General features: G+C 60.5%; 31 protein-coding genes, 1 tRNA gene and 1 pseudogene. 13 read left to right on the top strand and 20 right to left on the bottom strand.

What is annotated here, in order from left to right; translation table 11 throughout:
- Positions 1 to 63: 63 nt before the first annotated feature.
- From JNK74_24025 to JNK74_23995, 7 genes are all read left to right on the top strand, one after another.
- The gene (locus JNK74_24025; GenBank protein ID MBL7649257.1) at positions 64 to 840 is read left to right on the top strand and encodes a hypothetical protein; all 777 of its coding nucleotides are present in this window, start codon (positions 64 to 66) and stop codon (positions 838 to 840) included.
- Positions 841 to 1,408: 568 nt separating this feature from the next.
- On the top strand, positions 1,409 to 2,623 hold the full coding sequence (locus JNK74_24020; protein ID MBL7649256.1) for an efflux RND transporter periplasmic adaptor subunit: 1,215 nt from the start codon (positions 1,409 to 1,411) through the stop codon (positions 2,621 to 2,623).
- Positions 2,620 to 3,318: an ABC transporter ATP-binding protein gene (locus tag JNK74_24015; GenBank protein MBL7649255.1), complete on the top strand. Its 699-nt coding sequence runs from the start codon at positions 2,620 to 2,622 to the stop codon at positions 3,316 to 3,318. The genes JNK74_24020 and JNK74_24015 overlap by 4 nt, the downstream gene beginning before the upstream one ends.
- Positions 3,315 to 4,472, top strand: coding sequence for an ABC transporter permease (locus tag JNK74_24010; protein ID MBL7649254.1), 1,158 nt, complete (start codon positions 3,315 to 3,317; stop codon positions 4,470 to 4,472). Before JNK74_24015 ends, JNK74_24010 begins: the two co-directional genes overlap by 4 nt.
- A complete protein-coding gene (locus JNK74_24005; GenBank protein MBL7649253.1) occupies positions 4,469 to 5,662 on the top strand; it encodes an ABC transporter permease in 1,194 nt (397 codons plus the stop codon). The genes JNK74_24010 and JNK74_24005 overlap by 4 nt, the downstream gene beginning before the upstream one ends.
- An 803-nt stretch (positions 5,663 to 6,465) precedes the next feature.
- Complete coding sequence (ltrA, locus tag JNK74_24000; GenBank protein MBL7649252.1) at positions 6,466 to 7,752, top strand: group II intron reverse transcriptase/maturase; 1,287 nt, start codon at positions 6,466 to 6,468, stop codon at positions 7,750 to 7,752.
- 281 nt (positions 7,753 to 8,033) lie between these two features.
- Positions 8,034 to 10,472, top strand: a complete 2,439-nt coding sequence (locus tag JNK74_23995; GenBank protein MBL7649251.1) for a protein kinase — start codon at positions 8,034 to 8,036, stop codon at positions 10,470 to 10,472.
- Between the two features lie 256 nt (positions 10,473 to 10,728).
- Here JNK74_23995 and JNK74_23990 read toward each other — a convergent pair whose 3' ends face one another.
- Both JNK74_23990 and JNK74_23985 read right to left on the bottom strand, forming a co-directional pair.
- Positions 10,729 to 11,979 (bottom strand): sigma-70 family RNA polymerase sigma factor, encoded by a 1,251-nt coding sequence (locus tag JNK74_23990; GenBank protein MBL7649250.1) that lies wholly within the window; start codon positions 11,977 to 11,979, stop codon positions 10,729 to 10,731.
- A gap of 57 nt (positions 11,980 to 12,036) precedes the next feature.
- Positions 12,037 to 12,441 carry a hypothetical protein gene (locus JNK74_23985; GenBank protein MBL7649249.1) on the bottom strand — a complete coding sequence of 135 codons (405 nt, stop codon included), beginning with the start codon at positions 12,439 to 12,441 and terminating at the stop codon, positions 12,037 to 12,039.
- Between the two features lie 234 nt (positions 12,442 to 12,675).
- Between JNK74_23985 and JNK74_23980 the strand changes: the two genes are divergently transcribed.
- Positions 12,676 to 12,897, top strand: coding sequence for a type II toxin-antitoxin system Phd/YefM family antitoxin (locus JNK74_23980; GenBank protein MBL7649248.1), 222 nt, complete (start codon positions 12,676 to 12,678; stop codon positions 12,895 to 12,897).
- Between the two features lie 276 nt (positions 12,898 to 13,173).
- Here the strand turns inward: JNK74_23980 and JNK74_23975 are convergent, their stop codons facing one another.
- The 7 genes from JNK74_23975 to JNK74_23945 form a co-directional block, all read right to left on the bottom strand.
- Positions 13,174 to 14,406 carry a beta-lactamase family protein gene (locus JNK74_23975; protein MBL7649247.1) on the bottom strand — a complete coding sequence of 411 codons (1,233 nt, stop codon included), beginning with the start codon at positions 14,404 to 14,406 and terminating at the stop codon, positions 13,174 to 13,176.
- An 11-nt stretch (positions 14,407 to 14,417) separates the two neighbouring features.
- The gene (locus JNK74_23970) at positions 14,418 to 16,922 is read right to left on the bottom strand and encodes a DUF4838 domain-containing protein (GenBank protein MBL7649246.1); all 2,505 of its coding nucleotides are present in this window, start codon (positions 16,920 to 16,922) and stop codon (positions 14,418 to 14,420) included.
- A gap of 164 nt (positions 16,923 to 17,086) precedes the next feature.
- Complete coding sequence (locus tag JNK74_23965; protein MBL7649245.1) at positions 17,087 to 17,458, bottom strand: YciI family protein; 372 nt, start codon at positions 17,456 to 17,458, stop codon at positions 17,087 to 17,089.
- An 89-nt stretch (positions 17,459 to 17,547) separates the two neighbouring features.
- Complete coding sequence (locus JNK74_23960; GenBank protein MBL7649244.1) at positions 17,548 to 18,036, bottom strand: VOC family protein; 489 nt, start codon at positions 18,034 to 18,036, stop codon at positions 17,548 to 17,550.
- 53 nt (positions 18,037 to 18,089) lie between these two features.
- On the bottom strand, positions 18,090 to 18,485 hold the full coding sequence (locus JNK74_23955; protein ID MBL7649243.1) for a YciI family protein: 396 nt from the start codon (positions 18,483 to 18,485) through the stop codon (positions 18,090 to 18,092).
- A gap of 109 nt (positions 18,486 to 18,594) precedes the next feature.
- Positions 18,595 to 19,845 (bottom strand): RNA polymerase sigma factor, encoded by a 1,251-nt coding sequence (locus JNK74_23950; GenBank protein ID MBL7649242.1) that lies wholly within the window; start codon positions 19,843 to 19,845, stop codon positions 18,595 to 18,597.
- Between the two features lie 70 nt (positions 19,846 to 19,915).
- Positions 19,916 to 23,374 (bottom strand): hypothetical protein, encoded by a 3,459-nt coding sequence (locus JNK74_23945; GenBank protein MBL7649241.1) that lies wholly within the window; start codon positions 23,372 to 23,374, stop codon positions 19,916 to 19,918.
- 508 nt (positions 23,375 to 23,882) lie between these two features.
- On the opposite strand from JNK74_23945, the gene JNK74_23940 reads away from it, so the two are divergent.
- A complete protein-coding gene (locus JNK74_23940) occupies positions 23,883 to 25,709 on the top strand; it encodes a hypothetical protein (protein ID MBL7649240.1) in 1,827 nt (608 codons plus the stop codon).
- 191 nt (positions 25,710 to 25,900) lie between these two features.
- Complete coding sequence (locus JNK74_23935; protein ID MBL7649239.1) at positions 25,901 to 27,070, top strand: hypothetical protein; 1,170 nt, start codon at positions 25,901 to 25,903, stop codon at positions 27,068 to 27,070.
- Positions 27,071 to 27,132: 62 nt separating this feature from the next.
- On the opposite strand, the gene JNK74_23930 is transcribed toward JNK74_23935, so the two are convergent.
- The 4 genes from JNK74_23930 to tatA form a co-directional block, all read right to left on the bottom strand.
- Positions 27,133 to 27,209 (bottom strand) — tRNA-Met (locus JNK74_23930).
- A gap of 142 nt (positions 27,210 to 27,351) precedes the next feature.
- Positions 27,352 to 27,825 (bottom strand): hypothetical protein, encoded by a 474-nt coding sequence (locus tag JNK74_23925; protein MBL7649238.1) that lies wholly within the window; start codon positions 27,823 to 27,825, stop codon positions 27,352 to 27,354.
- A gap of 164 nt (positions 27,826 to 27,989) precedes the next feature.
- Positions 27,990 to 28,466, bottom strand: a complete 477-nt coding sequence (locus JNK74_23920; protein ID MBL7649237.1) for a hypothetical protein — start codon at positions 28,464 to 28,466, stop codon at positions 27,990 to 27,992.
- Positions 28,467 to 28,570: 104 nt separating this feature from the next.
- A complete protein-coding gene (gene tatA / locus JNK74_23915) occupies positions 28,571 to 28,759 on the bottom strand; it encodes a twin-arginine translocase TatA/TatE family subunit (protein ID MBL7649236.1) in 189 nt (62 codons plus the stop codon).
- Positions 28,760 to 29,133: 374 nt separating this feature from the next.
- Between tatA and JNK74_23910 the strand changes: the two genes are divergently transcribed.
- Complete coding sequence (locus JNK74_23910; protein ID MBL7649235.1) at positions 29,134 to 31,494, top strand: hypothetical protein; 2,361 nt, start codon at positions 29,134 to 29,136, stop codon at positions 31,492 to 31,494.
- A 262-nt stretch (positions 31,495 to 31,756) separates the two neighbouring features.
- Here JNK74_23910 and JNK74_23905 read toward each other — a convergent pair whose 3' ends face one another.
- The 6 genes and pseudogenes from JNK74_23905 to JNK74_23880 form a co-directional block, all read right to left on the bottom strand.
- The gene (locus tag JNK74_23905) at positions 31,757 to 33,067 is read right to left on the bottom strand and encodes a hypothetical protein (GenBank protein MBL7649234.1); all 1,311 of its coding nucleotides are present in this window, start codon (positions 33,065 to 33,067) and stop codon (positions 31,757 to 31,759) included.
- 427 nt (positions 33,068 to 33,494) lie between these two features.
- Positions 33,495 to 33,887 (bottom strand): hypothetical protein, encoded by a 393-nt coding sequence (locus JNK74_23900; protein ID MBL7649233.1) that lies wholly within the window; start codon positions 33,885 to 33,887, stop codon positions 33,495 to 33,497.
- Positions 33,874 to 34,368 carry a sigma-70 family RNA polymerase sigma factor gene (locus JNK74_23895; protein MBL7649232.1) on the bottom strand — a complete coding sequence of 165 codons (495 nt, stop codon included), beginning with the start codon at positions 34,366 to 34,368 and terminating at the stop codon, positions 33,874 to 33,876. Before JNK74_23895 ends, JNK74_23900 begins: the two co-directional genes overlap by 14 nt.
- A 273-nt stretch (positions 34,369 to 34,641) precedes the next feature.
- Positions 34,642 to 37,617, bottom strand: coding sequence for a hypothetical protein (locus JNK74_23890; GenBank protein ID MBL7649231.1), 2,976 nt, complete (start codon positions 37,615 to 37,617; stop codon positions 34,642 to 34,644).
- Positions 37,618 to 37,913: 296 nt separating this feature from the next.
- Positions 37,914 to 38,354 (bottom strand): annotated as a pseudogene (locus JNK74_23885) (PIN domain-containing protein).
- Entirely contained in the window at positions 38,344 to 38,565 is a 222-nt protein-coding gene (locus tag JNK74_23880; GenBank protein ID MBL7649230.1) for a hypothetical protein, read from the bottom strand. The pseudogene JNK74_23885 and the gene JNK74_23880 overlap by 11 nt, the downstream one beginning before the upstream one ends.
- A 327-nt stretch (positions 38,566 to 38,892) precedes the next feature.
- On the opposite strand from JNK74_23880, the gene JNK74_23875 reads away from it, so the two are divergent.
- Entirely contained in the window at positions 38,893 to 39,813 is a 921-nt protein-coding gene (locus JNK74_23875) for a hypothetical protein (GenBank protein ID MBL7649229.1), read from the top strand.
- Between the two features lie 80 nt (positions 39,814 to 39,893).
- Positions 39,894 to 40,799, top strand: a complete 906-nt coding sequence (locus JNK74_23870; GenBank protein ID MBL7649228.1) for an FHA domain-containing protein — start codon at positions 39,894 to 39,896, stop codon at positions 40,797 to 40,799.
- Between the two features lie 47 nt (positions 40,800 to 40,846).
- On the opposite strand, the gene JNK74_23865 is transcribed toward JNK74_23870, so the two are convergent.
- Positions 40,847 to 41,307: transposase (locus JNK74_23865; protein ID MBL7649227.1), on the bottom strand; the 461-nt coding region annotated here is incomplete at its 5' end.

Here is a 41,307-nt window from a genome sequence, read left to right as displayed (position 1 = left end):
GTTCTTGGTTAGCTACCCAAGATTGGAACGAATGCGTGGTCGCATTTTCAATTTACAGAACATATGCTACGTCATCAGGACTACGCGCTTCGGTCGCGAATTATTGTCACCGAGTACCCGGATCGACTTGTATTTGAGAGCGCGGGGAGTTTCTTTGAGGGAGACGTTACCGACTATGCGCTTTCGGAAAGGACGCCGCAACGTTATCGTAATCGTTTTCTAGCCGATGCGATGGTTAACATGAATATGATCGACACCATGGGATACGGGATTCGGATGATGTTTCAGGCACAGAGAAGGCGCTTTCAAGCCATGCCCGATTTCGATCTATCGCGGCCCGATGGCGTAAGAGTTACCGTGCATGGCCGAATAATCGATCCCAACTATACGGCGCTGCTGATGGAGAAAAAGGAATTGCCCCTGAAATCCGTGGTATTGCTGGACAGCGTTCAGAAGCAACGTCCGATTTCCCGGGAGGAGGCCAGTGTCTTGCGACGGGAGAAACTTATCGAAGGTCGCTATCCAAACATTTATGTGGCGGCTCATGTTGCAACGAGAACTGACGACAAGGCTGCGTACATACGAAATCGGGCTTTCGATGACGGCCATTACAAGAAACTTGTTGTTAACTATATTAAACAATATGGAGTGGCTACTCGCCATGAGATCGACGGACTTCTAATGGATAAGCTTTCGGATATTCTCTCGTGGTCGCAAAAGAAGAACAAAATAAGGAATCTGCTTAGCGTCATGTCAAAGAAGGACGCCACTATTCGGAATACAGGATCGGGGCGACGTTCGAATTGGGTGCTGAATCTAGACAAAAAAGACAATATCTAGACGTTCAAAATGTGTGGCTCTTAGGTGTAAAATTTTGAAAATACATCACTTACATGTGTTTTTACGTCGAGGGGTTTAGACGCAAAACAGAAGCTTCTGACGATTGAGCCGCTCACAAACCACACGCCGAACAGGATTCGAAACGTAAGCTCCAATCCCTTCGATGCTGTAAGCCCGGACTGAAAAAGGCAGGCTCGAATCGGTTCTGGGAGTGACAGACGCTGACGCGTGTGTATTGTCTCCCGCCAAATTCTGTCAGGAGAACGTGCTATGCTTCCAGCGACCGAAAGTGTGCATGATCGGCATACGGTAGGGAGGGTGCGTATCGTGCAAAAGATATCATCCTCATTGTCCAAAGCGCACGCCTTTGTTCGTTGCTTAACATTGGCGACTAACGAGAGGGTAACCGCCCATTTCCAATTTACGGCAGGCGCGGGTCCCGTCTTCGTGCGTGGGGCGGCTCATTCTGGTATAAAGTACGCTGCGGCCTGAATGTATTGAGCCGAAATGTGTCTCTTGCCCGCCCTGCGGTCGGGCCCCCGGTTTTCTCTGGAGTACCCCAAACCGAATGACAGAAAAAAAGCATAGTCTCGATCAACTACGCATCGACCGCAGTACCCCTCGTCGAAGCGGCGCGCCCTTTTTCTTCCTGTTGCTGCTGGTCGCCGGTGGGGCGGGCGGCGGGGCCTGGTGGTGGGCCAATCAGCCCAAGGCACTCGCGGTGAAGACCCACGTCGTCTCCGAGACGACTACCGGCGGGGAAAGCGGCAATACCCTGCTGAATTCCTCTGGCTACGTCACGGCGCGGCGGGAGGCCACGGTTTCCTCCAAAGTCTCCGGCAAGGTCCTCGAAGTGCTGGTGGAGGAGGGGATGTCGGTGGAGGAGGGTCAGGTTCTCGCGCGCATCGATGCCTCCAACACCGAGCAGAGTCTCCGACTGGCCGAAGCCCAGGCCGCCTCGGCCCGTAAGGCCCTGGCGGAAACCCGGGTGAACATCGCTCAGGCCGAGCGCGACCTGAAGCGATTCGCCAATTTGGCGAAAGAAGGCATTGGCAGCGAGGCGGATACGGACCGGGCCCAGTCTCAGGCCGAAGCGCTGAAAGCCCAGCTCGAACGGCAGACGGCCGATATTGCCGTGGCCGAGCGCCAAATCGCCGTGTGGAAGCAGGAAATCGAAGACACCATTATCACCGCGCCTTTTGCGGGTGTAGTGACCACCAAAAACGCCCAGCCCGGCGAAATGATCTCTTCCATGTCGGCGGGCGAATTCACCCGCACCGGCATCTGCACGATTGTGGACATGACCTCCCTCGAAATCGAGGTGGATGTGAGCGAGAGCTACATCAATCGCGTGAGCGCGGGCCAGCCCGTGGAAGCGACCCTGGACTCGTACCCCGAGTGGAAGATTCCCGCGAAGGTTATCGCCATCATCCCCACGGCGGACCGCCAGAAGGCCACGGTAAAGGTGCGCGTCGCCTTTGATGAGCTGGATCCCCGCATCCTTCCGGAAATGAGCGTGAAAGTGGCCTTTCAGAGCAAGGAGGAAGCGAAGCCCGTGGAGAAGTTTACCGCCATTCCGGAGGCCGCCGTGCGCCAGCGCGACGGCCGCGATATCGTGTGGGTGGTGAGCGAGGGCAAGGTAAAGCCCCGCCCCGTGACCATAGGGGACAAGGTCGGCGGGCAGGCGCGGGTTCAGGCGGGGGTCAGCAGTGGGGAACGGATTGTAATCGAAGGATTTGACTACCTGGCGGAAGGCGCCAGTGTAACGGAGGCTACGGGATGAGTGAAGGCAAGAAAGTACTGGTAACCGTCGACCATGTGGACAAGAATTTCCGGCGCGGTTCGGAGCATATCCATGTTCTGTCGGACATGCACCTGGAGGTGAAAGAGGGCGAGTTTCTCGCGCTCATGGGGCCCTCGGGCTCCGGCAAGACCACGCTGCTGAACCTGATCGGCGGCCTGGATCGCGCCACCAAGGGCACGGTGACCATCGGCGGCGACCGGATAGACAATATGTCCGACCGGCAGCTCGCGGCCTGGCGGGCGCGCCACGTGGGCTTCGTGTTTCAGTTTTACAACCTGATGCCCGTTCTCACGGCGGAGCGGAACGTGGAGCTGCCCCTGCTCCTCACGCACCTCTCAAAAAAGGAACGGCGCAAGCACGTGGAGACCGCCCTGGGTGTCGTGGGCCTGAGCCACCGCGCAAAGCATTACCCACGCACCATGTCGGGCGGTGAACAGCAGCGCGTCGGTATTGCCCGAGGCATTGTGACCGACCCCACGATCCTCCTCTGCGACGAACCGACCGGCGACCTGGACCGCAAATCGGGCGATGAAATCCTGAGCCTCCTGCAGGCACTGAATCAGGAGCACGGCAAGACCATCATCATGGTGACCCACGATCCCCACGCGTCGGCCCGAGCCACCAGGACCGTGCATCTGGACAAGGGCCAGCTCTCCGCGGAGGCGCCGGAATGAAATTCCTCGCCCTTATCTGGAGCAACCTGAAGCGGAAGAAGCTGCGCACAGCCCTCACACTGCTGTCCATCTTCATCGCCTTCCTGCTCTTCGGCCTCTTGTGTACGATCAAGGAGTCCTTCACCGGTGGTGTGACCATGGCCGGCGCGGACCGACTCATTACGCGCCACAAAGTCTCGCTCATCATGAGCCTGCCCGAGGCGCACCGGGTGAAGATCGAGCGCATCAACGGCGTGGCCTACGCGGTGCCCTTCGTCTGGTTCAACGGCATCTATCAGGACAAGCCGGAAAACTTCTTCGCCACGATCCCCACCGATCCCGAAGCCTTCCTGAAGATGTACCCCGAGTACACCCTGCCCGAAGCGGAGAAGAAGGCGTGGCTGGAAACCCGCAGCGGCGCCATCGTCGGGCGCACCCTGGCGGATCGATTCCAGTGGAAGGTGGGTGATCGCATTCCCCTCATGTCGCCCATCTGGCCCCACACGGGCGACACCGCGTGGGAATTCGATATCGTCGGTATCTTCGACGGCACCAAGAAGAGCGCGGACACTTCCGGCATGTACATGCGCTATGACTACCTCGACGAGGGGCGCGCGCGCGGCGATGGTGAAGTGGGCTGGTACGGGGTGCAGATCGCCGATCCCGACCGCGCCACGGAAGTGGCCGCCGCCATCGACAAAGAGTTTGAAAACTCGCCCTATGAGACCAAGACCGAGCCCGAGGGCGCTTTCATGCAGGGCTTTGCCCAGCAGATCGGCGATATGGGAACGATCCTCACCGCCATCCTGAGTTCGGTCTTCTTCACCATCCTCCTCGTCGCGGGCAACACCATGGCCCAGACCGTGCGCGAGCGCACCGAGGAGATCGGCGTGCTCAAGGCCATGGGCTTCACCAATGAACTCGTCCTCGCCCTGGTGCTGGCCGAGTCCAGCGTCATCGCCATGGTGGGCGGCTTTGCCGGACTCGCCGCCGCGTGGCTGATCGCCGCGGGCGGCAGCCCCGTTCCGGGCATGTTGCCCATCTTCTACTTCGCCCCGCACTATGTCGCACTCGGCGTCGCGCTCGTGTTTGCCCTCGGTTTCGTGGCGGGTATCCTGCCCGCACTGCAGGCCATGCGGCTTCAAATTGCTGTTGCCTTGCGGAGGAATGCATGATGAACTGGCTCTCTCAAATTGTCTCCGTCTCACTGTTCAGCCTGCGCACCATTCCCGCGCGCAAAGGCGCCGCGATTACCACCGCCATCGGTATCGCCGGCGTGGTGGCCGTCTTCGTCGGCGTGCTCTCTATCGCCGAAGGCTTTCGCGCCGCCATGACGGTGTCCGGACCGCAGGACGTGGCCATCGTGCTCCGGGCCGGGGCCGACAGCGAGATGACCAGCGGCCTTACCCGCGAAGAGACCCGCCTCATCGCCGATGCGCCCGGCATTGCGCGAACGCCCGAAGGAGCGCCATTCACCTCCTCGGAGCTCTTCGTGATGGTCAATCTGCCCAAGCGCAGCACCGGCACCGATGCAAACGTTCCCATGCGCGGCGTGGGCAAGGAAGCCATGGCCGTGCGCAGCGACTTCAAGATCCTGGAAGGTCGCAACATCGAGCTGGGCAAAAATGAAGTCATTGCCGGCATCGGCGCGGCCCGTTCCTTCGCCGGGCTCGACGTGGGCAAGAAGATTCACATCGGCATGATCGACTGGGAAGTCGTCGGTATCTTCTCCGGCGGCGGCGGCTCCGCCGAGTCGGAGATCTGGACCGATTCGGCCGTGCTCCAGCCGGCTTACAACCGGCAGGAAGGATTCCAGTCGGTCTACGCCAAGTTAATATCACCCCAGGACATCGATCAGTTCCGGGGCGCCCTCGAGAGCAATCCCCAGTTGAAGGTGAAGGCCATGCTCCAGTCCGAATGGCTCTCCGAGCAATCCACCATGCTCACAGGATTCATTCAGGGGATCGGCTACTTCATCACCGGGCTCATGGCCCTCGGCGCGCTCTTTGGCGCGCTCAACACCATGTACAGCGCCGTGGCCGCGCGTACCCGCGAAATTGCCACGCTGCGCGCGCTCGGTTTCGGCGCAAGCCCCATCGTTCTCTCCGTCATGTTCGAGTCCCTCGTGCTGTCGCTCGCGGGCGGCGCCGCGGGCGCGGCGGCGGCCTACTTCACGCTCAACGGCTACCAGGCCTCCACCATCAACTGGCAATCCTTCAGTCAGATCGCCTTCGCCTTCACCGTAACGCCCGCACTGCTGGCCAATGCCATCCTCTGGGCCGCAGTTATCGGCGTCCTCGGCGGACTCTTCCCGGCCATCCGGGCGGCGCGCCTGCCCATAGCGACCGCGCTCAGGGAGATCTGAGAGTTTGTGAAAGTATCGAAAAGCGGGAGCACGGACTTTCCAGTCCGTGATTGTCGTGCGACTCCGTCGCACGATACGCGGGTACGAAAACCCGCGCTCCCGATTGGCGACTGTTTTGAAGGGAAAAAATCTCAACCATTGACGAGTTCGTAAAGAATGTAGCATCCGCCTGCGATTCTAAGCGCCCCGGCCCCCATGGTCCGGGGCGCTTTCATTGTGTGCCAGGCATGGCCCCGTACTTATGAGGTGTAAGTCCTCTACAGGCCCTGATAGTGGGAACTGTTAGGCGAAGGCAACTGCGATGTCGCGAGGCATGGTGGGGAGGAAGCCCTAGCCCAAAGGTCGGACTCGACGAACAGAAACCGGATATAAGGCCGACGAACTCTGGGTAAACGTGCAATGGAACGTGACGCCCGATAGCTATCCGGAAGAGTCGCAGGTAAATCCGGCGAGGCCCGACCGAAAGTGCGATGTCTTACCCTGGGAGATCTCCGGTTCTGCCACCACGACGGTGGCTACCTTCGTGGCGACACGGGGGGATGGAATTGGAGAAGTCAGCTGAGGTCGTAGTAGCCGTCTTTTGGTGGTGAAGGACCGAATCTTTTATCGCAAGGAGCAGACTGGACGACTCGATGGACTTGGAGCCACAGCCAATCGGTGGGTATCAACTTGACCTTTTCAAGGACTGGTCGAACCCCTCGTGCCCCGATACGCGCGGTGAAGGCGGAACCGTAACTGCGGTATACGAGGCGTGGCAAGAGTCTGCGGCGTTGGATAGGAATCGAGCCTTGGCGAGACCGCTGATGGCGCGGATAGCGGAGCGAGCAAACCTGCTCGAGGCGTACCGCAAAGTCAAAAGCAACCGGGGTGCTCCGGGCCTCGACGGCATGACCGTTGAGGACTTGGGCGTCTGGTTGGGCCAACATCACGGGGCGCTGATTCGTTCACTACTGGACGGAAGCTACCAGCCGCAACCGGTGCGACGGAAAGAAATCCCGAAGCCGGGCGGTGGGGTGCGCGAACTGGGCATTCCCACGGTGGTGGACCGTCTGGTGCAACAGGCGATCCTTCAAGTGTTGGAACCGCTGGTAGACCCCTCTTTCTCCGAATCCAGCTACGGTTTCCGCCGTGGCCGGAGCGCCCACGACGCACTGCGCGCGGCGTCGGGCTACGTGGAGGAGGGTCGGAGCATGGTGGTGGACCTGGACTTGGAGAAATTCTTTGACCGGGTGAATCACGATGTCCTCATGGCGCGCCTTGCCCGCCGCATCGGGGATAAAGACCTGTTGCGGGTAATCCGCCGCTTTCTGACCTCCGGCATTATGCTGGACGGGGTCTGCATCTGGCGGCATGAAGGCACCCCCCAGGGTGGTCCTCTTTCCCCCTTGTTGGCCAATATACTGCTGGACGACTTGGACAAGGAATTGGAGCGCCGGGGGCACTGCTTCTGTCGCTATGCGGACGACTGCAACATCTACGTGCGGTCCAGGCAGGCGGGGGAACGGGTGATGGCGTCGGTGACGCAGTATCTTGAAAAGGCACTGCGCCTGAAAGTGAACCGCGAGAAAAGTGCGGTGGACTTCGTTGAGCGACGTAAGTTTCTCGGCTACCGTCTGCTGCGCGGCGGAAAACTGGGGCTCGCCCCCCAGAGCCTGGCGCGGATGAAAGAACGGCTCCGGTCCATCACCCGGCGTAATCGGGGCGTAAGCTTCGAGCGGGTGCTAAGCGAGCTGCGCTCGTTCCAGACGGGCTGGTTGCACTACTTTCGTCACGCGGCCTGCCGGTCCCACCTGCAGGAGGTGGATGGATGGCTGCGGCACAAGCTGCGCTGCTACCGGTTAAAGCAGTGTAAGCGGACCAAAGCCATACACGACTTTCTGCACCGGGAAGGCGTGCGCAACGACCAGGCCTGGATACTGGCCTCCTCCGGGAAAGGCTGGTGGCGGCTAGCGGCGTGTCCCCAGGCCCACGAAGCCATGAATCTACAATGGTTCAAGAAACAGGGCGTGACGTCCCTGGCCAATCAATATGACCAGCTCAGAGATAAAGGAAACCGCCGTGGTACCGCGCAGGTATGCCCGGTGGTGTGAGAGGGGGAGAGGGGTAACCCCTCCCCCTACTCGATTCCGCGGCGCATGCGATTGGAGATGGGGAGCGAAACAGGATAAAATCTTTCCTGTAGAAGGCTGAAAGCTGCTACCATAGCCCGCGCTGTGAACTATTTTACGGTGCTCCCGGCAATCGGGCTCGGGAGTGCGGTCCCAGGCAGTACCGCGGTCGGAATCACGTCGGCCGAATGGAGTTCGCGAAGCACTTGACTTCTGATCGGAAAGAGCCGGAGCATGGGCGGATGCTCGGGAAATACCGTATCTTGCATACGATTGGTTCGGGCGGCATGGGGACGGTTTATGCCGCGTGGGACACCCAGCTCGAACGGCGCGTTGCCCTCAAGATGGTCCATCCCCACCTTCTCGCCAACCCTTCGATATCGAGGCGCTTTCTGCAGGAGGCGCGCGCTGCGGCCCGTATTGAGCACCCCAGCGTCGTCCGCGTTTATGGAATGGCGACCATTGGCGATGATATTGCCATTGAGATGCAGTACATCGAAGGCACGCCCCTTTCCACCCTCCTCCGGCCCGTTCCCCTGCCCGCGGGGCAGGCGGCCGATCTCGTCTTTCAGGTCCTCACCGCGCTTGCGGCTTGTCATGCCCAGGGCGTGATCCATTGCGACCTTAAACCGAGCAACCTGCTGCTCAATGACGACAACCACCTCTACCTGACCGACTTCGGCATAGCCCGGGCGCTTCAGCGCAGCGGCGGTGATCAGGAGGGGCCGGCCGCCACCACGGGTACGGCCTGGGGGACACCGCGCTACACCCCGCCGGAGGCCTGGAACGGCGAGCAGCCCACCGTGGCCTGGGATCTGTACGCCCTGGGTTTGATGGTCTACGAGGCCCTTGCCGCGCGGCCCGCTTTTCAGGCCAATACCCCCGCCGCCTTGATGGCCCAGATTCTCACCGCAACGCCGGAACCCTTGAAGCAACTTAGACCTGAACTTTCCGACGATTTCGTTAACCTGATACAGGATCTGATGGCCCAGGAGTCTTCGAAAAGGCCACCATCCGCGTCCGCCGCGCTGGCTCGTCTCCAACGTACTCCGGAGTTCCAACTTGCACAGGCGGAAACCCAGCCCCTGCCCGGTCCGGGAAAGGTCGTCAAGCCTACCCTGTACCCGCCCGCGCGCGCACCGCGCATCTTGCCCTGGCCTTACAACGCCTTTCTGCTACTTTCACTGATCGTCGGCTTGATCGCCGGGGCCCTCTGGTGGCAGGGCACGCACCGCACCGTCCACCCGACACCGAACATGGGCGGCGCTCTCCAGGAGGCGTCTCCCGAAGGGCCCCCCGCCGCGCCAGTGGCTTCCGTCCCGATTGCCCCCGTTTCCCCGTCAACTACGGCCATCGCGAGTCCGCCCAGGCTGCCCGAAGCGATGGAGCTTACTCCGGGAAATGGCGGCGTCTACTTCGCTTATGACGATGGAATTCATGGTTCCGAGCTCTGGTTTGCGAATGTGTCGGGAGATCTTCGCCTGCTCCAGGACATCGTGCCCGGGCCCGGATCGAGCGGACCCCAGTACCTCCAGGCGCGGCCTGGCGACCACGGCGTCATCTTCAGCGCGGATACCCCGGAGCTGGGGCGCGAACTCTGGCATGCCCGCATGAGCGAATATCCAAGCTTCGATGTGCGGCTGATCAAGGACGTCATACCCGGGCGGATGGGCAGCGAGCCCCAGGGCTTTCACGCCTTCGAAAACGTTTACTTCTTCCACGCCACCACGCTGCACGAAGGGCGGGAGCTCTGGGTGACCAACGCGCGTGCGCAGCAGACCGCCATGGTGGTCGATCTGTTTCCGGGTGTCGCCGGATCGACCATGATGGTGCCGAAGTTTGTGGCGGCTTCGCGCGGGTTCTATTTTCTGGCCTTGAGCGATGGCAATTTCGGACAGCAACTCTTCCACTACAGCCACGACGCCCTGAAAGTACGGCACATCGCCGATGTTTCAGAAGATACGAACACCATGGCCGTTCTGGGCGACTTGTTAATCTTGAGCAACTTTGATCTCGACCACGGCATGGAGCCCTGGATATACCGGCCCGATCTTCCCGGTATCCAGCCCTTGGCCGACCTCTATCCCGGGCCGACCTCATCGGGTCCCAATCATTTCTTCACCTCCCGTGAAAGGGTCTACTTTTCCGCCCAGACCGAAGTTGCGGGGGGTGAGCTCTGGATCAGCGACGGAACCGCCGACGGCACGCGCCAGCTCGCGGATATCAACCCCGGATCGGAGGGGAGCGACGTTCACGCCTTTGTGGCCTGCGGCGATCAGGTATATTTCCGCGCCACCACCCGCGAACACGGCAATGAACTGTGGTGCTCCGACGGCACGCCGGCCGGCACGCGGATCGTCGCCGACGTGTGGCCCGGTCCCGATTCGGGCCAACCCTACAACATCACCGCGGCGGGTAACCGCGTCTTCTTTACCGCAAAAGAGCCGGGCACGGGTGAGGAGCTTTGGATGGTTAATCTTGAGCGGGGCGGTGAGGTTTCCCGTGTGGCCGATCTGGTGCCCGGACCGGAAAGCGGCGAGCCCCACAACCTCCGCACCATCGGCGTGGGACAGGGCATATTTTCCTTCAAGAGTCCGACAGGGCCGGCGCTGGCCGTGATCGACTGGGTTGTGGACCCGCCCACCATCAAGGTCATCGAACTGCCCCACGCAAGCAAGCAGGGGGATGCGCCGGACTCGTGACCCACGAATGCGCGCGGAAATGGCGGTGTCGGCGCTCGATTCAATGCCTGCGTAGCAGGGGGGTGACCATTCCTGGTCTACACAAGAAAGCCTCCAAGTGCTCAAGACCTCCTGGGACCGTAAGTTTACGGCGAATCGCGAAACTATGTCCTCTGGCGCATAATCAAGGACGATGTGCCCTCGCCGATACCACTACGTGCATCAATGCGCGAGCAGTATCCAAACGCAGATCAGGGGCTACTTACCGCGTCTTCCCTCAAGCGCCCGCCCCGCACTCGTCCAGACGCCGCGCGAGAAATGTCTGCTCCGAGGCGATGGCTGTCAATCCCAGAGCGCGCTTGAAGTGGCCCGCCGCCGCTTCGTGTCGCCCGAGTTTCACTTCGAAATCGCCGAGCACGGAGTGCAGCAGATAATACGAGTCCAGCATTGCGCGATGGGGAATCGCCGCGATGGCCTCCAGGCCCGCCGCAGGGCCGGATAGATTGGCCACCACGACGGCGCGGTTGAGGGCAATGACGGGGGAATCGTCGATGGCGACCCAGCGGTCATAGAGCGCGAGGATCTGGGTCCAGTTCGTGCTCTCGAAATTCGGCGCCGCACAATGGCAAGCCGCGATGCCCGCCTGCACGTGGTAGGGCGTGACCTCGTGCCCCGTGCTCGCAAGGCCGATGCGGTAGAACCCTTTCGCGATCATGGCGCGATCCCACTTGGCCCGGTCCTGATTCGCCAGCAACAGTATCTGGCCATCGTCGTCCACGCGCTCGCCGAGGCGCGCGGCGTTAAGCCACATGAGCGCCGCCAGGGCTTGCGTACGCGGGCGGTTGCCCGCCGGATGCTCCACCAGCAGTTCCACGAGCCGCAGCGCTTCCTGGCACAACTCCGCGCGGATGAGGCTGTCGCCGCTGCTGGCCTTATAGCCCTCGTTGAAGAGCAGGTAGAGGGTCTGCTCCACGCTGTCGAGGCGCGCGCCTAGCTCCTCGCCATGGGGGATTTCATAGGGAATGCCCGATTCGCGAATCTTTTGTTTGGCCCGTGTGAGGCGCTTGGCGATAGCCGCCTCGGTGGAGAGGAAAGCGCTTGCGATTTCCTGCGTGCCAAAGCCGCACAGGGTCTTCAGCGCCAGGGCCACCCGCGCCTCCTCGGGGATTATCGGGTGGCAACAGGTAAACATCATCCGAAGCCGGTCATCCGCCAGCTCCGTATCGAAAACCACCCCGCCATCCGCGGGCGCGCCCGTGGGCCACTGGTCCATGAAGGCGATGATTCCCGCTTCCTTCGACTTGAAATTCTGCTCGCGACGGAGCACGTCCAGCGCCAGATTCTTCGCCGTCTGCGTTAGCCACGCCGCCGGATTCTCCGGCACGCCGTAATAGGGCCACGACTGCATCGCGCGAACGAGCGCCTCCTGCACCACGTCCTCCGCAAGCTGCAGCCGATCAAAGCCGAACATGCGCGTAAGCACGGCCACCAGCTTCGTCGATTCATGGCGAAATAAATGCTCCGCCAGCCGGGAGGGATCCCCGACAGGCGGCGCGGTAGCTCTCTCGTCCGGGGCGGCCAAGGGTCAGCCCGCGGCGGCGGCCATCAGATCCAGGGCGCGCTGCTGCACCGCGCAGCACTCCGAAACCGGCCGAACTTCCACCGTCATACCGTGCTCCAGGGCCGGGCACAATTTCGCGATAGCAAGCGCCTCATCCATCGACTCCACCGTCAGCAGAAAATAGCCCGCGATCGCCTCTTTCGACTCCGCGAAGGGGCCGTCCGCCACCGTGTGGCCGTTCTTGCCCGACACGACCTTGCCCGCGCGCTGGAGCGGCTGTCCGCTCTTCGCACGGCCGTCCTCCATCAATCCCTCAAACCACGCCATCCAGCGTGTCATCACATCCTGGATCTGCTCCGGCGAGAGATCCTTGTCCCAGTGGTTGCCCCGGAACAGCAACATATGGCCATTCTTCATTTCCACGTCCATGCCTGCGTCTCCTTGTGAGAGGTTCGTTCACTGCGGTTTCTATTATACGACGAAGCGGGGCGGGGGAAAAGGACAATGGTGGAGGAAGAATTCAACCTCAAAGGACGCAAGGGGAACATAGAAAGGATTATCTTTTGTGTTCTTTGAGTCCTTTGAGGTTAAAATCACTTGATCGATGGTTCGCATTGGATTCGCTACAATTGCAGCGCCATCGAAAACGCTGGAAACTTAGAGATGAAACAATACACCTACTCGCAAGCCCGACAAAGACTGTCCGAGTTGCTGGACACCGCCCGAACGGAAGAAGTCCTGATCACGCGCCGAGGCGGGGATACGTTCAGCTTGGTCTACAGACCAGCGAAAACTTCTCCCTTCGACATTCCGGGCATAAAAACCAAAGCCACTACCAAAGATATCCTTGATGCCATTCGCGATTCGCGGAGACGTGGTGGCTGACGGGTCTCGCGCAGCAACAACGCAATTTTTTGCCGCGAAAGAACCTGGGGCGGCCTTTGGAGGTTACCAAAAGCGTTTTCCCAAAGATGAACTCAGATGAACACAGATAAGACGAATATGTGCGATTTCCGATAGTCTGGCGCATTTGTAGAAATCGGAATCCAATTCTCTACCCACGTTCCACCTTCAAGAGTCGAGCATTCTTGCCTTCCTATCTCTGTTTATCTGAGTTCATCTGTGGGAAAACCTCTTTCTTGCGGCCAATAAAAAAACGCGCTACGCCAACACCGCCTCCTGAAGCAGATTGCTCACCTCGCGCCGAATACGCGTAGATTCGTCCGCGGTCGGCAGCTTGTGCGTCATGGTGAACACGAAGGCGAGATCCCGCGCCGGATCGCCCACGCCGTAGATCGTGTCCACGCCCGCATGGCCGAAGAGCGTGGGGGACTTGGAATCCCCAAAACCGAACCATGGGCCCGCACCGCACTTCGGCGCCGTGCCCCGCACCAGCCAGCCCAGCCCCCAGGGCTCATGGGCCGGTGAGCGTCCCTCGGCCAAATCTTTCGCGATCGCATCGGCATACTGCACCGTAAGCATCTCCTGATGGGCCTCGGGCTTCAACAGCCGTGTACTATTCCAGGTGCCACCCTGAGTGATCATATTGAGCACCCGCAGCATGTCGTCCGGTGTGCCAAAGCAACCGCCCGCCGGGTGGCCGCCGATGCCGTTGGCGCCCGGTGCAATCGAGTCAAAATAGCCCGGCAACACCGAAACGGGCGCATCACCCCGTGGCGGTGTAAAGGTTAGACTCTCCGCGCCAATGGATTCGAACAGCCGCTCGCGGCAGATCGTCTCCCACGATTTCATCCCCGACACGCGTCGAATTGCTTCCGCCACCACAAAGAGGCCTGAAAGCCCGTGGTAGGCCGTCTTGCTGCCCACGGGCCACTCCACCTCCGCCGCGCAGAGTTCTGCGAGGTAGGCATTCCAGGTTTCTTCCGTGTCGACCGCCTTGTGACTCACGCCGGGTATACCGGCCGAGTGGGTGAGCAGATGGCGCAACGTCGTCCCATCCTTTCCGCCCCCTTTGTACTCCGGGATGTAGGTCGACACCGGTACGTCAAAATCGATCAGCCCGTCCTGCTTCACCATGACGGCTACCGTAGCGCCAATACCCTTGGAAAAGGAGAACAGCGGGTTGGATACGCCCGGATGAAAAGGCTTGTCTTCGCCCGAAGCGTCCCGGTAGTTCCCCACGAAATGCTCCACAAATTTGCGGCCCTTCCGCGTGGCCACCAGGCCGGCACCGGGAATTGTACCTGCGGCGATCTCCCCTTTGATAAAGGCCACAACGCGGGCCAGCTTCTTGTCGTCCACACCCGCCTCTTCCGGCGTGATCGGGTTAAAAGGCAGGTGGCTCGGGGGCGCTGCGGACCAGGTGGGCATGGCCACGCCGATGGTCGTGGCGGCGGCATATTTGAGCAGCGTTCTGCGAGAGACGGAGGGCATGGCTTTATCCTTCATGGGGTTTCGGGGGCCGTGGCGATATAGCGGAGGGTGTAATCCAATCCCAGCGTCTCGCCGGTCTTCAACTCCACATCCTGGGAGAATAACTCCAGATTCACCTGTTCATACTGGGGATACCAGCGCAGACGAGGATACTTGACCTGAGCCGGATCGTAGGTGACTTCAAGGCCGCTCTTGACTTCCTGATTGAAATAGGCGAAGCCGCCACCGCGCGACCCGATAAGGATATCATTGTCCGGCCCCGTTCCCTCTTTCCACGCCCGGTTGAAGGGTACCCACGTGTCGCCTTTGGCATACGCGGTCAGAATCTTCTCGTCCGCGCTGTTGGTGTAGGCATTGAACTCCGGGCGTGTGCGGTACTGATAAAGACGTGGCTCCGCGCCGCGATGGGTCAAGATCGAGGTGCAGACAATTACTTCCGGCTCGCCGGGTTTGAAGCCCACGCTCCGCTCCACCGTGCTGCCGTCGTCCAGTGTGCGCGTCAGCCGGACGCGATCATTTTCCACCTGCGCCTCAAATCGTGAAAAGGCCTCCGACACAAACCCCGCCTGGCCCACCTCGTCGAGGCAGCCCTGAAGGATATTGTCATGCTGCATGCCCTGGAGCACGAAGCGGCCCGTGGGTTTGTGCAACAACTCGGCAATCTTGCCATTCTGTTCGGGCAGGATCGTCATGCGCCACACGTCGTTTTCCAGTGTCACCGCCGGCATCGCCGCCATCTTCTCCAGTTGCTCGAAGTACTTGCTCGATTCCTTGCCCTCGGCCACATAGGTCATGCCATATTTCTTGCACAGGGCGATGTAGTCCGGGATCACCGAGGCAAAACGCTCCGGCAAGTCGCGCCGGACCACGCCGCCCTCGTTCTTCCACGGACGGCCATTGGCCACGATCACAGCGCGATAGGCCGGGATCGACGCCATCTCCACCCGCGCCCGGATGGTGTCGTTCGGCGCTAGCGCCAGCGCCTTTTGGAAAAGATCGAAGCCCTTCGCCACACCGTCCGCCGTCAGGCCCAGCTCCACCGGAAAGGCCCCGCAGTTCGGGTGGTTGCCATGCTTCTCCGCCTGATCTTCCACGAACTTCAGGTACTCAAGTATCGGCGGCGCGGCCTCGCCATAGTGGAGCGTGCAGAATTCCTCCACCAGGGGCCAGCTTTCCAGCTCGGGATTCCAGAGCGTGCGCGCCATGAGGTAGTTTCGCAGGTCGCACATCTCGCCCGCATCGCCCATGGCGTTCGCCTGCATGAACACGCCCTTGGCGTTGCTGTCCCGGAAAAGCCGCACGTTCGGCCCGATGACGTTCAGGTTGGGGAAAGGCAGGTCGTAGTAGGAGAAGTTGGTGTTGTAATTCCAGATCCAGACGTTATCGCAGATGGCCTTCCAGTCCTGAATGTCCTGATTGAAGGGCACGTTCTTGGGGCAATTAGGATCGTTGATCGGGTGCAGCTCGCAGCACTCGATGCTGCACAACTGGATCTGAACGTTGTGGCGCGGCTTGATGGTCTTCGGCGCCTTGCGTGTATACCAGTAGGCCAGCGTGCCCACTTTTACGTGGGGATAGACCTTCTCCACGCGCTCCGCTACCGTATTCACCAGCGCCAGGTTGGCGCCCATGGGCGTGCCTTCCCGTTCGTTGATCGCCGCGCACTGGGGACAGCGGCAATAGCCGTCGTTGTCGTTCTGGCTAACCGTCACGTTTTCCATGGTGGGATTGGCCGCGATCTCGTCGAGCACGTTCTTCGTGATGATGTCGATCACTTCCGGATTCGTGACGCACGGTTCCGTGCTCGCCGCCGCAATGTTGCTCTTGCGCTCGCCATCGATCAAGGCGAAATACTCGGGGTGGGACTTGCCGTACTTCTCGGGAGAGATCCAGCGGGCGTAGCTGTGCCCGATAAGCGACTGGCCCGTCTTGCCGCCCAGCTTCTCGTCGCTGGTCACCGTGTTCACATGGAGGCGTGCAGCGAAATCAGGGTAATCCGCGTTGGCCTTGTAGTAACTCCAGCGAAAAGAAAAGGGCGGGTCATAGGTGAAATCCACGTTCCCGATCGCTTTCAATTCCGAGGCTCTTGGAAACCACGTGTGGTCCTTCGTCAGAAACCGCACACCGCAATAGCGCTCGAAGAACTCATAAACGCCGTAGAGCGTGCCCCGGGGGCGTCCGCCCGCGATGACCAGACTCTTGCCATCCATCCGGAGGCGCAGGGCCTCTTCGCCCATGCCGCTCGCGTCAAAGCCAATCCCCGGCGCCTGAGCCGCAGCCCCCGGGCCGATGTATATCCCGTGGCCGCTCGCCGGGGCCGCCGCGCCAACCGGCAGCGCAAGACCGGTGAGCTGCTCGAAGAGCGACCGAAACTCTTCGGCGGCAAATCGCTCGCTGGGAATCGCGTCCGGCGCAACGACAATCCCCCAGTCCGTCATTGCGATGGGGGCCAGTTCAGCGGCCTGGAGCGGCAGCGCGGCAAGGACGAACAGACTTAAGGCGGTGATGATCTTCATGCGAATTCCCCGATCGGTGCAAGAAAACAAAGGTGGGCAGTTGACGTCAGCGCGACCCTCGGCAACCGGCGACGGGTATGGTCGAAATCAACACTTCATTTAAGCACTTGTCGGCGTGCGCGTCAAGTTCGCAGCAGTCCCGCCGCCGGGGAAGGCGCGACGCTTTACAATCCGAGGGCCTCGACCGTCTGTTCATCCTCCGCAATGGGCCGCACTTCCACGCAGCCGTGCCAGGCCCCCGGAATCTTGGCAGCCACCAGAATCGCCTCGTTCAAGTCGCGCGCCTCAATCACAAAGTAGCCGCCAATCTGCTCCTTGGTTTCGGCGAAGGGACCATCGGTCGCGGTCAGCCGCCCACCGCGCACGCGCACCGTCGTCGCCGTATTCGGCGGCATCAGCCGGTTGCACGAGATGAAGTGGCCATTGCGTCGAATCGTCTCCGTGAATTCGGCGTAATCCTGGTAGTGCTGATCCGCGTCCGCCTGTGGCATGTCTTCCATCATCTTGTCCGCGCAGATGAGACAAAGGTATTTCATGTGGCGTCCTTTCTGCTGTTCGCTTTAAATAGGACCGCTAAGACGAATATGACTGATAAGAAAATCCGTCCTATCGGTCCTATCCGTCCTCAACCTTCGTCATAGGCCTTTTGCAAGGTGGCGATATCCAGTTTTACCATCTCCATCAGCGCCCCCATCATCGCGCCTGTCTTCCTGCCGTTTCCGCCCTCCAGGAGCTTCACAAGCATCACAGGAACCACCTGCCAGGACACACCGAATTGATCCGCGAGCCAGCCGCACTGATCGTAGCGTCCGCCCGCCCCGAGTTTTTCCCAGTAGTAATCGATCTCTTCCTGCGTATCGCAACCGATTACAAACGAGACCGCCGGGCTCAACGTGTAATGCGGACCGCCGTTCAGCCCGAGAAAGTCCGCGCCCTCGATCTGAAATCGAACCGTCAGCACCGTGCCCGCCGGCAGTGGCGCCTCCTCTCCATAGCGGGTGATGGAGCCCATCCTGGAATTGGGAAAGATCGATGTGTAGAACTTCGCAGCGTCTTCCGCCTGGTGGTCGAACCACAGGCAGGGATAAATCTTCTGTGACGGTATAATGGTCATGGTATCAATTCCTCTTCAGGTCGCGGGCCGGCAGCCCGGATGGTTTCTTGTCCTTAACCCTGCTTCGCCGCGCGCCGGGCCGCGCTTTCCCGCATGAAAGCACTCAGATCCGCCGCCGGGCGGATTTCGAAGGGCCCCACTTTGATTCCGGGATGCTTGGACATCAGCTCGATGGCGTGGTCCAGGTCCCGGGCCTCCAGCAGCAGGATGCCGCCAATCTGCTCCTTCGTCTCGGCATAGGGCCCATCGGTGATCAATGGCTTCCCATCCTTCCAGCGCAGTGTCGTGGCAGTGCTGGAAGGCTGCAGGGCATGGCCCCCCGCAAAATGGCCGTTCTTGCGCAACTCGTCGTCATACTCAAAGCACTCGTCCATCATGGCCTGACCGACCTCGACGGGCTGCGTCGCGGACTGCAATTCATTGTGATACCCAAAGCATACGAACAACATAGCGTGGTCCTTTCCATTCGTTTCGGTTGAGAATCTACCCCTTAGTCGACTGGGAAAGACGGAAATCGACAGGCGGAGAAACTTTTCTCGGGAAAACATTCCGCCACCCTCATCCCAGTTCCCGCAGTCGCCGCTCCAGGAAGCGCCGCTCCGGTTCCTGCCGTACCAGTTTCAGCGCCTGCCCATAGGCCTCCCGGGCCTCGTCGCGACGACCCAGGCGGCGCAGGAAATCAGCCCGCGCGGAATGCGCCAGGTGATAGTCCGCCAGCGTGCCCTCCGCGAGAAGCGCCTCCACCAGCGCAAGCCCCGCCGCTGGACCCTCCGCCATGGCCACGGCGACGGCCCGGTTCAACTCTACCACGGGCGAGGGCTGGATTCGCCCCAGTATTCCGTATAGCCCCGCAATGCGCGCCCAGTCGGTGGCGGACGCATTCGGGGCCTGGGCATGCACCGCCGCAATCGCGGCCTGAATCGTGTAGGGATCCTGCCGCTCCGGTCGCAGGGACAGCGCACGACCCGCCATCGCGAGGCCCTCCTCGATCAGATCGCGACGCCACAAGCTTCGGTCCTGATCCTCCAGCAGGATCAAGTCGCCCGCGTCAGTGCTGCGCGCGGCCCTGCGCGACTCCTGCAGCAGCATCAAGGCCAGCAGGCCCATCGCTTCGGGCTCCGGCAATAGCTCCACCAGGAGGCGTCCCAATCGTATGGCCTCGCCCGACAAGTCGGCCCGGGTCAGCGCCGCGCCGGACGAAGCGTAGTAGCCCTCATTGAAGAGCAGATAAATGACCTGAAGCACGGCCTCCAGCCGTTCGGGAAGCTCTTCGGGTGGCGGCACCTGGTACGGTATGCCTGCATCGCGAATCTTTGACTTCGCCCGAACGATGCGTTGGGCCAGCGTGGGCGGCGCAGTCAGAAAGGCTCGGGCGATCTCCTCCGTGGTCAATCCGCACAGTTCGCGCAACGTCAGCGCCACCCGCGCTTCCGGGGCCAGCGCCGGGTGGCAGCAGGTGAAGATCAGTCGGAGTTGATCATCCTCCAGTTCCTCGTCGTTCCACTCCGCGGCAGCTTCGCCACCATAGCGCTCGGCAAGTGCCGGTGCGGCGTCGTCAAAGCGCTTGCGGCGCCGCAGCGCGTCGATGCCCTTGAAGCGTCCCGCCGAAACGAGCCAGGCCCGGGGCTGGGCGGGGATGCCTTTCTCAGGCCACTGCTCCAACGCCGCACGGAATGCGTCATAGAGCGCTTCCTCCGCCAGATCGAAATCGCCCAGCAGGCGGATCAATGTCGCAAGAACCCGCCGCGATTCCGTGCGATAGATCGCGTCCAGCGTGGAACGTACTGCATCACTTGCATCATCTGCCATGAATGCCTCTGCCTGGGTGCCTGTCAATGGGCCGACGGATGCCCCGCGAACCCGCTGTCATCATAGCGCATCAGGGAACAGCGATCTCGTAAACAAACGCGTCCTGCGCGCCCCAGGTATCGTGGATCGCATCACCCTCGACCGTCAATGCGCCGGGCAGGTCAAAGCACTTCTTCACCGTCATCCCATCGAGTCCGTCGATCACGATAGTCGCCTCGGTGGGCCGTTCAGCGGCGTTCGCGGTCAAGAGGTACAAGCGGCTTTCATGAGATTTCACCCGAGCCTCGATGCCGCTGCTCGCGGGTGACACGGTTACCGCGATACCGGAGTCGTCCGCAGCAAACACAGGCCACATGAAGTTCATCTCCTGGAACCACCCGCGAAGCCGCTGCAGGCCCCCCGTCTGCGTGCAGATGTAATGATAGAGTCCGTCCGCGCCATAGATGACGGACAAATAGGACTCGTTGCGAAAACCCGCAATCGAATCGGCGCGGAGCGAGTAATACGTTTTGAAATGCTCCGGCACAATCTCGTCATCGTGCCACGTCACGTAAAGATTGACCTCCGCCAGCTTGAAGCGGACGGGGTCGAGCACCTGCTCCGTCCGTGTGAGAAAAGGCGCATTGCGCCAGCCCGATCCTGGCCGCCCCATAATGTGCACGTAGCAATAGCCCACCGCCGGGTGAACATTGGACCATGCCTCATCGTGATCGTACAGGAAACTCGAATCGTGATGGCCCCACACCAGCAGGCGCTTCGAGGATTGGGCGGCGAAGATCCCCTCCATCTGATTCCGGTAGGCCACTTGGGCATCGTCTAGATTCCAATAGTAGAACTGCCTTGGATAGGCCCCCAGGAAGCCGGGGTGCGCGAAGATGGCTGGCACTTCCTTCTCAAAGGCCTCCACCTGCCCGGGACCAGGTCCGATAGGCATCAGATACACATTCTTCGACCAGGCCCTGTCCGCCGCCGCGACCATGCTGGTCACAAGGTCTGGATTGTCACTTCCTGGCGAGTAAATGGGGCGATACATGTTTCCCCCAAGGTCGATCCCCGCGTCCCAGGCCTCGTTGCTCAAGGAAGGCACCACGGGGAAAAAGGGGAAGTCGCCATTGATCATGAGCCGGCCCGTTTCGTCGACCGAGACGGACTTCACAGCGGGCAGGGCATGGCGAACGGTGTGGTTGATTCGGCCGATTCGCGCGGACTGCGTTCCGATCAGGGCCTCCTGATCGTCGAACCATGAAACTTCAACGATATAATCCTGCACCGGCGTCGGATTGATACGCAGCGTATCCAGCGGAAGGCGGAAGCTTGAAACAGGCGCGTGGATTTCGTGATTCAAGGACGAAACCACACGATTGTTCTGCAAATCGCGCACGATTACCTCGGCCCGACCCTTCTCCGGCAGGGGCCGGTAGCGCGCATGCACTTCCACCGTCGCCTCGGTCTCCTCGGGATAGTAGTACTCCTGATCGGGAATAAGTTCCATGGGCTCCGGCGACACCAGTGGATAGGTGTCTTCCAACAGCAGTTCATCATCGCGGCGCAGCGCAATATCAAAGGACCCCGACATGCTGCTGCCCGCATCATATGAAAAGGCAACGCGCTTCGTTTCGTCAGTCCCAATTGAAACCGGTGTCTCCACCATGGCGCGTCCGAGCACACCCGCCGTCAACGTGAACTCGGTCGCAGGGCCACTGTTGGCGATCCATACGGCCCCGTTGTTCATCCCGGCATAGAGCGGCGGCTGGGACACCGGGTCTCGCGTCTGATCGGTCTCGTTTTCGTAGCGGTTTCCAAAGCGGATGGAGCGAATGGACAGGCCGCGCGACGCCGGGGGAACGAGGATGCCCGTCTCCGCGACCGCCGCCGACTTTCCCGTCCAGAAGCGATCACCGTCGGAGCCGCTTTGCTGCAGATTAAAACCAATCGGACCTTCGGGTGGGCCATCAAGCCCCAGCGTGCGCCAGGTTAGGGAGAGGGCGCACCCGCCCAACGTCATGTTCATGCCGATGCCGGATGTGGCCCCATCGCTGAACGGACCCTCCGCAACAAGACCCTGTTTCTCCACGGCATCGGCCATGCCGATTTGCCCGTTCTCCTGCAGACGGATCACCTTGAAGAGGTAGCGCTGGTGCGTGCCCGTGGGTTCCCAGGCCGACGGGTTCAGGTAGACCCGGCTCTCGCCGTCTTCCGGCGCGCGCGGAATGAACAGAGAAAGGCGCTCGTCGTTCATGGCCGCCTGAACCTGATCGGTAACGGAATCATCCACTTCGCCCCACGCGCTGTAGAGCGTCCGGTTGGGCGCAAAGACGGCGCTCGGCAGCAATGGGCCCTCGCTATCCAGTTCAAATGCTTCTACATTGTCGAGCCAGAGGCTCGTCGTGGGCTCCGTTCCCAGCACCGTCGCCTGGAGCCGGATCCGAGCCACCGGCTTCTGCGGGACGAAGCCCCCGCGCAGGTAGTCCCAGTCGTGGTCGCTCTCGCCCAGGCAGAAGGTGGGGGACACCTCCTGCATGGTGCCGTCCTGATGGTAAACAAAGATGGTCAGGTTCGGCAGGTTGTCCGATCCGTAATAGCCGCCGCCCGCCGCGCTGTTGCCGATGGAATTGTCCAGCTTGGCCCAGAGCTCAATCGCGACGGGCCGTGCCACCTCTTGATTGAGTTGCACTACCTGGGATAACCCGGACACGTCGGCATAGGTCACGGTGCAGCGGATTGCATTCTGGCCACTCTTCGCGGCGTAGTGAAACTGCGGTGCGCGGAATTCGCCGCCGACCCAACTCACCCACTGGTCGTCCATGGGCGCTTCCCAGCCAACCGGCCACGGCGAGCCCGGCGCCATCTGCTCGAAACCGGGATTGTGCACCAGGTTGAGTCGCTCGCCCAGATCCTGCGTCACCGACACATCATCGATCCAAACCGTCTGCCCATCGCCGAGGTTGCCGGCCGCGCGAAACGTGACCGACACGCCCCAACGCAGCGCCTCGGGCGTCATCGTGTGCGTGACCTCCTTCCACTCAGTCTCGGCCCCCATGGATACGGTTTGGGTTTCGGAAGGCAAACCATCAATCGTCCCCAGCCGGATCTCCGCACTGAAGGAATCCGCCGCCAGCGTGGGCGACGTCTTAACGTGGAAGGAAATCTTAACCGGGCGCCCCGGCGCCAGCGGCAAGCCAAAAGGCATGGAAGCATCCTTCACCCGCCAATAGTCCGAGAATACCGTCGCCTCCGCTGTCTGTTCATCGGCCTGGAGCGCAATCGCGTACTTGCCGCCGTGAACCGTCCCCCCGTCAAGCGACGCGCCATGACCGCGCTTCCAGAACGTGGGCTCGCCCGAGTTCCACGCCTCCATGGTCGTGGTGCGCTTTTCCCCCACGCGGATGTGGTTCACAAACTCGTCTTCCGCATCGCCGTTCGGCAGCAGGTTCGGCACCTGCGCCGCGGTCGGAACCGCGGTGACCAAAAAATACAACATCAGATAAGTGAAAAAGCGAAGATACCGGGAAGCGCATCTTGATGTCATTATAGCACCTCGCCTGCCACGGGGGGTGACGGCCGATTGGAGTTTGTAAGCAATATCCGATTCCACCCCATACTATCGCAACTCATACGACGCGGAACAATCTCAAACAAAATGATTTACCACGAAGGCCACGAAGAACACGATGAGCAATGAGATTGCGGCGCTGTAGGGCATCGGCGGTCGCTCAGCTAATCTCAGGCACGCAAAGGCGCGAAGGCGCAAAGAAAATTGGGATGCAAGCTCAATTTAGCCCTGCTTTGATTGCAGGGAGAATCTTAGTCGCAGAACGCTTTCTTCCCTCTCTCTTCTTCGTGCCTTCGTGGTGAAAATACCCCTCCCAGCCAGGATGCAAGCAGGAATTCGCGTCTATTCGCGTTCATTCGCGGTTCAACACGCATTCTTTATCCTCCCTGGCGCGACGCGGCAACGCGGCGTTGACATCGCCACCGGCAATCGCGATCATAACCCAATGGGAAAATCATCACCTCAGCCTGAAAGGGATCGCCCAATGACAAAACGAAGTTTCGCCAGACTTGCCGTCTTACTCGTGGGGCTCCTGTCGAGCGCCGCCATGGCCGGCGCCCAGGAAGCGGCGGCAAAGGCCCTGCCGATTGGCCCGCTCCAGTTCCACATGCCCACAGTCGCCGTGCCCTACTACCACGTGACCGTGGACCTCGACATCGCCAATCACGAGGAGCTCTTTGTAGGAGAACTTCTTGTCAATGGCGCCGTGGAGCGCAACTACCTGCTGGCCGACAAAGATCATCCCCTGCCGCCCGACCAGCCGCGAAACGAGCGGCGCCTCACCATTGCCGAGGCGCTCAAGAGCATTCGGCCCGACCACTTCTACACGAAACCCACGCTCTACGTCCGCGCGGATTGGCGTGCGGGCGAGTCCGTAACCCTCCGCGCCACCGTTCACCTCGGCGGGAAAAAGGGCGAAGCCCATACCGGCGAAGTCAGCGCCACCGCCCCGCCGAAAGGGGGGTACTGGAACCCCGCCTGGAAACACTATCAGAGCGTCGTGCTCAGTGAAACCGTCGGCCACCCCCGCGTCGCCGAACCCGTCCAGGTGACCATGCTCGTCTACCCGGACACCCTGAACGACCCGAACCGAGAGATTCGCGTCGTCCACTTCGATCCAAAATCGGGACTTCACCACGAAGTGCCCAGCCAGATCATTGACCATGACACGTCGATCGCCGAAGAAGCCCCCATGTACGACGAACACGGCAAGCAGAAGCCGGCCACCTTCCTGCCGACCGACGCCGTGACCGTCATGTTCTCCGCCGATGTCGCAGCGCGCGGAAGCGCCGTCTACCTCGTCTTCCACGGAAACCCGGAAGCCCCCGCGCCCCAGTACGCCTCGGACCTTCAGGTCTCCGGTGAAGGCCCCGGCGTGACCGTGGCCAACAGCACCTATGCCTTCAAGATGCACCCCCTCAATGGCATGCTTGACGAGGTCGTGCTCAAGGCCAAACCCGAACTGAAATTTGAGCACAAGAAAGAAACGAACGGCGCCATACAGTGGAACCCCGACGTCTACTCTCCGCCCCGGGCCTGGGTTCACATCTCCGACTGGGAGCCCGGCAAATACGACTACGATTTCGAAGAGTCCCGAGGCCCCGTCGTATACCGCACCCGCCTCTGGGGACAGATGCCCCTCATGCCCGAAGTGACCACCTCCATGGAATACGAGTTCTATGCGGGCGTGCCCTACTTCCGCATGCGCTCCTCCATGCACATCCGCCATGAAGTCGCCGTGCAGGCCCTGCGCAACTCCGAAGTCGTCTTCGCCCGCGAAGCCTTCAGCGAGGCCGCCTGGTTCGACGCCGAGCACAACAAAATCGAGACGCGCAACATCACCGCCGCCCCCGACCTCAGCGAATGGACCATGGCCGACACCACGCCCTGGATCGCCTTCTTCGACCGAGAAAAAGGCTGCGGCTACGGCGGCATCCAGGTGAACTACATGAACGGCGGGCTCAACGGCGAACTCCGCACGCTGAACCCCTTCATGTACGTGACCACCGGCCCCTGGATCTACTGGACCCGCGCCCTCGCCTACCCCTACGGCGGCCGGAACCCCCAGCAGCTCGTGAATATCCCCGAAGGCAGCGTCTTCCTCGAAGAATGGGCCTACCTCCCCTTCGAACTGGGGAAAACGGACAAGAATCGATTCGACGCCATGGCCCAGTGGCAGGCCCGTCTTACCAACCCCCTGCTCCTGCACCTCGAAGCACCGATTGACCCGCGCATGCAGATCCCCGAAGAGATCTACATCGAACCCACCAAGACCGGCTGGGGTGACGACGCGGGCTACCACAAAGAGTAAAAATAAAGCGTTCGTCGGGACGGGTTTGTTCAAGAGCAGACCCGTCCCGCTTTTTTGCACCGCCGTTGTCATCGGCGGATACCAACGGAGAAATCCCGATGCTCTCGCGCCGATCATTTATCGCAACGACCACCGCCGCGCTCGCCGCAAACGCCTGGGGCGTCTCGCCCGCCCCGTCAGCGCGCAAAAAAGTGGCGTTCCTGGGGACCGTCGTCCATCTGCATTCCCACGCACAACATTTCCTAGACCGGCACACCCTGGGATACACCTGGAACGGCGCATGGGTGCCACCGCGATTCGACGTCGCGTCGGTGTACATCGACCAATACCCCGAAGGGGATCTGGCGCGAGAACGGATCGCGCGGCACAAGCTGAACCAGTTCCCCACCATTGAGGAAGCCCTTACCCTCGGAACCGGAAAGCTGGCCGTCGATGGTGTGATCATCATCGCGGAGCATGGGGACTATCCCGACAACGAAAAAGGCCAGCGGCTTTATCCCCGTTACGAGTGGTTCAAGAAAGTCGTCAAAGTATTCGAAGACAGCGGCCGCTCCGTGCCGGTATTCAACGACAAGCACCTCTCGACATCCTGGAGCCAGTGCACCGAAATGGTTGCCGACGCCAAGCGCCTTCAGTTTCCCTTCCTGGCAGGTTCCTCGCTGCCCGTGACCTGGCGCCTGCCCTCGATAGACATGCCCTTCGACGTCCCCCTTGCTGAAAGCGTATGCGTCGGATACGGCGGCGTAGACAGCTATGACTTTCACGCCCTGGAGACCGCCCAGTGCATGTCCGAGCGCCGGCGTGGGGGGGAAGTCGGCATCCAGAGCGTGCACGCCGTCCGCGGGGAGAAGATGTGGGAAATGCTCGCGGGCTCTGACCGAGAGGCGACCCGCCGGTTGATGGTCGCCGCGCTGTGTTGCAGCCACAACCTGCCCGTCACTGACGGATTTCCCACCGACCCCGTGACCTTCGAGTGGGCCCGGCAGGCGCTCCCCGATACCCTGGCCTACTTAATCCAACACCGCGACGGATTCCGCACGACAATATTTCTAACAAACATCCGGGATTTCAACTACGCCGGACTCCGCAGCGACACCAACGAAATCGTCGCCTGCCAGATGTACCTGCCCATGCCGGGACAAAGCGCAACCACCGCCGATTTTTTCAACCCCCTGGCGCGACACATAGAAACGATGGTGCTGGAAAACCGAGCGCCTTACCCCGTCGAGCGAACCTTGTTGACCTCCGGCATGGTCATCGGCGGCGTCGACTCCCTGCACCAGGGGCAGTCGCTCATCCAGACACCGGATATGGCTGTCCAGTACCAGGGACTCCGGGAATCGCTGTTTCACGGTGCCTGAAACGGGGCCGACGGCATAGAAAAAGGGACTTGCGAATCTTCGCAAGTCCCTGATTTCATTATTGGTAGCGGGGGCCGGATTTGAACCGACGACCTTTGGGTTATGAGCCCAACGAGCTACCAGGCTGCTCCACCCCGCGTCATGTGGTGACGAAAACTACTATAGCAAACGTGGAAGGCTCCGTTCAAGTAAATCGGGGCCATATTTCGCAGGAAAAGGGAATTTGTGTTCCAATCTGGTCATATATAGGAACCTGGAGGACGATATAGATATCGCGAAGCCTAGGGTTCGTCAAATATCGCCTTGAAGTAATCCGGATTGTCCAGCAATCGAAGATCGACGTTCTTAAACGACTCCAATTCCTCGCTGGTGATGGGGGCCTCTTGCGGGTTCCCGTACAGGTCTATCTTGCCCAGTCCGGTCTGAGCGGGGCGATTCGGTTGCCGCTCGTCGCCCGGCGCATCCTCGTCCTCATCGTCGAAGGTGACGATCTCGTCCACCTCGTCGTCCGAAAAAAGGCGGTTGATGCGATCCTGAAGAAAGGAACCCAACACCGCGTTCAGATGCTCGCGCTTTTCCAGGGTCGCCCCTTCCGTCATGATCTCCTTATCGAGCGCCAGCACCCGCCCGCAAAACACCGCCACCATGCCGTGGCATTCAGGACATGGGCCGATGATGATGGCACCGAGGGGCGGTAGCATGATCTGACCCTGCGCGGCGCAGTGGGGGCAGGTGACCTCAATAAGTGAAAGCATAGACGATAATCTCCAGCGTTTTCATCCGAGTGGAGTATATCATGCACCCGCAAATCTAGGCAAAAATACGGATATTATCGCTTTAATGGAAATGTTCACACGCGCGTCTCAAAATGAGATTAGGGTGTAATGCGAGAAGTCTGCCGAAGGGGAGTCCGCAGCGATTACTGCGCAGGAGCCGCTTCAACAACTTCCGGGGTGGTGCCGCTCGCGCGAGCGACGATGGCATCCAGCAGGGCCTGGGATTCGGGAGAATCCTCGGTCTTGCGGTCGTGCCAGCCGGGGTAGGTCAGCAGCGTCACGCCATACGCCTGTTTCCGGGTGTCGAGGGCAATTCGCGTCTCGTTTGCGGAGACTTCTTCAAGCTGAAAGGTGTACTGATAGCGGTTGGGCTGGAGAAGTCGGCGCTTCTCGGGGGTATACGCAACAAATCGGCCCCGCTTGTCCCGGGTATAGATATCCAGCTCTTTCTCACGCAGAACATCCTTGACCGTCTGCCAGGTCGTGTCAAAGGAAGCGGGCACGACGGCATTGTGGTTCAAGGCAAATCCCGTCGTGTCGCGGGGTGCGCGAACGCAGCCGAGGGGGGACAGCGATGCGATAAGTAAGATGCTGAAGCACAGGAACTTACAGCGATTCATGCGAATTCTCCCGAGTAGGTTTCAGCGATTGTAGCACAGCGGCGGGGGGGGTGCAACACGCCACACGCGCCGACCCGATTTCCCGCCCGGACCACCGGGGAGGATTACTCGGCCTTGTCGCTGTCCGAAGGCGTTTCTTTCTTTTCCACCTTCTCGTCGGGCTTTACCGCTTCTTTGAATTCGCTGATGGCTTCACCAAGGGAACGACCCACGCCGGAAATCTTGGAGCCGCCGAAGACCAGCAGCACGATAACCAACACAATAACCAGTTCTGTCATGCCAAGTCCAAACATGGCTCATCTCCTGTTGATCTGTGAATCACAGACTTCCGTCCCGATGGGTTCAATCCCGCTCGAGAGGCGTGTGTTTGCAGCGGCGCTTGTGCGGCAGGGTTCTAACCAAGGGGATAGAGGGGGAATTGCACTGCCAGCGATTCGCTTTTTGTAGTCCAAACATTATAAATCCTGCCCGAAGCGAATACAAGCGCGCGGCAGGCGCGTCACATTCCCTTCATCGGAATCTTCAACGCAATGGACCCGCCGCACCCCAGTCTGGTGACAACAAAATTGCAAAACCGACACCGCTTCGGCCAGTCTATCCACTCCGGCGCCCCACAAGGCAACGGAGCGCGCCGATCTTATTCGACTATCATCAAGGAGCCCATCCCATGCCCGGTATCCGCCCCGCACTCCTCACCATTCTCGCCGTCCTTGGTTTGCATGCCGCCGCCTTCGACTTGAGCGGCGCAACCATCGTATTACCCCAGGCGGAGGCTCCCGCCGTCGTGGGGACCGCCGCCACGGTACTCGCCGAGGAAATCGCGTCACGTACGGGCCTCCCGTTGGCGACCTCCGACGCGCGACCCGCGGAAGGCGCCGCTATCATCCTTGCCACCTATGCGGAAGGCACCCTGGCCGGGCTGCCCGTTCCCGAAGCGGCCGCCGAGCACCCCATCCACAAAGCTGAGGGGTATTGGTTGCACGCAACCCAGGCCGACGGAAACTCCGTGCTCTGGGTGCTGGGCCACGACGGGCGCGGCATCCTCTTCGGTGTCGGGGCCATCCTCCGCAAGATGGACTGGGCAAAAGGCGCGGCGAGTCTGCCCGATGGATTCGATCTCGCCACGGCACCGGCCTACCCCATTCGCGGACACCAGCTCGGCTATCGCGCCCGGGCGAATTCGTGGGACGCGTGGACGCTCGACCAGTTCGATCAACACATCCGCGAACTGACCTTTTTCGGCATGAACAGCTTCGAGAACATCCCCTTTCAAGACGACACCACGAATCCCATGATGAAATACTCCCGCGAAGAGATGAACCGGGAGCTGAGCCGCATCTGCGACAAGTACGATGTGGACTATTGGGTCTGGACGCCCGCCGAGTTCGACCTGAGCGATCAGAAGCAGCGCGAAGAATTGCTGGCCCTGCACCGAAAGCTCTACGAAGACAGTCCGCGCATCGACGGCGTCTTTTTCCCCGGCGGCGATCCCGGTGACAATCCCCCGGAGCTGGTCATGCCCTTCCTGGCGGATGTGGCAAAGGAATTGATCCCTCGCCATCCCCACGCCCGGGTTTGGCTCTCCCTTCAGGGCTTTCACAAAGACAAAGTCGCCACGGCCTATGACTATGTAAAAGAGCATCAGCCCGACTGGCTTGGCGGCTTTGTGGACGGTCCCTCCAGCCCGCCCACCGATGAACAACGGATGAATCTGCCCCCGCAGTACAAGTTCCGACTTTATCCTGACATCACTCACAACAAGCTCTGCCAGTTTGTCGTGCCGTGGTGGGACAACGCCTTCGCCCTCACCCTGGGCCGCGAAGCCATCAACCCGCGCCCGTCCCAGTACACGCAAATCCACAACTGGTACGCGCCCTACAGCGACGGCTTCATCAGCTATTCCGACGGCGTGCACGACGATGTGAACAAGGCCATTTTCAGCTATCTCGCGTGGGATCCGGCGACGGATCCACGCACGATACTGGAGGACTACAGCAGGGTCTTCTTCAATCCGAAAGTTGCCGCGAAAGCGACCGACGGCATTTTTGCGCTGGAGAAAAATTGGCAAGGCAGTCTGGCGGAGAATGGCGCGGTCGATGGCACGCTGTTGCTCTGGCAGCAACTGGAAAAAGAAGCCCCGCAGCTTGCGGGCAACTGGCGCTGGCAGATGAACCTCATGCGCGCCTACTACGACGCCTACACCCGCAAGCGCCTCCTCCGCGAGAGCGCATTGGAGATCGAAGCGAATCGGGCCCTGCTGAAAGCACCGGAAATCGGCGCGGAAGCCGCCATGGCCGAAGCCTTGAAAATTCTCAGCGTGGTGGATGAAGTCAACGCCGCTCCCGAACTGCTCAAGCGTGTGGAGGAGCTCTGCGACGACCTCTTCAAGTCCATTCAGCTTCAGACCAGTGTGGAAAAATATGGTGCGGCGGGCGCGGAGCGCGGGGCCTCGCTGGACTTCGTGAACTATCCGCTCAATAACCGCTGGTGGCTCGAAGACGAATTCAAAAAAGTCGCTGAAATGAAGAGCGAGGAAGAAAAAGTAGCGCGGCTCCACACCCTCGCAACCTGGGAGACCCCCGGCCCCGGCAGCTACTACGACGATATCGGCAACGTCGCCAAGACGCCCCACGTCCAGCGCGAACAATCTCTCGCCACCGACCCCATTGGTGCGAAAGCTCCCTACCCCACGTGGTGGTGGCTCGACAATGGACTCAGCCGCCTGCGCCTCTCCTGGCAAGTCACGATGGATTTCCCCGAAGCCGTGATCTATGCCGGTGTCGACCCCAACGCGACCTACAAAGTCCGCCTCACCGGCTACGGCCAGATGCTCCTTAAGATCGACGGTGAGCGCGTGCAGGGCGACAGAGCAAAGATCGAGCACGGCGATTTCGTCGAGTTCGAAGTGCCTTCGAAGGCCCTCGAAGATCGTCGCATCGAGCTCACCTGGGATCGCCCCACCGACGAGGCCCTCCTCAACTGGCGTAAACAATCGCGCTTGGCCGAGGCGTGGTTGTTGAAACAGTAGGGGGGGCGGGACCGTCCTGAACGAAAGGGCCCTCGGACACGAAAAAGGGACTTCGCGTCATTTCAATCGCTGAAACCCGATGAAGCCCGCCACGCGTTCGGGACCGTCCCGCGTTTTTAAAAGCGGGGGACGGTCCCGAACGTTGGGTTGAGCCTTGCCCGGGCACAATGATCGTTGCCTGGTCGAGAGGACATTTTCTAACAGAGTGCCGTTCCGTGCAGGACATTCCCCTCGTCACCCGTGGTCGCGACCTACCACTACGTCACCGCACACAGGTCCAAACCACATCGCCCTCATTGCGATTGTCTTCCGTCACACCGCCGTCATCCTTTCGGTTAAGTCCGACGCTGTAGAGTATGAAACCCTCGCCATCGAGGCGGTAGCGGTAGGGCTCGCCGGAGAAGGGATCGAGCGGCAGCGGGGCGGCCGACCCGAGCGCGTCCAAGGTGTCAGGATAACTTCCATGCTGGACTTTCCACGCGCGAAGTTGGGTCGCGATATGCATGAAATCGCAGCGCGCCGCCATGCGGTCAAAGGCATTGATGTTACCAATTATAGCGGGGCCCATGAGGGGCACAACCCAATTGAATGGTGAAAAGAAGGCTCCAGCCCCTCCCCGCGTGTCCAAAGCGTCAAGCTGCGCTCTCCGCGCGGATCTCGGCTCCAGCGCGAGCGCGTCGTCTGTGGCGAACCAGAATTCGATTAGCTTCGAGTTGTTTGCAGACATGAAGAGGCGGAGCAGCGGCATTTCTCTAGATAGGCAGAAGGCTGCTTCGCTGGCCAGATTCTTGCGGTATACCTCCGGGTCCGTGACGATCTTCAATAATTTCGAATAAGGCTCACCTAACGGCAACATCGCATCCGTGGTATTCATTACATTTTCCGCGGCGATAAGTGATGTTTCGACGCACGCGATCCGGACCAGCAGGGCCAAAAGCGTGGGGTCCTCATTCATCGTAGCGGCCATACGCAGCCCCGCCTCCAGCCACCGGCACGCGCCGTCCAAGTCGCCCGAGCGCGCGTCGAAGATCGCTTTAGCGGCCAGGTTGCGCGCGAGTTCACGGGGAGCGCTCAACTCGAAAGGAGGCGTCTCGAAGTCTATTTCCTCCGCGGCTGAGCCCCGTGGCAGCGACTGCGCTTCTTCCACTTTTTGGAAAGCCTCCTCCATCGCCGCCAATTTCACCCGCACCCGACCTTCGATCTCATCGGGCGGCGGCAATTCCTCATCTTGCTGGCCCCGCTTCCGAAAGGCTTCAGGGCCTTTGGTGAGCGCGGAAAATGCCGACCAGTCGCCGTACTCGGCATTGACTTGGGACATAAGCCCGGCGGCATACAGATACACCCGCCCCGCGTCCTCCTCCGGCGCTGGACGCTCGGGAATGAAATCGCGGAAGTCCACCGCGCCGAAGCGTTCGCGGAAGGCCTCGCGCTGACGCTGGACCTTGCGCAGCAGGATCTGGTCCGCGATGAGATAGGTCACGATGAGCAACACGACGAAGACTAGGAAGCCACGGAAGATCCGGAACAGGTTGCGGCGCTTCGGACGGCGTGGAGATTCGCTTGATTCGTTCATGGCCGACTCCTCGGTTTGTAAGAATTCCAGACCCGTAGTGACAACCGAAAGTGGCTTAACCTTTCAGGTTGAGGCATTGAATCGGTGAATGGTCAAAGTAAATGGATACGTGTTCGTGTCGGTGCGTTGGCACTTGTGGAACTAATTGCAAAGTCCACGGTCCTGTGGAAATCGACAGTAGCTTTGTCTAAACCTGGAAGGTTAAGCCACCTTCGGTCGTCATTGAAATCCTGGTATATTTCCTCGTGCTCCGGCGTTGAATGCGATTAAAATAGCCTGTACGCACTGAGATGGACGTGGTAGTGATCAGCCATATTCCTTACGAGTTTCTGCAAAGCTTTTGAGCTTCGTCGATTGTCAAAATCTTACATCCGTATTTACTGTGCCATCTGTAAACAGCATTCAATAGCTCTCGCGGGTCGCGACTTCAATTTACCTCCGACAGCGACATCGTTAACCCCACCGTCTCCACCACAAAGGGCCGTCGGTAGGCCTCCATGTTCTGAGCCACGATATAGTCACGCACCAGAGCTTCCGTCGCCTCCGCGAGCGTCTCCGCCACTTGCTGCTCCACGTGGGCCAGTTGCTCGGCGTAGGTTGTTGTGCGAAGGCCTTGGCGAATTTCCTCGGAGCCGCTTTCGAACCACATCGACCAGCCATACACCGCGATAAGCAGCGTCGCGCACCATTCCATCGTGTGTTGCAGGCGCTTCCACTCAGACGGGCGTTCGCGTTCGGTAGCTTTTAACAAACGGCCGCGCAGCGCATCCGACGGCGCGGCCAGGGCAAGCGATTTCAGCCTTTCTTCAATTGGGTTCATGGAACACCGCCTCCTCCGCTTCGAGGATTTCCTTCAACTTCGCCAGCGCGTAGCGATAACGACTCGCGACGGTATTTTGGGACGCGCCTGTAATTCGCGCGATATCTTTGAAGGTCATGTTCTGGTAAACCTTTAGCACCACCACCTCGCGCTGTTCCACCGGCAGGGCCAGCAGCGCCGAATTGACCCGCGCGGCCTCCTCCGCCGATTCCAACGACGATTCTATTGGTGTCAGCACTTCCGCCGCGTACGTCAACTCCGCCGCCGCCCTCGTCCGCACCGTGCGCTTGCGCAGACGGCTCAATGCCTCGTTGCGCGCCGCGCGGTATAGGTACCCTGCGGGATTGCGCAGGCCCAACCACCCCCTTGATCGCGCCAGCGCCCGAAGGAACACGTCTTGCACCACATCCTCCGCTTCCGCGCGGTCCGCGAGGATGGCATGGACATACCCATAGACCCCCAACCCGTGGGCGTCGTACAAGGCCCCGAGCCATGCGCTGTCGTCCGTGCCGCCGATGGTGTGTTCCTCGCTCTCCGCTGGTGTGTTCTGGATAAATGACGCGCAAGGCCGCTTGTTTTGTCTAAGGTGCGGCTGGAAAAACAGGAAGAATGGGTCTTATGGGTCTTATAGGTCTTATGAGTCAATATGAAACAACGCCAGCGCGCCATCTCATAGGACCCATAGGACCCATAGGACCCATAAGACCCATTCCCACTCAATTCACTATTCGAAATTCGCCATGCCAAATTCCCCTCACCCCTCCGGCGGCGTATCCGCCTGGATAAAATTAAACAAATCCCGGATATCCTGATCCGACATCCCGTTCAGCAGTCCCTCGGGCATCACCGACAGCTTCATCGGCTCCTTCGACTTCACCTTGTCCCGGGGCACGGTCATCTCGTTGCCGGCCGAATCCACCAGTGAGATCTCCGCGTCCGTCTCGCGCAGGAGGAAACCATTGACCACCCGCTCTTCCGCGCCAAGGCCATCGTCTTCCCCGAGAATGGTGAATGTCGTGCCCGTGAATTCGGGCAGCACGGACATGCTCGGATCGATTACGTTGGTGAAGAAGGCCCACATATCCTGTCGGTTAAGGCCCGTAAGATCAGGGCCGACTTTGCGGCCAATGCCCAGGTGTACATGGCACTTGCCGCAAATATTTTCGAAAACCTTGATGCCGTTGCGCGCATTACCGGGGCCGTTTTTCCACGTGGCCCAGGCGGCGTTCACTTGCGCCTGTTTTTCCGCCGGGCTTGTGCGGATGGCGCCCCAGTGTTTGCCCACCAATTCGTCAATCGCGGGATCGTTCAGCGCGGCCAGGTTCGCAAGGAGATCCCGCGCCACATCCGCCGGGGGAATCTTGTCCGTGTCCACGGCCTCCAGCAGCATGGTGGCCCAGGCCTTGCGCGCCACGAGGGCGCTGGCAATTTTTGCTTTGAGGTCACCGGCGGCGGGAAGGGCGGCAAGCAATGCCGCGCCGATCTCCGGATCACCAAATTGCTGCAACGCCGCGAGCGCGTCTTCGCGGAACGCACCGCCCTCGTTGAAAAGGGAGAGCAGGGTCTCCTTCGCAGGCGCGTAGGCCTCTTCGCCGAGCAACTTGATCAGGGCCTTTCGCTGGCCCGCGTCCGCGGATGCGTCCGCAATGGTGGCGGCCGCCAGATCGAAGACCTGCTTGTTTCCGAGGCGCGCCGCAATGATGAGCAATTGGGTATTGCCGGGATCGTCATCGAGCATGTCGGCCAGCTTCGTATTCAGTGCTTCGGGTACCACGGCATTGGTGCCCTGGCCCAGTCCGGTGGCCATGCCGGTGAGGAGCTGCTGGCGCTGCGCGGGCCCCTCCAGGCTTGCCAGCACTTCGGCGCACGCATTGAAATCCTCGTCCTTCCGATCCTGCGTGAAGCGTTGGCCCAGGCGGGGCACGATGGTATTGTCAAAGATTATGCTGCCGGCATCGCCCGCATCCTTCACCCAGGCCAGCACGGCCGCGCGATCCTGACGGAGCTGGCCTTCCACCGCCCACCACAAAAGCATGGGGATGTGAAGGTCCTGCACATCCTTGCCTGATCGCAGCATGGCCAGCACCACGGGCAGGCCGTATTCAGGCGCAAGTCGCTTTGCCGTACTCGCGAGCTGACTGCGCAGATGCGGCTCGGTCTCCACCTGACCCATCGCCACCAGTTTGCGCCCGATCAGTTCACTGGCCGTGCCATCGTTCCCCAGCAGGCGCACGGTCCACTCGCGGACCAGCGGATTCGGATGGTCCAGGGCGCGCGCGGCGAATTCCGGCGTGAAGCCGCCACAGGCGTTGATGGCCCAGAGCAGGCGCAGCGAGCGCTCCTCCACCACATTGGGTTCCCAGAAATCCGCTTCAATGGCGGGCACGGCGCTGACATCCCTGCGATCATAGAGCACGCGCAGGGCAGTCTCGCGATACCACTTGTTCGGGTGGTCCAGCATTTTGATGAGTTCTTCCGTCGTCGCCGCACCCAGGTCAAAGGGCGCATAGGGCGTGTTGGCGCCATAGCTCACGCGGTAAATGCGGCCCGTCTCGCGCATGATGCGGTCCGTCTCCGCCGACACGCTCCACGTGATGTTGGAATCGTGCCAGTCGGCCACATAAAGGGCACCATCGGGTCCCTGGGCCATGGCGACAGGCTGGAAATGGGCGTCGTCGGTTTCGAAGAGCTTGGTCGTCTCATGGGCGGAAAAGGTCGAACCCATGGGCTTCAGCTCCGCCGCGCTCACGTGGTGCACCAGCGCCCGCGCGGTGAAGAGGGCGTTCTGATATTGCGGCGGGAAGTTCGGCGCGAGATACGAGACCATGCCTTGCGAGAGCTTGGCCTTCGAACTATGGTCTTCCATGTTCTCAAACCAGCCATAGGCATAAGGGTTGGTCAATTCGCCGTGTTTCGCCCAGCCCTTCCAGTAGTAGCCACCCTGCACCTGATGGTACCCGATAACACCGCCGTTGCCGCCCGTGAACATGCGGCCCTGGGCATCCAGCGCAATACCGAAGTTATTCATGCCGCCTTCCGCGAACAGTTCAAAGCGTTTGTCCGCCGGATTGTAGCGCCAGAGATTCTGACCCTTGAAATGAACAGGCGCGTTGTCCATTCCCGGCTGGGTGATGGTCGCCGTCGTGGTCGAGCCCTGGTAGCCGTAGAGCCAGCCGTCGGCGCCCCAGGTGAGGCCATTGGCCACGGCGTGGAGATCTTCCAGGCCGAAGCCCGCCAGGTGCACCACGGGATCGCCATCGGGCACGTCGTCGCGATTCGCGTCGGCGTAGAAAAGCAGATAGGGTGGATTCAACACCCACACACCCCCACGCCCCGGCAAGGCCGACGTGGTGACGCTCAATCCCGACACAAATTCCTTCACCGAGTCGAAGCTGCCGTCGCCGTTCGTATCTTCGTGGATGGTGACCCTGTCCTTCCCCTTCAAATGGTTCGGCGGCGCGACAGGGGGGAAGTTCTCGTATTGGATGCGCCAGTATTCGTCATGGCCGATGACCTTGAGCCCCTCGGGAAAGGGAAACTGGAGGTATTGGGTGATCCAGAGGCGACCCCGCTCGTCGAAATTCATGCACAGGGGCTGGCGCACCTCGGGCTCGCGCAAAACCGTTTCCAGTTGGAATCCTTCGGCGGTCTTGAACTGGATATCGGCGGGGTCCTGCGCGGTTGCGCCCAGGGCCAGACCTGCTGTAGCGGCAAGCAAAAAGGATTTCATGGACACGAGGGATCTCCCGGTAAGCTGGCCCCGCCAGCGTTTTCGCCTGAGCCTGCTATTGTGGCGAATCGCCAGGGGGCGATCAAGGGCTAGGCATGCGTGCGATAGAGGCGGAGGCATAGGATTGGGGTTATCAAGGGCGATGCCGGGTGCGGTGACGAGGTTGCTCGAAATTTGTCCACTACCTGCCACCACCAGTGAGCAAGTATTCCGGCGACTGCTGCTGGCTGCCAGAATTACCCCCTATTACCAGACGACATTTCGGTGCGATAGAGTCTCCCAGGCCCCCTGCTGAGTCAAGATTCGCCGACTTTCGTCAGGAATGGGTTCTCGATCACGAGGTCTCCAATACGCTGGCCATGCTGCAAATCTTCGGTAAGCAGTCGTGTACAACCGGCTTCGAGTGCGGCGGCCACGATAAGGGCGTCATAAAAGCCGATTCGGTAGCGCGCCTTGATTTCCAGTGCGCTTGCGTAAAGGCCGACATGCGCACCCACTTTCAGCATAGGCGCCAAAATCGCATCGAGATAGTCCCGAGTCTCGACAGTCCCAAGCGGAGAGTTGGCCTTTCGTGTAATGGCGTTCAGGCATTCCTAGATGACTTGGAAGCTGATACAGGCATTGCCCGTTGTCACGCCTTCCCGAATTATTCTGTCGGCGATGGGCGCTCTGACTTCGTCATTGGCCTCTATCTGATAGCTGAAATGATTCGTGTTGAGAAAGCGCTCAGCGCTCATTCATTTCGTCCCGGGTCAACTTACGCCCAACGACCACCTTGCCGCGAACCGAGTTCATCACTTCGTCATAGCGCCTGGCTCGGGCTTCCTGCCCCGCATAGTCCGCGAGCCAATTGCTCAGCAGAATCTCAAGCGTCGTATGCTCCAGGCGCGCCCGTTGTTCCGCGGCCTCCGCAAGCTCTTCGTCAAGCTTTAGTGTGATGGTTCTCATGATGATTCTGACTTCATCGGAGTAATTTTTGCTCGTGTAGAGTTTATACCAATATGGCCGGAGGAGAAAGATTTTCCCACAGATCTGCACAGATCCACACAGATTGTACAAAGGGAGGCCAAAGTAGCCAAGGGTGGCGGGTTGGTGATGAAAGGAGTATGGCCGATCTATCTGTGCGAATCTGTGTAGATCTGTGGGAAATGCTTTTCTTGCGGACAACGGCTGCTCCAGGCTTTTCTTGGCGTTCGCTTTTCGAGGGCAAGCCCCTTGCAAAAAATCTCCGCACCCTCTATCGTATGCGACGGTAGCACCCATGGGAGAGGCGGTTTGGCAAAACAGCAGCAAGGTATAGCACCCGACGTGATCGCGTCGTACAAGGCGCAGTGTGCCGCCCTGTCTGAAGACTGGCAGCGGGTCCACGCGCTTCTCGACGCCTACCACGCGTTCGGTGCGGATCGGGAGAGTCTGGAACTGGAGTACATGGCGCTGCGGAGCAAGCTGTCCTGCGACTATCCCGTTCTGTCCTACTGGCGCAAGGGCGGCTTCGGTCTGAGTGCGGAAATCAATCGGACTCTCGCCCTGGGCAGCAGTCTGGCCTCCCTGTCGGAATCCTCCGGAGCCTCGTGTGGTACCGTGCAGAAGCACTGGCAGGCCGCCTGGACCGCGTTGCGCAAGGTGATGGACGTGTTGCAGGGGGCCGAGCGCCAGATCGCCGAAGGCAAACCCGCCGAGCTGCCGCCCGAATTGCTCGTCCACGCCACCCACGTACCCTTCCCTATCCGGAAAGTGCTCAAGGTCCTGGGCACGGTGGCCGCCGTGCTGCTTGTCGCCGGAACCCTTTATGTCATGCGAAACTTCCTCGGCTTCTGGGCGCCCGGCGCCGGTGCGGGACTCGCGGTAGAGGGCATGACCAACGCCGAGCAGATCGAGGCGGTGCTCGTGACCATGAACGAAGCCTTCAAGAACAACGACGTGGACCGGTTCATGACCGTCATCGCCGATGACTTCCAGGACGAAGAAGGCAATGGGAAGACCAAGCTCCGCGTGGCACTCCAGGCCTTCAAGGAAGCGGGGGAGCTGGCCCGGGCTTCGGTGAATTGGAGCCGCATGACCATCACCGAGCGGGACGGCCTGATCGACGTCCGGCCGGTCTATATCGAGGCGCCCGACGGCGAGCTGACGATTTTCCTCGGCTTCAAGTCCTATCGCGGGGGCAAGCTGTTGATCGCGACGGGCAGCGCCGCATAACATGGTACAATGACGGACGGACGTAGCGTTGGGAGCGCAACGCCGGACTGAAATCCAAACAGGTGGACGGAAACAAGGTAGTGGCCATGTTCATTCTGCGGCGGACGAAGGGGGATACGGACGGCGAGTGCTGGCCCATCAGCGCCGCGTCGCTGTTCATTGGGCGCAGCGCCCAGTGCGACGTCACCGTCGGCGACCCCACCGTATCCCGCCGCCACTGCGAGGTCTATGCCCAGAACGGCGGTATCTTTCTGCGCGATCTGGGCAGCAGCAACCTCACCCTGGTCGATGGCCAGCCCGTGAAGACGGCGGAGCTCCACCCCGGCAACCATATCATCGTAGGGACCGCCCATTTTGTGGTGGAGGAATCGAACGAAGAAGCACCCGCGGCGACCGCACCCCTGCCGGCATCCGCCCGCCGCTCCCTGGCGGTGGATCGCAACATCTTCGTGGACGAAAGCCGCCTGCCGGAGGTGATCGCCCTCGGTACTCGCGGCGTCGAGGGCCTAAGCAGGCTCTTTCGGCTCGCGCGGCTCCTGAGCGAGACCCAGACGATCCAGGAGCTCGCCATGATCCTCCATGAGACGCTCACGGAGACATTCAAGCCGGAAATCTGCTGGATCGCCCGCTACATCGAAGAGCGCAGCACCCTGACCTTCTTCAACGCACAGGGCGAGATTGTAGACGCCCCCGAAGACGCGCCGCGCAAGATCGTAGAGGCGGCCTTCTTCCGGCGCAGCGGCCTGCTCTGGCCTCGGGAGAAAGACGGGGTGGTCCAGGCTCAGGCCGCCGCACCCCTCGTCACACCCGAAAAACGGGTCGGCATCATTGTGCTCCAGAGCATGCCCCACGTCCTCTATGATTCCCTGGATCTGGAACTGCTCTCCGCCATCGCCCACACCGCCGCCCCCTTCGTAAAGTCCATGGAACAGGCCGAGCAAACCCAAATCTCCCTCACCAAGCTCCGCAAGCAGTGGGGGCTGTAGGGGGGGCAGCACTCCGCTTTGAAAACGCGGGACGGTCCCGAATGGCACTAACTTAAGGGTGCCTTGTACTGATTTCTATGAGGTGTCTCCTTGAATTCCTTCCTGGGTTTGTTGAGCATGGCGTAGTTTTTCGGTCTTCTTTTTTTGGCTCTCGGTTCGTTGCGGTCTGGTCGTTGCGGGAGCCTGTTTCGGGCGAGGGTTTCAAGTAGGACTTTCCAGAGTAGTTGAAATTTTTGCTTTGTGGTTTGCGGCTGGGTGGAGTATTTCGCCCACTGCCTAAGGGTGTCGAGGCAGGGCTTGTACGCGAGTTCTTCTGGCCGGTGTTCATGTTCCAGTGCGGCTTGGAGTATGGAGGCGCGCACGAGGTTATAGGCGATCACGTGCATGGTAAGTTCCTTGTGGATCATTTCGGGGCTTTTGCAGCGCAAGATATCGGCTCCTTGGGTGATCTTGAGGTCGCGTAGCCACAGTTCCACTTTCCAACGCTGGCGATAGAGTTCTTCCACCG

The sequence above is a fragment of the Candidatus Hydrogenedentota bacterium genome (assembly GCA_016791475.1).
Lineage (GTDB): Bacteria > Hydrogenedentota > Hydrogenedentia > Hydrogenedentales > JAEUWI01 > JAEUWI01.
Note: the sequence above shows the minus strand (reverse complement) of the source record. Positions and strands in the feature narration are given on the sequence as shown.

What these genes read in the sequence shown, in the direction of transcription:
- JNK74_23890 (MBL7649231.1), bottom strand. Translation starts at nt 37,617, where the DNA reads ATGAAATCCTTTTTGCTTGCCGCTACAGCAGGTCTGGCCCTGGGCGCA.
- JNK74_23950 (MBL7649242.1), bottom strand. Translation starts at nt 19,845, where the DNA reads ATGGCAGATGATGCAAGTGATGCAGTACGTTCCACGCTGGACGCGATC.
- JNK74_23925 (MBL7649238.1), bottom strand. Translation starts at nt 27,825, where the DNA reads ATGCTTTCACTTATTGAGGTCACCTGCCCCCACTGCGCCGCGCAGGGT.
- JNK74_23970 (MBL7649246.1), bottom strand. Translation starts at nt 16,922, where the DNA reads ATGAAGATCATCACCGCCTTAAGTCTGTTCGTCCTTGCCGCGCTGCCG.
- JNK74_24020 (MBL7649256.1), top strand. Translation starts at nt 1,409, where the DNA reads ATGACAGAAAAAAAGCATAGTCTCGATCAACTACGCATCGACCGCAGT.
- tatA (MBL7649236.1), bottom strand. Translation starts at nt 28,759, where the DNA reads ATGTTTGGACTTGGCATGACAGAACTGGTTATTGTGTTGGTTATCGTG.
- JNK74_23985 (MBL7649249.1), bottom strand. Translation starts at nt 12,441, where the DNA reads ATGGACGTGGAAATGAAGAATGGCCATATGTTGCTGTTCCGGGGCAAC.
- JNK74_23945 (MBL7649241.1), bottom strand. Translation starts at nt 23,374, where the DNA reads ATGACATCAAGATGCGCTTCCCGGTATCTTCGCTTTTTCACTTATCTG.
- JNK74_23975 (MBL7649247.1), bottom strand. Translation starts at nt 14,406, where the DNA reads ATGCCCTCCGTCTCTCGCAGAACGCTGCTCAAATATGCCGCCGCCACG.
- JNK74_23980 (MBL7649248.1), top strand. Translation starts at nt 12,676, where the DNA reads ATGAAACAATACACCTACTCGCAAGCCCGACAAAGACTGTCCGAGTTG.
- JNK74_23940 (MBL7649240.1), top strand. Translation starts at nt 23,883, where the DNA reads ATGACAAAACGAAGTTTCGCCAGACTTGCCGTCTTACTCGTGGGGCTC.
- JNK74_23900 (MBL7649233.1), bottom strand. Translation starts at nt 33,887, where the DNA reads ATGAACCCAATTGAAGAAAGGCTGAAATCGCTTGCCCTGGCCGCGCCG.
- JNK74_23960 (MBL7649244.1), bottom strand. Translation starts at nt 18,036, where the DNA reads ATGACCATTATACCGTCACAGAAGATTTATCCCTGCCTGTGGTTCGAC.
- JNK74_23910 (MBL7649235.1), top strand. Translation starts at nt 29,134, where the DNA reads ATGCCCGGTATCCGCCCCGCACTCCTCACCATTCTCGCCGTCCTTGGT.
- ltrA (MBL7649252.1), top strand. Translation starts at nt 6,466, where the DNA reads ATGGCGCGGATAGCGGAGCGAGCAAACCTGCTCGAGGCGTACCGCAAA.
- JNK74_24025 (MBL7649257.1), top strand. Translation starts at nt 64, where the DNA reads ATGCTACGTCATCAGGACTACGCGCTTCGGTCGCGAATTATTGTCACC.
- JNK74_23920 (MBL7649237.1), bottom strand. Translation starts at nt 28,466, where the DNA reads ATGAATCGCTGTAAGTTCCTGTGCTTCAGCATCTTACTTATCGCATCG.
- JNK74_23905 (MBL7649234.1), bottom strand. Translation starts at nt 33,067, where the DNA reads ATGAACGAATCAAGCGAATCTCCACGCCGTCCGAAGCGCCGCAACCTG.
- JNK74_24005 (MBL7649253.1), top strand. Translation starts at nt 4,469, where the DNA reads ATGATGAACTGGCTCTCTCAAATTGTCTCCGTCTCACTGTTCAGCCTG.
- JNK74_23880 (MBL7649230.1), bottom strand. Translation starts at nt 38,565, where the DNA reads ATGAGAACCATCACACTAAAGCTTGACGAAGAGCTTGCGGAGGCCGCG.
- JNK74_23965 (MBL7649245.1), bottom strand. Translation starts at nt 17,458, where the DNA reads ATGAAATACCTTTGTCTCATCTGCGCGGACAAGATGATGGAAGACATG.
- JNK74_24010 (MBL7649254.1), top strand. Translation starts at nt 3,315, where the DNA reads ATGAAATTCCTCGCCCTTATCTGGAGCAACCTGAAGCGGAAGAAGCTG.
- JNK74_23955 (MBL7649243.1), bottom strand. Translation starts at nt 18,485, where the DNA reads ATGTTGTTCGTATGCTTTGGGTATCACAATGAATTGCAGTCCGCGACG.
- JNK74_24015 (MBL7649255.1), top strand. Translation starts at nt 2,620, where the DNA reads ATGAGTGAAGGCAAGAAAGTACTGGTAACCGTCGACCATGTGGACAAG.